At 71.1% G+C, this 46682-nt stretch carries 47 protein-coding genes, 1 pseudogene and 2 riboswitches (1 of these 50 only partly in view); of the genes and pseudogenes, 24 read left to right on the top strand and 24 right to left on the bottom strand.

The features are described from left to right. The 6 genes and pseudogenes from ABUW04_RS37610 to cobU form a co-directional block, all read right to left on the bottom strand. The coding region (locus ABUW04_RS37610) for a biotin/lipoyl-containing protein (RefSeq protein ID WP_380568804.1) at window positions 1–775 on the bottom strand (775 nt) is incomplete at its 3' end. A 56-nt stretch (window positions 776–831) separates the two neighbouring features. Next, the gene (gene lpdA, locus ABUW04_RS37605; RefSeq protein ID WP_030248562.1) at window positions 832–2220 is read right to left on the bottom strand and encodes a dihydrolipoyl dehydrogenase; all 1389 of its coding nucleotides are present in this window, start codon (window positions 2218–2220) and stop codon (window positions 832–834) included. Between the two features lie 283 nt (window positions 2221–2503). Next, on the bottom strand, window positions 2504–4012 hold the full coding sequence (locus tag ABUW04_RS37600) for a leucyl aminopeptidase (protein WP_380568803.1): 1509 nt from the start codon (window positions 4010–4012) through the stop codon (window positions 2504–2506). A 226-nt stretch (window positions 4013–4238) separates the two neighbouring features. After that, window positions 4239–5033 (bottom strand): adenosylcobinamide-GDP ribazoletransferase, encoded by a 795-nt coding sequence (locus ABUW04_RS37595; RefSeq protein ID WP_380568802.1) that lies wholly within the window; start codon window positions 5031–5033, stop codon window positions 4239–4241. Then, window positions 5030–6196, bottom strand: a complete 1167-nt coding sequence (gene cobT, locus ABUW04_RS37590) for a nicotinate-nucleotide--dimethylbenzimidazole phosphoribosyltransferase (protein ID WP_380568801.1) — start codon at window positions 6194–6196, stop codon at window positions 5030–5032. Before cobT ends, ABUW04_RS37595 begins: the two co-directional genes overlap by 4 nt. A gap of 26 nt (window positions 6197–6222) precedes the next feature. Next, window positions 6223–6771, bottom strand: a pseudogene (gene cobU / locus ABUW04_RS37585) (bifunctional adenosylcobinamide kinase/adenosylcobinamide-phosphate guanylyltransferase); the annotation flags it as partial. 189 nt (window positions 6772–6960) lie between these two features. Between cobU and ABUW04_RS37580 the strand changes: the two are divergent. Beyond that, on the top strand, window positions 6961–7302 hold the full coding sequence (locus ABUW04_RS37580; RefSeq protein WP_380568799.1) for an Ig-like domain-containing protein: 342 nt from the start codon (window positions 6961–6963) through the stop codon (window positions 7300–7302). 53 nt (window positions 7303–7355) lie between these two features. Beyond that, window positions 7356–7559, top strand: a complete 204-nt coding sequence (locus ABUW04_RS37575) for a hypothetical protein (protein WP_030248556.1) — start codon at window positions 7356–7358, stop codon at window positions 7557–7559. Window positions 7560–7605: 46 nt separating this feature from the next. On the opposite strand, the gene ABUW04_RS37570 is transcribed toward ABUW04_RS37575, so the two are convergent. The 7 genes from ABUW04_RS37570 to ABUW04_RS37540 all read right to left on the bottom strand — a co-directional run bounded on the left by ABUW04_RS37570 (window position 7606) and on the right by ABUW04_RS37540 (window position 12055). Next, window positions 7606–8070 carry a hypothetical protein gene (locus tag ABUW04_RS37570; RefSeq protein WP_380568798.1) on the bottom strand — a complete coding sequence of 155 codons (465 nt, stop codon included), beginning with the start codon at window positions 8068–8070 and terminating at the stop codon, window positions 7606–7608. Further along, a complete protein-coding gene (locus ABUW04_RS37565; RefSeq protein ID WP_030248553.1) occupies window positions 8067–8474 on the bottom strand; it encodes a hypothetical protein in 408 nt (135 codons plus the stop codon). Before ABUW04_RS37565 ends, ABUW04_RS37570 begins: the two co-directional genes overlap by 4 nt. Next, the gene (locus ABUW04_RS37560) at window positions 8471–9157 is read right to left on the bottom strand and encodes a hypothetical protein (RefSeq protein ID WP_380568796.1); all 687 of its coding nucleotides are present in this window, start codon (window positions 9155–9157) and stop codon (window positions 8471–8473) included. The genes ABUW04_RS37565 and ABUW04_RS37560 overlap by 4 nt, the downstream gene beginning before the upstream one ends. Beyond that, window positions 9154–9489, bottom strand: coding sequence for a hypothetical protein (locus ABUW04_RS37555; RefSeq protein ID WP_380568795.1), 336 nt, complete (start codon window positions 9487–9489; stop codon window positions 9154–9156). Before ABUW04_RS37555 ends, ABUW04_RS37560 begins: the two co-directional genes overlap by 4 nt. Before the next feature lie 93 nt (window positions 9490–9582). Then, window positions 9583–10584, bottom strand: coding sequence for an aldo/keto reductase family protein (locus ABUW04_RS37550; RefSeq protein WP_380568793.1), 1002 nt, complete (start codon window positions 10582–10584; stop codon window positions 9583–9585). Window positions 10585–10607: 23 nt separating this feature from the next. Beyond that, window positions 10608–11357, bottom strand: a complete 750-nt coding sequence (locus tag ABUW04_RS37545; protein WP_030248547.1) for a class I SAM-dependent methyltransferase — start codon at window positions 11355–11357, stop codon at window positions 10608–10610. A 101-nt stretch (window positions 11358–11458) separates the two neighbouring features. After that, complete coding sequence (locus ABUW04_RS37540; protein WP_030248545.1) at window positions 11459–12055, bottom strand: DUF3043 domain-containing protein; 597 nt, start codon at window positions 12053–12055, stop codon at window positions 11459–11461. Between the two features lie 276 nt (window positions 12056–12331). On the opposite strand from ABUW04_RS37540, the gene ABUW04_RS37535 reads away from it, so the two are divergent. Together ABUW04_RS37535 and pspAA are read left to right on the top strand one after the other, a co-directional pair. Next, window positions 12332–13102, top strand: a complete 771-nt coding sequence (locus tag ABUW04_RS37535) for a PspA/IM30 family protein (RefSeq protein ID WP_030248544.1) — start codon at window positions 12332–12334, stop codon at window positions 13100–13102. Between the two features lie 11 nt (window positions 13103–13113). After that, window positions 13114–13392: a PspA-associated protein PspAA gene (gene pspAA, locus ABUW04_RS37530; protein ID WP_380568792.1), complete on the top strand. Its 279-nt coding sequence runs from the start codon at window positions 13114–13116 to the stop codon at window positions 13390–13392. Between the two features lie 71 nt (window positions 13393–13463). Here the strand turns inward: pspAA and nadA are convergent, their stop codons facing one another. Continuing rightward, entirely contained in the window at window positions 13464–14654 is a 1191-nt protein-coding gene (gene nadA, locus ABUW04_RS37525; protein ID WP_380568791.1) for a quinolinate synthase NadA, read from the bottom strand. 184 nt (window positions 14655–14838) lie between these two features. Here nadA and ABUW04_RS37520 point away from each other — a divergent pair, with 184 nt between their 5' ends. The 3 genes from ABUW04_RS37520 (at window position 14839) to ABUW04_RS37510 (ending at window position 18056) form a co-directional block, all read left to right on the top strand. Further along, window positions 14839–16029, top strand: a complete 1191-nt coding sequence (locus tag ABUW04_RS37520) for a low temperature requirement protein A (RefSeq protein WP_380568790.1) — start codon at window positions 14839–14841, stop codon at window positions 16027–16029. Window positions 16030–16060: 31 nt separating this feature from the next. Continuing rightward, complete coding sequence (locus ABUW04_RS37515; RefSeq protein ID WP_380568789.1) at window positions 16061–16519, top strand: Lrp/AsnC family transcriptional regulator; 459 nt, start codon at window positions 16061–16063, stop codon at window positions 16517–16519. 169 nt (window positions 16520–16688) lie between these two features. Further along, on the top strand, window positions 16689–18056 hold the full coding sequence (locus ABUW04_RS37510; RefSeq protein WP_380568788.1) for a pyridoxal phosphate-dependent decarboxylase family protein: 1368 nt from the start codon (window positions 16689–16691) through the stop codon (window positions 18054–18056). Between the two features lie 30 nt (window positions 18057–18086). On the opposite strand, the gene ABUW04_RS37505 is transcribed toward ABUW04_RS37510, so the two are convergent. Further along, window positions 18087–18965, bottom strand: coding sequence for a GNAT family N-acetyltransferase (locus tag ABUW04_RS37505; RefSeq protein WP_380568787.1), 879 nt, complete (start codon window positions 18963–18965; stop codon window positions 18087–18089). 178 nt (window positions 18966–19143) lie between these two features. On the opposite strand from ABUW04_RS37505, the gene ABUW04_RS37500 reads away from it, so the two are divergent. Further along, entirely contained in the window at window positions 19144–19497 is a 354-nt protein-coding gene (locus ABUW04_RS37500) for a HesB/IscA family protein (protein ID WP_030248533.1), read from the top strand. 84 nt (window positions 19498–19581) lie between these two features. On the opposite strand, the gene ABUW04_RS37495 is transcribed toward ABUW04_RS37500, so the two are convergent. Beyond that, window positions 19582–20196: a hypothetical protein gene (locus ABUW04_RS37495; RefSeq protein ID WP_380568786.1), complete on the bottom strand. Its 615-nt coding sequence runs from the start codon at window positions 20194–20196 to the stop codon at window positions 19582–19584. Between the two features lie 76 nt (window positions 20197–20272). Then, a complete protein-coding gene (locus tag ABUW04_RS37490) occupies window positions 20273–20494 on the bottom strand; it encodes a hypothetical protein (protein WP_380568785.1) in 222 nt (73 codons plus the stop codon). Window positions 20495–20702: 208 nt separating this feature from the next. On the opposite strand from ABUW04_RS37490, the gene ABUW04_RS37485 reads away from it, so the two are divergent. Continuing rightward, window positions 20703–21677, top strand: a complete 975-nt coding sequence (locus ABUW04_RS37485; RefSeq protein WP_380568784.1) for a carbohydrate kinase family protein — start codon at window positions 20703–20705, stop codon at window positions 21675–21677. A gap of 101 nt (window positions 21678–21778) precedes the next feature. On the opposite strand, the gene ABUW04_RS37480 is transcribed toward ABUW04_RS37485, so the two are convergent. Continuing rightward, on the bottom strand, window positions 21779–23155 hold the full coding sequence (locus tag ABUW04_RS37480; protein ID WP_380568783.1) for a cysteine desulfurase/sulfurtransferase TusA family protein: 1377 nt from the start codon (window positions 23153–23155) through the stop codon (window positions 21779–21781). Between the two features lie 337 nt (window positions 23156–23492). Between ABUW04_RS37480 and ctaC the strand changes: the two genes are divergently transcribed. The 5 genes from ctaC to ABUW04_RS37455 all read left to right on the top strand — a co-directional run bounded on the left by ctaC (window position 23493) and on the right by ABUW04_RS37455 (window position 30043). Beyond that, window positions 23493–24362, top strand: a complete 870-nt coding sequence (gene ctaC / locus ABUW04_RS37475; RefSeq protein WP_030248523.1) for an aa3-type cytochrome oxidase subunit II — start codon at window positions 23493–23495, stop codon at window positions 24360–24362. Continuing rightward, complete coding sequence (ctaD, locus tag ABUW04_RS37470; RefSeq protein ID WP_030248521.1) at window positions 24359–26122, top strand: aa3-type cytochrome oxidase subunit I; 1764 nt, start codon at window positions 24359–24361, stop codon at window positions 26120–26122. The genes ctaC and ctaD overlap by 4 nt, the downstream gene beginning before the upstream one ends. Then, window positions 26119–26517, top strand: a complete 399-nt coding sequence (locus ABUW04_RS37465) for a cytochrome c oxidase subunit 4 (RefSeq protein ID WP_030248520.1) — start codon at window positions 26119–26121, stop codon at window positions 26515–26517. The genes ctaD and ABUW04_RS37465 overlap by 4 nt, the downstream gene beginning before the upstream one ends. A 173-nt stretch (window positions 26518–26690) precedes the next feature. After that, window positions 26691–27926, top strand: coding sequence for a L,D-transpeptidase (locus ABUW04_RS37460; protein ID WP_380568782.1), 1236 nt, complete (start codon window positions 26691–26693; stop codon window positions 27924–27926). 131 nt (window positions 27927–28057) lie between these two features. Then, on the top strand, window positions 28058–30043 hold the full coding sequence (locus ABUW04_RS37455; protein WP_380568781.1) for an MFS transporter: 1986 nt from the start codon (window positions 28058–28060) through the stop codon (window positions 30041–30043). A gap of 82 nt (window positions 30044–30125) precedes the next feature. Here the strand turns inward: ABUW04_RS37455 and qcrB are convergent, their stop codons facing one another. The 4 genes from qcrB to ctaE form a co-directional block, all read right to left on the bottom strand. Beyond that, window positions 30126–31802 carry a cytochrome bc1 complex cytochrome b subunit gene (qcrB, locus tag ABUW04_RS37450; protein ID WP_084713350.1) on the bottom strand — a complete coding sequence of 559 codons (1677 nt, stop codon included), beginning with the start codon at window positions 31800–31802 and terminating at the stop codon, window positions 30126–30128. 2 nt (window positions 31803–31804) lie between these two features. Further along, the gene (gene qcrA / locus ABUW04_RS37445; protein ID WP_380568780.1) at window positions 31805–32872 is read right to left on the bottom strand and encodes a cytochrome bc1 complex Rieske iron-sulfur subunit; all 1068 of its coding nucleotides are present in this window, start codon (window positions 32870–32872) and stop codon (window positions 31805–31807) included. Further along, window positions 32869–33672 (bottom strand): cytochrome bc1 complex diheme cytochrome c subunit, encoded by an 804-nt coding sequence (qcrC, locus tag ABUW04_RS37440; RefSeq protein WP_030248511.1) that lies wholly within the window; start codon window positions 33670–33672, stop codon window positions 32869–32871. The genes qcrA and qcrC overlap by 4 nt, the downstream gene beginning before the upstream one ends. 107 nt (window positions 33673–33779) lie before the next feature. Next, window positions 33780–34400 carry an aa3-type cytochrome oxidase subunit III gene (ctaE, locus tag ABUW04_RS37435; protein WP_030248509.1) on the bottom strand — a complete coding sequence of 207 codons (621 nt, stop codon included), beginning with the start codon at window positions 34398–34400 and terminating at the stop codon, window positions 33780–33782. A gap of 326 nt (window positions 34401–34726) precedes the next feature. Between ctaE and ABUW04_RS37430 the strand changes: the two genes are divergently transcribed. The 3 genes from ABUW04_RS37430 (at window position 34727) to ABUW04_RS37420 (ending at window position 37911) form a co-directional block, all read left to right on the top strand. Next, a complete protein-coding gene (locus ABUW04_RS37430) occupies window positions 34727–35140 on the top strand; it encodes a hypothetical protein (protein ID WP_030248506.1) in 414 nt (137 codons plus the stop codon). A gap of 75 nt (window positions 35141–35215) precedes the next feature. After that, the gene (gene trpD / locus ABUW04_RS37425) at window positions 35216–36286 is read left to right on the top strand and encodes an anthranilate phosphoribosyltransferase (protein ID WP_380568779.1); all 1071 of its coding nucleotides are present in this window, start codon (window positions 35216–35218) and stop codon (window positions 36284–36286) included. Window positions 36287–36353: 67 nt separating this feature from the next. After that, a riboswitch (SAM riboswitch) is annotated at window positions 36354–36488 on the top strand. Window positions 36489–36540: 52 nt separating this feature from the next. Beyond that, the gene (locus ABUW04_RS37420) at window positions 36541–37911 is read left to right on the top strand and encodes an aminotransferase class V-fold PLP-dependent enzyme (RefSeq protein ID WP_380568778.1); all 1371 of its coding nucleotides are present in this window, start codon (window positions 36541–36543) and stop codon (window positions 37909–37911) included. Window positions 37912–38050: 139 nt separating this feature from the next. Here the strand turns inward: ABUW04_RS37420 and ABUW04_RS37415 are convergent, their stop codons facing one another. Further along, a complete protein-coding gene (locus ABUW04_RS37415) occupies window positions 38051–38332 on the bottom strand; it encodes an Lrp/AsnC family transcriptional regulator (RefSeq protein ID WP_030248501.1) in 282 nt (93 codons plus the stop codon). Continuing rightward, entirely contained in the window at window positions 38329–39129 is an 801-nt protein-coding gene (locus ABUW04_RS37410; RefSeq protein ID WP_380568777.1) for a rhomboid family intramembrane serine protease, read from the bottom strand. Before ABUW04_RS37410 ends, ABUW04_RS37415 begins: the two co-directional genes overlap by 4 nt. 116 nt (window positions 39130–39245) lie before the next feature. On the opposite strand from ABUW04_RS37410, the gene ABUW04_RS37405 reads away from it, so the two are divergent. From ABUW04_RS37405 to ABUW04_RS37375, 7 genes are all read left to right on the top strand, one after another. After that, complete coding sequence (locus tag ABUW04_RS37405) at window positions 39246–39518, top strand: hypothetical protein (RefSeq protein ID WP_030248498.1); 273 nt, start codon at window positions 39246–39248, stop codon at window positions 39516–39518. Window positions 39519–39654: 136 nt separating this feature from the next. Beyond that, complete coding sequence (locus ABUW04_RS37400; protein ID WP_380568776.1) at window positions 39655–41079, top strand: NYN domain-containing protein; 1425 nt, start codon at window positions 39655–39657, stop codon at window positions 41077–41079. Window positions 41080–41283: 204 nt separating this feature from the next. Next, window positions 41284–42366, top strand: a complete 1083-nt coding sequence (locus tag ABUW04_RS37395; protein ID WP_030248494.1) for a C40 family peptidase — start codon at window positions 41284–41286, stop codon at window positions 42364–42366. A 342-nt stretch (window positions 42367–42708) separates the two neighbouring features. Then, window positions 42709–42857, top strand: a riboswitch (cyclic di-AMP (ydaO/yuaA leader). A 10-nt stretch (window positions 42858–42867) separates the two neighbouring features. Next, a complete protein-coding gene (locus tag ABUW04_RS37390; RefSeq protein ID WP_037593955.1) occupies window positions 42868–43944 on the top strand; it encodes a C40 family peptidase in 1077 nt (358 codons plus the stop codon). 214 nt (window positions 43945–44158) lie between these two features. Continuing rightward, window positions 44159–45238: a C40 family peptidase gene (locus tag ABUW04_RS37385; protein WP_030248491.1), complete on the top strand. Its 1080-nt coding sequence runs from the start codon at window positions 44159–44161 to the stop codon at window positions 45236–45238. 27 nt (window positions 45239–45265) lie between these two features. Next, window positions 45266–46561, top strand: coding sequence for a hypothetical protein (locus tag ABUW04_RS37380; RefSeq protein WP_380568775.1), 1296 nt, complete (start codon window positions 45266–45268; stop codon window positions 46559–46561). 87 nt (window positions 46562–46648) lie between these two features. Beyond that, window positions 46649–46682: the 5' portion of a hypothetical protein gene (locus ABUW04_RS37375; RefSeq protein WP_030248487.1), read on the top strand. The gene runs 629 nt beyond the window's last position; only the first 34 of its 663 coding nucleotides appear in the window; it begins with the start codon at window positions 46649–46651; its stop codon lies beyond the right edge, outside the window.

The raw sequence follows: 46682 nt of genomic DNA, 5'->3' as shown, positions 1-46682 counted from the left end.
CCGGGGCCGGAGCCGGGGCGGCGGGGGCCGGCGCGGCAGCGACCGGGGCCGGGGCGGCGACCGGGGCGGGCGCGGCGACGGGCGCCGGGGGAGCGACCGGAGCGGCGGGCGCGGGAGCCGCGACCGGGGCCGGGGCGGCCGGAGCAGCCGGGGCGGGGGCCGCGGCACCGGGCGCACCGATGACGGCCAGTTCGGCGCCGACCTCGACGGTCTCGTCCTCGCCGACGGAGATCTTCAGCAGGACGCCGGACACCGGGGCCGGGATCTCGGTGTCGACCTTGTCGGTGGAGACCTCCAGCAGCGGCTCGTCGGCCTCGACGGTGTCGCCCTCGGCCTTGAGCCAGCGGGTGACGGTGCCCTCGGTCACGCTCTCGCCCAGCGCGGGGAGCAGGACCGGGGTGCCGGCGACGGCGGACGGGGCGGCGGGGGCGGCCGGAGCAGCGGCGGGCGCCGGAGCGGCAGCCACCGGGGCCGGGGCAGCCGGAGCCGCGGGGGCCTCGACGGCGGCGGGGGCGGGCGCGGGCGCCGGGGCGCCGGTGCCGTCGTCGATGATCGCCAGCTCGGCGCCGACCTCGACGGTCTCGTCCTCGCCGACCTTGATCGAGGCCAGGATGCCGGACGCGGGCGCCGGGATCTCGGTGTCGACCTTGTCGGTGGAGACCTCGAGCAGCGGCTCGTCGGCCTCGACACGCTCACCCTCGGCCTTGAGCCAGCGGGTGACGGTGCCCTCGGTCACGCTCTCGCCGAGAGCGGGCAGTGTTACTGAGACTGCCATGAGTTCAGGTACTCCTACTTGGTGCGTGCGGATGGATGGCGGCGTAACCGGGGAGGTCAGTCGTGATTGTGCAGGGGCTTCCCGGCGAGCGCCAGGTGTGCCTCGCCGAGAGCCTCGTTCTGGGTCGGGTGCGCGTGGATGAGCTGGGCGACCTCGGACGGCAGCGCCTCCCAGTTGTAGATCAGCTGTGCCTCGCCGACCTGCTCGCCCATCCGCTCGCCGACCATGTGGACGCCGACCACGGCGCCGTCCTTGACCTGGACCAGCTTGATCTCGCCGGCCGTCTTGAGGATCTTGCTCTTGCCGTTGCCGGCCAGGTTGAACTTGGCGGTGACCACCTTGTCGTCGCCGTAGAGCTCCTTGGCCTTGGCCTCGGTGATGCCGACGGAGGCGACCTCGGGGTTGCAGTAGGTCACCCGCGGCACACCGTCGTAGTCGATCGGGACGACCTTGAGGCCGGCCAGCCGCTCCGCGACGAGGATGCCCTCGGCGAAGCCGACGTGCGCCAGCTGCAGGGTCGGCACCAGGTCGCCGACGGCGGAGATGGTGGGGACGTTGGTCCGCATGTACTCGTCGACGAGGACGTAGCCGCGGTCGGTCGCGACGCCCGCCTCCTCGTAGCCGAGGTTCTGCGAGACCGGGCCGCGGCCGACGGCGACGAGCATCAGCTCGGCCTCGACCTGCTTGCCGTTCTCCAGCGAGGCGCGGACACCGGTCTCGGTGTACTCGACGCCGGCGAAGCGGGCGCCCAGTTCGAACTTGATGCCGCGCTTGCGGAAGGCGCGCTCCAGCAGCTTGGAGGAGTTCTCGTCCTCCAGCGGGGCCAGGTGCGGCAGCGCCTCGATGATGGTGACCTCGGCGCCGAAGGACTTCCAGACCGACGCGAACTCGACGCCGATGACGCCGCCGCCGAGCACGATCACGGACTGCGGGACCCGGTCCAGGGTGAGCGCGTGGTCCGAGGAGATGACCCGGTTGCCGTCGATGGCCAGCCCCGGCAGGGACTTCGGCACGGAGCCGGTCGCCAGGACGATGTGGCGGCCGGTGTAGCGCTCGCCGTTGACGTCCACCGAGGTGGGGGAGGAGAGGCGGCCCTCGCCGGTCACGTAGGTGATCTTGCGGCTGGCCACCAGGCCCTGCAGGCCCTTGTAGAGGCCGCTGACGACGCCGTCCTTGTAGGCGTGGACGCCGTTGATGTCGATGCCCTCGAAGCTGGCCTTGACGCCGAAGCCCGCGCTCTCGCGGGTCTGGTCGGCGACCTCGCCGGCGTGCAGCAGCGCCTTGGTGGGGATGCAGCCCTGGTGGAGGCAGGTGCCACCGAGCTTGTTCTTCTCGATGAGGGCGACCTGGAGTCCAAGCTGGGCCGCCCGCAGCGCCGCGGCGTATCCGCCGCTTCCGCCTCCGAGAATGACTACGTCGAAAACGGTGCTGGCGTCGTTCGCCACGTCACGTCCTCCATGCAAAGGGTGCGGATCGTCCCGGTCGGTCGCCGGCCGGGGAGCGGTTCTCCCTTGTGGGGAGACCAGTCGTGCCGGAAATACATCTTCGCACTTGTTTCCAGTGCTTGATGTCCGGGGCTGCCCTGTGGACGCGGGCGGGGGGCCAAAGGTCCCGCCACGCCACAAACAAGTGTGTGGTTGCGCTCATGGCGAACGCCGGAGCGTCCAGATCCTGTCGACACTGGGTCAACGGAACTGGACGCTCCGGCGTCACGGCGTGCTGGTGGAACTACAGGTCGCCGGCGGCGGTCTCCTCGGCGAGCTGCACCAGGGTGCGCACCGCGGAGCCGGTGCCGCCCTTGGGGATGTAGCCGTACGCGGCGCCCTCGTGGTACGCGGGGCCCGCGATGTCGAGGTGCGCCCAGGGGGTGCCCTCGGTGACGAACTCCTGCAGGAACAGGCCGGCCACCAGCCCGCCGCCCATCCGCTCGCCCATGTTGGCGATGTCGGCGGTCGGCGAGTCCATGCCCTTGCGCAGCTCGGCCGGCAGCGGCATCGGCCAGGACTGCTCGCCGGCGGCGGTCGCGGCGGCGAACACCTTGTCCCGGAAGCCGTCCTGATTGGCCATGATGCCGAAGGTGCGGCTGCCCAGCGCCATCATCATGGCGCCGGTCAGGGTCGCCACGTCGACGATCGCGTCCGGCTTCTCCTCGCCCGCGCGGACGATGGCGTCGGCGAGCACCAGGCGGCCCTCGGCGTCGGTGTTGAGGACCTCGACGGTCTTGCCGCCGTACATCTTCAGCACGTCGCCCGGGCGGGTCGCCGAGCCCGAGGGCATGTTCTCGGCCAGCGCCAGCCAGCCGGTGACATTGACCTGCAGGCCCAGGCGGGCGGCGGAGACCACGGCGGCGAACACGGCGGCGGCGCCGGACATGTCGCACTTCATGGTCTCGTTGTGGCCGGCCGGCTTGAGCGAGATGCCGCCCGAGTCGTAGGTGATGCCCTTGCCGACGAAGGCGAGGGTCTGCTTGGCCTTGGGGTGCGTGTAGGCGACCTTGACCAGGCGCGGCGGACGGGCCGAGCCGACGCCGACGCCGAGGATGCCGCCGAAGCCGCCCTTGGCGAGCGCCTTCTCGTCCAGGACCTCGACCTTGAGGCCGTGCTCCTTGCCGGCGGCGGTGACGATGTCGGCGAAGGACTTGGGGAACAGGTCGTTCGGCGGGGTGTTGATCAGGTCACGGGTGCGGTTCATCTCCTCGGCGAGCACGGTGGCGCGCTCGACGGCGGCCTTGGCCGCCTTGTCGCGCTTGCCGCCGACCAGGGAGATCTCGCCGAGCGGCGCCTTGCCGGCGGCCTTGGCCTCGTCGCCGCGGAAGGCGGTGAAGGCGTAGGCACCGAGGAGCGCTCCCAGGGCAACGGCTTCGACCGAGGCCGCGTCGCCGGACGGCAGCGCGAAGGCGGCCTTCTTGGAGCCGTGCAGGGTGCGGGCGGCGGTGCCCGCGGCGCGGCGCAGCGCCTCGGCGTCAAAACCGCCGTCCTCGGCGGCCTCGCCCAGGCCCACGGCCAGGACCAGCGGAGCCTTGACGCCGGCGGGGGCGGGGAGCTTCACGGCCTCACCCTCGGCGCCGGTGGCGCCCAGGGTGCCGAGAACGTCGGCCAGCTTGCCGTCGAACGCCTCGTCGACCGTCTCGGCGCCCGGGGCCAGCACGAGGCCCTTGGGACCCTTGGCCACGGCCACGACGACGGCGTCCGCGCGCAGCGCGTTGGCCGCGGAGGTGCTCAGAGACACTGAAGTCACGTAATGCGTCCTGTTCTGTATGCGGTCCTCGGCACGCGGTCCATGCGTCAGGAGTGCTGAGGAGGGCGAGGGTGAGGGTTGCTGGTTGTCCAGACCGCGAGCGGCCTGTCCAGCATGGTAGTCCGCATGGTGGAATGTTGTGCCCCTCATGCCGAGGTCCGTCACCCCGGCTTGTGGTGACAGCATCTCAGACCGGCTCCGTGCGGTTCGGCCCGGTGTCGCCGCGTCAGGCTGCGGCGAACAGGCACCACACCACCAGCGCGGCGGTGGTCGCCGTCTCCACCATGGCACCCAGGACGTCACCGGTGATGCCGCCGAAGCGGCGGACGCAGTGCGCAAGGAGCAGCGCGGCGCAGCCGAGACCGCAGGCCAGGGCGAGCAGCGCGCCCACCGCCAGGCGCAGCCCGGCCGTCCCCGCGCCGCCCGCCGCCCAGCCGCCGCCGGCCGCCGCCGCCACCAGGAGCACCCCTGTGACCAGCGCGGATCGGGGGAGCACGGTGCCGGCGACGGTCGCGCCCAGGCCGTCCGGGCGGGCCGAGGGGGTGCCGTCCAGACAGCCCCTGAGCAGGCTCGCCCGACCGGTCGCGGCGGCCAGCACCACCCCGAACGCCCCCAGTCGGGCGGACCCGCCGAACGCCTGGGCGAGTGCCGCCACCTGGGTGAACAGGGCCAGTACCAGCACCACCACCCCGAAGGGGCCGATGTCGGAGGCCTTCATGATCCGCAGCGCGTCGGCGGCGGGCTTGTTGCTGCCGAGGCCGTCGGCGACGTCGGCGAGGCCGTCCAGGTGCAGGCCCCGGGTGAGGGCCGCGAGCGCGGCCACGCAGGCGACGGCGCCCAGCAGCGGGCCGCCGTCCAGCAGTCGCAGCCCGCCGCCGAGCAGCGCGGCCAGCCCGCCCAGCACCACGCCGACCAGCGGCGCCCACAGCATGGCCCGCCCGGCCGTCGGCCGGTCCCACCGGTCCACCCGCACCGGCAGCACCGAGAGGGTGCCGAAGGCGAAGCGCAGGCCGTCGGTCACACCGCGGCCTCGTCCTGGTCCGCCGGCTCGGCCGGAGCGGTCTCCTCGGTCGCACCGGTCTCCTGGGCCGCATCCGTCGGCTCCGCCGCAGCCGCCGAATCCGCCGCCTCGGCCGCCTCCACCGGCGCCAGCGGGAGTTCCGCCAGCAGCACCGAGGCGGCCTGCAGCACCGGCAGCGCCATCAGCGCGCCGAGGCCCTCGCCGAGGGCGACCCGCTGCTCCAGCATGGGTTCGACGCTCATCCGCTCGTAGGCCTTGGTCTGGGCCGGCTCCCCGGTGGCCTGCCCGGCCCGCCACCACTCGGGCGCGCGGAACGCGATCCGCTGCGCCACCAGCGCGCAGGCCGCGGACACCACGCCGTCCAGCACCACCGGGGTGCGCCGCAGCGCCGACTGCAGCAGGAAGCCGGTCATCGCGGCGAAGTCCGCGCCGCCGGTCGCCGCCAGCAGGTCCAACTGGTCGCCCAGGACCGGACGGGCCCGGCGCAGCGCGTCGCGGATCGCCGCGCACTTCACCATCCAGACCCGGTCGTCGATGCCGGAGCCGCGCCCGGTCACCGCGGCGGCGTCGGTCCCGCACAGCGCGCCGACCAGGACCGAGGCCACCGTGGTGGAGCCGACGCCGATGTCGCCCAGCAGCACCAGGTCGGTGCCCGCGTCGGCCTCCTCGTCGGCGACGGCCATCCCGGCCCGGAACGCGGCCTCGGCCTGCTCCCGGGTCAGCGCGTCCTCGATGTCGATCCGCCCGGAACCGCGGCGGACCCGGTGCCGGACCACCTCGGCCGGGAACTCCTCCGGGTCGGCGTCCACGGCCATGTCCACCACCCGCACCTGGGCGCCGTACTGCTCGGCCAGCAGGCTGACCGGCGCGGTGCCGTCCAGCACCGCCCGCACCCGGCGGGCGGTGCTGCCAGCCGGCAGTGCCGAGACGCCCAGCGCGGCCACCCCGTGGTCGGCGGCGAACAGCACCGCCTTGGCCCGGCGCACGGGGGCCGGCGGGCAGGTGGCCTGTACGGCGGCCAGCCAGCCGCCCAGCTCCTGCAGGGTTCCCAGCGAGCGGCGCGGTAGGCCGAGCGCGCCGTAGCGCTCCTCGGCCGCCTGCCGGTACTCGTCGTCGGGGCGCGCCACCAGCGCGGAGAACTCGTCGAGGTCGAAGGTACTCACCGGCGGAACGTTACCGTTCCGGTGGGTCAGGACGCAGGGCCCAGTCGTAGGGTCCTACCGGCGACGACCAGCAGGACCTCATCGGAGGCCGCGGCGACCGCGGCGTTCAGCCGTCCCAGCTCGTCCCGGAAGCGCCGCCCGGACGCGGTCGCGGGCACCACCCCGCTGCCGACCTCGTTGCTGACCGCGACCACCCGGCGCGGTGAGGAGCGCCAGGCGGCGACCAGCCCGGCGGTGCGGGACCGCAGTTCGGCCTCGCCGCCGGCCGCCCAGACCGCGTCGTCCCAGGCGCCGCAGTCGTCCATGGCGGCGGTCAGCCACAGCGACAGGCAGTCCACCAGCAGCGGCGCGCTCTGACGCACCGCCAGCAGCGGTTCCAGGTCGCAGGTCTCGGCGGTCCGCCAGGAGGCGGGGCGCCGCTCCCGGTGCAGCGCCACCCGCTGGGCCCACTCGGCGTCCCCGTCCCTGAGGCCCCCGGTGGCGACGTAGAGCACGTCCTGACGGTCGCTCAGCATCCGCTCGGCGGTGACCGACTTCCCGGAACGCGCGCCGCCGAGGACCAGGGTGCGCCGGGGGGCTGCGGCGGCCGGACCGAACTCGATCCCGATCCGCCGGCGGCCGTCCTGCTTACGTTCCGCGTAGATCCGCACAAACCCGCCCCTTGCTCTGGACTCCAGGTGTGACCAGCGTAAACACCCGATTTGGCGCTCTGTCGACCAGCTGCCATGTTGGTGTTCCGGAGCACCCGTCGGAAGGGGACCAGCATGAACGTCCGCAGGATCGCTTCGCCGGCCCGGGACCGCGCCGACGCGGTGTCGGGGGTGCCGACCGTGATCGACCTCTACACCGGCAGCCTGCCGACCGAGCGGGCGCTGGTGGCACCGACCTCCGCCCCGCTGCACGGGCGGGCCGTCATCAGCGACGAGGGGACCGCCACCTACACCTCGGTCCCCGGCTTCACCGGCAGCGACTCGTTCGGCTACCGCTTCACCGACGAGCGCGGCCGCAGCTCCCGGGTCACCGTCGCGGTCCAGGTCGCACCGGATGCAGAACCCGAGGACGCCGAACCCGGCGACGGAGACACCGCACTGGCTTACGCGGCCTGAGGTACTGGGTAACCTGCGCAGGAACGAGATGTCCCGGCGGAAGGAGCCCCAGCATGGTGTGGACGTGGCGTTTCGAGAAGGCCGACGGTTCGGTGACGGCCTCGGCCAACGGCACCGAGGAGTTCCCCACCCAGGGCGACGCCGAGTCGTGGATCGGCGAGAGCTACAAGGACCTGCTCGCCGAGGGGATCGACCAGGCGGTGCTGTTGGAGGACGGCGAGAAGATCTACGGCCCGATGAGCCTGCACCCGTCCTGACCTCGCACTCCCCGCGTCACCGTGTCCGCCACCGGCCCGCCCGGGCTCAGGCGGACACGGTGACGTCGAAGGTCTCGGTGTAGCGGCAGGCGGAGACCTGCGTGCCGCAGGCCAGGTTCCAGACGATGTGCGTGGTCCCGGGTTCGACCGCCCGGTAGACCTGCACGTAGGTGGACGAGCCGCCGACAGTGCCCTTGGGCGGGGTCCGCACCGTGATCGAGTCCCCCTGCTGCACCACGGCGGCGTCCTCGGCGGTCCCGGGGCTCCACCGCTCCGGGTAGTCCGGCACGGTGTAGCGGACCCCGAAGCTCTGCCCCGGTCGCAGCGCGACCTCGACGGCGGGGAACGCGATGGGCGCGGTGGCACCGGGCGCCGGGAACGCCGGCATGTCGAGCACGGTGGCGGGCAGGGAGGGCCCCGAGCCGTGCAGAGCCACGGCGGTGACCGCCCCGGCACCGGCCAGCAGCAGTACGCCGACCACGCTCCACAGCACCGTCCTGCGCCGGGTCACCGGGCCCCGCCCCGGTACAGCCGCAGCCGGGCCGCGAGCAGCATGGACACCGTGGTCAGCCAGCGGGCGAAGAGGTCGTCGGTGGTGACGTCTCCGCTGACCGGCTCCGCCGCCGCCAGCCACTGCCGGGCCAGCGCCGTTCCGGCCGGGCCGACCAGGGGCTCGGGCAGCGCGGCGGCGCTGCTCACCCCGGCGGCGCGGACGTAGCGGGCCAGGAAGGCCAGCCCCAGCGGGTCCACGCCGATCTCCTCGGCCCGGTGCGAGGCGGCGACGGCGGTCTGGTCGAACAGCGCCCGCTGCGCCGCACCGCCGGCGGCGAGGCCGCGGGTGATGCCGGCCGGGACGTCCAGGTCCATCAGATCCGCGTCGTAGCGAACGTTCCGGGGTCGGTCCTGCTCGTTCACTGTTTCGGGATCTCCACGTGGAAGGGGGTGTTCATGGTGGTGCCGGTGATCGAGCCGACGTTCCCGTTGACGTAGTCCGAGGTCGAGATCCAGGAGGTGGAGCCCCAGGGGTTGTAGACCTCCAGCTGGTCGCCGCTGGCTCCGATGATCATGACCTGGTGGCCCTCCCACTTGGTCGAGCCGTCGGGCTGCTTGACGTCCCCGCCGATGTCCATCGGCACCGCGGCCTGCTTGGCCGCGTCGAACTGCGACATCGGCTGCTGCTGAGCGGCCGTCAGTTCGGCCGTGCCGGAACGGTCCAGGGTCTGCGCGGCGGACAGCTCCGCGCTCCACTGCGCCATCGCCGCGGCGGCCTGGCCGAGCACGGTGACGGTGGTGGCGACCTCGGCCGCGACCGAGGCCACCGCCTGCGCGGCGGTCTCGGCGACCGGGCCGGTCCACGCCCGGGGCAGCGCGGAGCTGCTGACGTGGGTCAGGTCCGCCTCCACCACGGCGGCCTGCGCCCCGGCCTTGCGGTAGTCCTCGGCCTGGGCGTCGACGGCGGAGGGCGACCCCGGCGGCCCGGGGACCGCCAGGGCCTGGCCGATGGCCCCGGGGAGCGAGTCGAACATGAAGCGTCCGACCATCGGTGTCGACCGCTGGATCTGCTGCAGCGCGTCCTGCAGGTCGGACAGCGAACTCATCGCAGCCCACCGCCCACGCCGGCGATCGCCCCGGCCACCGCGGCCTCGTTGGTCCGGTAGTTGTCCGAGGTGGCCTGGAGCTTCCGGGTCAGCTCGGCCAGGGCCAGGCTGGTGGTGCTCAGCTCGCCGCCCCAGGCGCTCTCGAACGCGGACCAGGCGGCCGGGACACCGTCCTGCCCCAGCTGGTCGCCTGACGGGGTGTCACCCGAACCGCAGAAGTAGACGATCACCGTGTCGTAGTCGTCGTAGGCCCGGCCGACCTGTCCGGCCACACCGGACAGGTCGGCCGGGTCCACCGAGAACCCGTCACTGCCACCTGGATCAACCCGCATGTCCCCCGCCTCGTGGACCAGTACCTTTCGGCGAGGACACCATAGGCTGCGGGCGCGACCGTTGAGAAGTACGGCCGGTACGTACGGTGCGGGCTACGGACGGGACTTGGGCGCGTTCTCCGCGGTCCTGGCCGGGTCGAACTCGGCGACCGGGGCCAGCACCGCGTCCATCCTCTTGAGCAGCTCGGAGTCCAGCTTCACCCCGGCCGCCCTGACGTTCTCGGTGACCTGCTCGGGGCGGGAGGCGCCGATGATCGCCGCGGAGACGTCGGGGTTCTGCAGCACCCAGGCGACCGACAGCTGGGCGAGCGAGAGCCCGGCCTCGTCCGCCAGCGGGCGGAGCTGCTGCACCCGCTCCAGCACCTCGTCCCTGAGGTAGCGGGCGACGAACTGGGAGCCGTTCTCGTCGGTGGCCCGCGAACCGTCCGGGACCGGCTGCCCGGGCAGGTACTTGCCGGTCAGCACGCCCTGGGCGATGGGGGAGAAGACGATCTGACCCAGGCCCAGCTCGGCGCAGGTCGGGACCACCTCGGCCTCGATGACCCGCCAGAGCGCGGAGTACTGCGGCTGGTTGGAGACCAGCGGGATCCGCAGCTCCTGGGCCAGCGCGTGCGCCGCGCGGATCTGCTCAGCGGTCCACTCGGACACGCCGATGTAGTGGGCCTTGCCCGAGTGCACCACGTCGGCGAAGGCCGTCATGGTCTCCTCCAGCGGAGTGCTGGTGTCGTAGCGGTGGGCCTGGTAGAGGTCGACGTAGTCGGTCTGCAGCCGGCGGAGCGAGCCGTTGATCGACTCCATGATGTGCTTGCGGCCCAGGCCCCGGTCGTTGCGGCCCGGACCGGTCGGCCAGTAGACCTTGGTGAGGATCTCCAGACCCTCGCGCCGCTCGCCCTTGAGCGCCCGGCCGAGGACGGCCTCGGCCCGGGTCCCGGCGTAGACGTCGGCGGTGTCGAAGGTGGTGATCCCGGTGTCCAGGGCGGCCCGGACGCAGGCGACGGCCGCGTCCTCCTCCACCTGGGAACCGTGGGTGAGCCAGTTGCCGTAGGCGATCTCACTGATGATCAGGCCGCTGCGGCCCAGATGACGAAACTCCATGCGGCAGACCCTACCCCCGGTGATCAACCGGGGCGGGTGCCCACCAGATGGAGCAACGCGGCCACGGCGCGGTAGGGGTCGGTGCGACCGGCCCGCTCCTCGGCGTCCAGCAGCTGCGCCAGCTGCCGCCCGTCCACCGGCGGGCCGACGTGGTCGGGCGTCTGGTCGGTGAACACCCGCACCCCGTACCAGCGGCGCAGCGGGACCACGATCTCGGACAGGGTCCGGGTCAGCGGCTCAAGACGGTCGGCGCGGGTGGGCAGGCCCAGCCGGTTGGTGTAGCGGTCGGTGCCGAAGGCCTCGATCGCCCCGCCCCAGTCCCCGGCGCAGCCGGGGCGCATGGCCAGCGCGTCGCCGTTGCGGACCACCACCGAGAGCATGCCGCCAGGGGCGAGCACCCGGGCCAGCGAGGCCAGCATCGGCTCCGCCTCGGGCATGTACATCAGCACCCCGTGGCAGAGCACCACGTCGAAGGTGCCGGGGCCGAACCAGCGACCGCAGTCGCCGCCCTCGCCGGTCAGCAGGCTGATCCGCTGCTGCACCTGCTGGGGCTCGGCGCCGATGGCGCCCTGGGCCGCCCCCAGCGTCACCGGGTCCGGGTCGAGTCCGGTGACCAGGTGCCCGGCCCGGGCCAGCCGGACCACCTGGGTGGCCTGACCGCAGCCGACGTCCAGCACCCGCAGCGGACGGGCCTCGGCGGCGCCGTTGCCGTGGAAGAAGTGCTCGGTGATCTGCTCGGCCAGCTGCCTGGCGACCAGTTCCTGACGCACGATGTTCCGCAGCCCCGACAGACCCGCCAGCCAGGCGTCGGCGCCGCCGTCGAATCCCGCCTGGCGCTGCTCCGGCAGCCGACCCCGGTGGGCATAGGCCTCGATCAGGGCTTCTGCCCTCGCTTGACCTGGGGCTTGGGCAGGCGCAGCCGGCGCATCTGCAGGGTGCGCATCAGCGCGTACGCCACCGCGCCCTTGGTGTTCTTGTCCGGGAAGCGCTGGGCCAGCTGCTTGCGCAGGCCGAAGGACAGGATGAAGGAGTGCACCACGATCAGCGCGATGATCACGACCCAGAGCACCAGTGAGATCGCGGTCAGCGCGGGGCTGCGCATCACACTGAGCAGCAGGATGATCACGGCGAACGGCAGGAACCACTCGGCCGCCGTCATCCGGGAGTCCACGTAGTCGCGGGCGAAGCGCCGCACCGGGCCCTTGTCGCGGGGCGGCAGCGCCGACTCGTCGCCGTTCAGCAGCGCGGCGCGCTGCCGCTCGCGGGCGGAGCGGTCGCGGCTGCGGGCGTCCTTGGCGGCCTCCTTGCGGTCCTTGGGCACGTACGCGCGACCGCGGCGGTTGGCCTCGGCCTCACTGCGCTTGGGCGTGGGGCGGCCCTTGGGCGCTTGCGCGGCGGGGCGGTCGGCGGAGTCAGGCTTCTCGAGCGTGACGGCGTCGGCGGGGGCATCCTGGGAGCTTCGTCGGAACACACGGCAAGAGTACGTGGTCAGCAGGTGTAATCCCTAGCCCTGGTGGGCAACCGGCTGCCTCGGCCGCCCCGGTGCCGCCTCCGGGGCCCTGCTCCTGCCTGTGGTCGAGGCGACACCTGGAGGTATCCCTCGCACGGATGACGCCGCTGCGGTGTTGCTGTAGCACTCTTGTTGCAGGCCGGTGCGCTGCGGTGAACGCCCCGCGCCCCGTAGTCTTGGGTACGAGAACCGGCAGGCCGGAGAAGGGGGCGCGCGAGGCCCATGAGCGACGGAATTATGAGGCGGATGTCGATGATCTTCCGCGCCAAGGCCAACAAGGCCTTGGACCGTGCGGAGGACCCACGGGAGACACTCGACTACTCGTACCAGAAACAGCTCGAACTGCTGCAGAAGGTGCGTCGTGGAGTGGCCGATGTGGCGACGTCCCGCAAGCGCCTGGAGCTCCAGCTCCAGCAGCTCCAGAAGCAGTCCTCGACGCTGGAGGAGCAGGGCCGCAAGGCGCTCTCGCTCGGCCGCGAGGACCTGGCCCGTGAGGCGCTGACCCGCCGTTCCGGGATCCAGCAGCAGGTCGCCGACCTGGAGACGCAGTACCAGGCCCTGCAGGGCGAGGAGGAGAAGCTCACGCTCGCCTCCCAGCGGCTGCAGTCCAAGGTCGACGCCTTCCGGACCAAGAAGGAGACCATCAAGGCCACCTACACGGCCGCGCAGGCGCAGACCCGTATCGCCGAGTCCTTCTCCGGGATCTCGGAGGAGATGGGCGACGTCGGCCTGGCGATCCAGCGGGCCGAGGACAAGACGGCGCAGATGCAGGCGCGGGCCGGCGCGATCGACGAGCTGCTCGCCTCGGGCGCGCTCGACGACCCGACCGGGATGCGCAAGGACGACATCACCGCCGAGCTGGAGCGGATGTCCAGCGGTTCGGACGTCGAGCTGGAGCTCGCCAGGATGAAGGCCGAGCTGTCCGGCGGCAGTGCGGAGCCGACTCCTGCGATCGAGCAGGGTCAGCAGCCGACCACGCCGCAGGACCAGCCCCGGTTCGACAAGTAAGGGAGAGTCTCATGATCGTCAGGATCATGGGGGAGGGCCAGTTCGAGGTCCCGGACAGCCTGGTGGACCGGCTCAACGAGCTGGACAACGCCGTGCTGGCCGCTCTCGACACGGCTGACCGGGCCGACTTCAAGGTCAGCCTGGCCGCCCTGCTCGCTGCCGTCCGGGCCGGCGGCACGCCGGTCGCGGACGACGTGCTGGTCCCCTCGGACGCCACCCTGCCGTTCGAGGACGCCACGGTGGACGAGGTCAAGGCACTGCTGCACGACGACGGGCTCATCCCCGGATAGTGACGGCGGACGCAGGAGGGGCACCCCGACCGGGGTGCCCCTCCTGCTTGCTGACGCGGCTTCAGCAGCCGTTACGGCAGGGCCAGCATCTGGTCCAGCGCCGCCTTGGCGTGCTTCTCGGTCTCCGGGTCGACCGTGATCACATTGGGGACCCGGCCCTCCACCAGCGACTCCAGGGTCCAGACCAGGTGCGGCAGGTCGATCCGGTTCATGGTGGAGCAGAAGCAGACCGTGCGGTCCAGGAACACGATCTCCTTGTCCGGGTGCGCCTTGGCCAGCCGGCGGACCAGGTTGAGCTCGGTGCCGATGGCCCACTTGCTGCCGGGCTCGGCGGCGTCCAGCGCCCGGATGATGTACTCGGTCGAGCCCACCAGGTCGGCGGCCTCGACCACCTCGTGCTTGCACTCCGGGTGGACCAGCACGGTGACCCCGGGGACGCGCTCGCGGACCTCGTTCACCGAGTCCAGCGAGAAGCGGCCGTGGACCGAGCAGTGGCCGCGCCACAGGATCATCTTGGCCGCCCGCAGCTGCTCGGGGGTCAGCCCGCCGCCCGGCTTGTGCGGGTTGTAGACGACGCAGTCGTCGGGGCTGAGGCCCAGGTCGCGCACGGCGGTGTTGCGGCCCAGGTGCTGGTCCGGCAGGAACAGCACCTTGGTCCCCTGCTCGAAGGCCCACTCCAGGGCCCGCTGGGCGTTGGAGGAGGTGCAGATGGTGCCGCCGTGCCGGCCGGTGAAGGCCTTGATGTCGGCGGAGGAGTTCATGTAGGCGACCGGGACGACGGTGTCGGCGATCCCGGCGTCGGTGAGCACGTCCCAGCACTCGGCGACCTGCTCGGCGGTGGCCATGTCGGCCATCGAGCAGCCGGCCGCCAGGTCGGGGAGGATGACCTGCTGGGCGGCGCTGGTCAGGATGTCCGCGCTCTCGGCCATGAAGTGCACGCCGCAGAAGACGATGTACTCGGCCTCGGGCTTGTTGGCGGCGTCGCGGGCCAGCTTGAAGGAGTCGCCGGTGACGTCGGCGAACTCGATGACCTCGTCGCGCTGGTAGTGGTGGCCCAGGATGAACACCCGGTCGCCGAGGGCGGCCTTGGCGGCGCGGGCGCGGGCGACCAGGTCCGGGTCGGAGGCGGCGGGGAGGTCGCCGGGGCAGTCGACGCCGCGCTCGCTGGCGGCGTCGGCCTCGCGGCCGAGCAGCAGCAGGGCCAGCGGGGTGGGCGCCGGCTCCTGTGCCAGTGTTCCGGGGCGTGCACCGTTGGTGGTCATGGGCGGACTGCCCTCCTGTGGGGGAGGGGCAGCGGCGCCCCACCCTTTTCGTCTATCTGACGCTATCTATCATAACCCGCTTGCGCCACCGTGACGACGGGCGCTGTGGGAGTGTGACGTACACCGCTCTGTGGGAGGGTCGCAGGTGGGGGCGGTCGGAGAGCCACGGGAAGGGTACGCGTAGGTGAGCCTCAGGTCGATCGGCGTCGGTGCGGGGGTGCGGCGGATGGTGCGCAGGGAGCGCACCGAGAAGCACCGGGCGTCCACCCCGTTGGAGCTCTTCTTCGACCTCTGCTTCGTGGTCGCGGTGGCCCAGGGCGGCTCGCAGCTGGCCCACGCCTTCGCGGCGGGGCACGGCTGGAACGCGCTGCCGCACTACCTGTTCGTGTTCTTCGGGGTCTGGTGGGCCTGGATGAACTTCACCTGGTTCGCCTCGGCCTACGACACCGACGACGTCCCCTACCGGCTGGCGACCTTCGTCCAGATCACCGGCGCGCTGATCTTCGCGGCCGGGGTGCCGCGGATGTTCGAGGGCCGGATCGCGGTCGCGGTGCTCGGCTACGTGGTGATGCGGACGGTGATGATCACCCAGTGGCTGCGGGTGGCCTCGGCGTCCGACGGACCCGAACGGGTGATGGGACTGCGCTACGCCGGCGGCATCGCACTGTGCCAGTGCCTCTGGGTGGTCGCCGTGCTGCTCCCGCACCGGGTGCAGGTCTGGGTGCTGCTGCCGGTGGTGCTGCTGGAGATGCTGGTCCCGCTGTTCGCCGAGCGCCGGTACGCGACCACCTGGCACCCTGAGCACGTCTCCGAGCGCTACGGCCTGTTCACCCTGATCGTGCTGGGGGAGACGGTCTCGGCGGCCACCGTCGCGGTCCAGTCCGGGGTGAATGGGCACGGCGACCTCGGGAAGGTGCTGCCGATCGCCGCCGGCGGCCTGCTGGTCTGCTTCTCGGCCTGGTGGATCTACTTCGCCCGGCCGATCCACGACTACCTGCGATCCAACCGGCAGGCGTTCGTCTGGGGCTACGGCCACTACTTCGTCTTCCTCAGCGCGGCCGGCATCGGGGCCGGGCTGGAGGCCGCCGTTGAGCACGCCGTGGGTGAGGCGCACCTGTCGGACACCGGGGCCGCGGCGGTGGTGACCGGGCCGACCGCACTCTTCCTGTTCACGGTGTGGGCGATCCACGCCCGGCACAACAAGCACGGTGCGGTCCAGATGCTGCTGCTGCCGGTCACGGCGCTGGCGGTGCTCGTCGCCACCCTCGTCGGCGGCGGCGCGGCCGTGCTGACGGCCGGGCTGCTCTGCGCCGTCGCCACCGCGGTCGGCCTGGTGCTGCACCTGCGCGAGGACGGGGCCGGTCAGCCGGGTTGAGTCCGGTGGCCGGTGTGCTAATCCTGTACGCGTGCCCGCACCGCTGAACTCCGCCGCCGCCCGTCTGGACGAGACCGACCGCAAGGTCCTGGAAGTGCTGGGCCGGGACGGGCGGGCCAGCTACGCGGAGATCGGACTGCTGGTCAACCTGTCCGCGACGGCCGTCAAAAGGCGGGTGGACCGGCTCCGGGAGCGCGGGGTGGTCCGCGGCTTCACCGTGGTGCTGGACCCGGGCTCGCTGGAATGGCGTACCGAGGCCTTCGTCGAGGTCTACTGCCGGGAGCGGACCTCGCCCGAGGAGATCCTGGCCGCGCTGCGGCAGTTCCCCGAGGTGGTCGCCGCCTGGACGGTCACCGGCGACGCCGACGCGCTGGTGCACCTCCGCGCGGCGGACACGGGGCACCTGGAGGCGGTGATCGAGCGGATCCGCAGGGAGCGCGGGGTGCAGCGGAGCCGTAGCCAGGTGGTGCTCAGCCGGTTGATCGGCTGACCCTCCGTGCGCGACCAGCCGTGCACGTGCCGCACCTGTTCGGAAACCGTCGCGGTGGGGCTGGCACGCGCAGGAATGCTGCGTGGGGCGGTGGGTTCCGACATGCCGGGTGGGGTTGCCGCTGCCTAGGGTTGATCACGACCTGAGCCCGCCGTGAGAGGACCCTCCCGTGACCCAGCGCATGCACCGGTACGACGCCAGGACGGTCGACCTGGTCTTCGACTACATGCGGGAGCGGCTGCAGTACGACCCGGTGCCGCTGGACCACCCGGGCGACGGCGAGCGGCTCGGAGCCGTGCTGGACGGGCTGCTGAGCCCCGGCGGAAACGATCCTGCCGATGTGCTGAAGCTCTACGACCACGAGCTGTCGCGCGCCGTGATCTCGGCCGACAGCCCCCGTTACCTGTCCTTCATCCCCTGTGCGCCCACCAAGGCCGCGCTGCTCTTCGACATGGTGGTCTCCTGCGCCTCGCTGCAGGGCATCTCCTGGCTGGAGGCGGCCGGCGCCATCGCCGCCGAGAACCAGGTGCTGCGGCTGATCTCGGACCGGGCCGGGCTGCCCGAGTCGGCCGGCGGCTGCTTCGTCTCCGGCGGTTCGGCCGGGAACCTGTCGGCCCTGGTGGTGGCCAGGGACACGGCCAGGCACCGGCTGGGGGTGGGCGTCGGAGCTCGGCTGCGGATCGCGGTGAGCGACCAGACCCACTCCTCGGTCACCAACACGCTCAACATCATCGGCGTGGAGAAGCTGGTGGTGCCGACCGAGGGCCACCGGCTGACCGGTACGGAGCTGCGCGCGGCGCTGGCCACCGACGGCGACCCGGCGTCGGTGATCGGGGTGGTCGGCACGGCCGGCACCACCAACGCCGGCATCGTCGACGACCTGGCCGGGCTGGCCGAGGTGGCCCGGGAGTACGGGCTCTGGTTCCACGTCGACGGCGCCTACGGCGGGGCAGGGCTCTTCGCCCCGTCGGTCCGGGCCAAGTACGACGGCATCGAGCACGCCGACTCCTTCGTGGTGGACCCGCACAAGTGGCTGTTCGCGCCGTTCGACTGCGCGGCGCTGGTCTACCGGGACCCGAGGCTGGCCAAGGCGGTGCACACCCAGGACGCCTCCTACCTGGACGTGCTGCACACCGGCGACCACGAGCAGGAGTGGAACCCCACCGACTACGCCTACCACCTCACCCGCAGGGCCCGCGGCCTGCCGCTCTGGTTCTCGCTCGCGGTGCACGGCACCGACGCCTACACCGAGGCGATCGAGACCGGGATCGGCCTGGCCAGGGACACCGCCGCGCTGATCCGCGCCGAGTACCCGCAGCTGGAGGTGGTCCGCGAGCCCGAGCTCTCCTGCCTGGTCTACCGGCGCCTGGGCTGGCAGGCCGAGGACTACTACGCCTGGTCCGAGAAGCTGCTGGCGGACCAGGTGGGCTTCGTCACCCCGACCGGGTGGGAGGGCGAGGTGGTCTCCCGGTTCGCCTTCCTGCACCCCGGCACCACCATGGCGATGGTCAGGGAGATCCTGGACACCATGGTCTGACCGCCGCCCGGGATCCGGCGCTCAGAGCGCTCAGAGGTAGGCGCTCGACGGCAGGTACGGAGCCGGCGGGCGCATCCCGCGCAGGGCCAGGTAGCCGCGGTTGCGCAGGGTCAGGCCGCCGGCCAGGCCGACCGCCACGGCCCAGTCCTGCTCGGCGGTGGCGCGGGCGATCCGCACCTCGGTCCCGGCCGGGACCCGGGCCAGTGCCTCGATCAGCAGCCGCGAGGCGAGCCGCCGGGAGGTGGCCGCCAGCAGCACGATCCGCCCCTCCCGCCGGTAGCAGTAGCCGCTGCCGGTGAGGGTGTCGACGAGCAGCAGTTCGTCACAGGTGCGCAGCAGCACCGGGTGGTCCGGGCCGTGCGCCCCGCCCCGGGCGCGGCGGTCCACTGAGTCCAGCAGCGCCAGGTGCGAGGCGTCGCCGAGGTGCACCGGGATGCCGCCGGGGTCCGGCAGCGCGGCCCGGTCGACCTGGCCGATCAGCTCCATCGTCGGGTGCAGCTTGAACCCCGCCGCCTGGTAGCGGCGGGCCGCGCGCGGATCCGGGGAGGAGGCGACGATGCCGCGCAGGCAGCCGCGCCCGTAGGCGACGGCGTGGTCCAGCAGCAGCCGTCCCACCCCCTTGCCCTGGGCCTCCGGGACCACGCAGAACAGCGAGAGGCCCCACAGGCCCTCGCGGCGCAGGGCCAGGGCGGCGCCGATCGGCCGGCCGTCCTCCTCGGCGAGCCAGCAGCCGCCGGGGTCGGTGCCGGCGAGGTGCCGGGTGCGGATGTCGGAGACCGCGACGGCCGCCGGGGTCGGCTCTCCCGGCTCCTCGCCGAGACTGCGGTCCAGGGCGGCGAAGGCCGCGGTGGACACCTCGCGGACGGCTGCGGCGTCGGAGGCGCTGTCACGGACCGGGCGCAGGAGCATGGACTCAGTCTCCCTCCGGACCGGCGCGGGAGGGGACCGTTCCGGCCGCCTCCGCCGGGCAGTGTGCGAGCATGGGAGATGCCCCTACCACTTGTGGGCAATCCCCGGAATACTTCGGGGACGCCGCCGGTTTGCCGCTGGTAGCAGCAGTACGTCGTCACAACCCGGGAGTATGCAGATGACCGTCCAGGACGAGACCAACGTCGAGAGCGGGATCCTCCTCAGCGATGCCGCCGCGGCCAAGGTCAAGAGCCTGCTGGAGCAGGAGGGCCGCGAGGACCTCGCGCTGCGCGTCGCCGTGCAGCCCGGTGGCTGCTCGGGCCTGCGCTACCAGCTGTTCTTCGACGAGCGCTCGCTCGACGGCGATGTCGTGAAGGACTTCGGCGGCGTGAGCGTCGTCACCGACCGGATGAGCGCTCCGTACCTCGGCGGCGCCTCCATCGACTTCGTCGACACCATCGAGAAGCAGGGCTTCACGATCGACAACCCCAACGCCACCGGCTCCTGCGCCTGCGGCGACTCCTTCAGCTAGTCGCTCCGCGCACGGCCGAAGCAGCGGCGCCCCCGTCCGTCCGGACGGGGGCGCCGTTCTGCGTGCGGGGCCGGGCGGGCCGGGTCAGTTGGGCTTGGTCGGGCCGTGGGTGACCACGGTGCCGCTGCTGGGCAGCGGATCGCTGAGCGGGAGGGCCTTCCCGGTGGTGGTGTCCACCACCCTGCGCCCGTCCAGCGGCGACCCTAGGTCGGTGCTGACCGTCTGCGGGGTCAGCACGGCCGGGCACATCTGGCCCGTCTTGGGGCCCTGGGTGACCACCACGGTCACCGCGACCTCGCCGGAGGCCGACTGGTCCGCGTGCAGGCCGTACTTCTCGCAGGTACCGCCGTAGAAGTGGACGGTGAGGACGGTGCCGGAGGTGGAGTAGCCGTCGGCCGTCTGACCCCTGCCGGTGGGGGTGGCCGACGCGGCACCGGAGCCGGAGCCCGAGCTGCTCGGCGCGGGGATGTTGGGGCCGCCGGGCTGGATGCCGGTCTGGGTGCCCGCCGCGGGCGTGGTGGGCACCGGCACGACCACCGACGACGTGGCCGAGGGCGATACCGAGACCGCTGCCGAGCCGCCGGCGTTCACCGCGGAGCCGGAAGCGCATGCCGTGGCGCCGCCCAGCGCGACGGCTCCGAGTACCGCGAGTGCCGCCGCTGTCCGTGCAGTCGTCCGGGTCGTCGTCCTGCGAGTCATCACTCATGCCTCCCGTGCTGTCCCGTATAGCTGAACGATGATGGGACGCGGAAGGTGCGGAACAGGTTCCGCCGGATCAGTCGCCGAAGTCGGAGAGGTCCCGGACCAGGGCCGCCGAACGGGCGCTGACCTCGAAGCCAGGGTGCACGGGGCGGTCGGCGGTGGCCTTGTCGGTGGCCAGCAGCGGCCAGAACAGGCCCATCCGGCGGGAGGTGTGCACCAGACCGGCGAGGGTGTCGGCGTCGGCGTCGCCGCGGAGGTGGGCGGGGACGTGGATCGGGTTGTTCCTGGGCAGCATGCGGTGCTCCGAGGTCGGTTCCGGCGGCGAGTGGACGCCGTCCACCTTCGACCCTAGATCGGGAACGGAGCGCATTCCAGGCCTACCACAGGGTAACCGGCAGGTGCCGGTGAGGTGACAGGGCGTGCGGCCGGTACCGTGTTCGGGGCCGACATCTGTCGGCACCCTGTGTGCAGTCCCGTAGAGAACCGCTTCGAGGAGCCCTTCCGTGCGCATCGCTGTTACCGGATCGATCGCCACCGACCACCTCATGACCTTCCCCGGACGTTTCGCGGAGCAGTTCATGGCGGAGCAGATGCACACCGTGTCGCTCTCCTTCCTGGTCGACACCCTGGACGTGCGCCGCGGCGGGGTCGCCCCCAACATCTGCTTCGGGATGGGCCTGCTCGGGCTGCACCCGATCCTGGTCGGCGCGGCCGGGGCGGACTTCGCCGAGTACCGGTCCTGGCTGGACCGGCACCACGTGGACACCAGCGCGGTGCGGATCTCCGAGACCCGGCACACGGCGCGGTTCGTCTGCACCACCGACACCGACCACAACCAGATCGCGTCCTTCTACACCGGTGCGATGAGCGAGGCCCGCAACATCGAACTGCGGCCGATCGCCGAGCGGCTGGGCAGTCTGGACCTGGTGCTGATCGGCGCGGACGACCCGGAGGCGATGGTCCGCCACACCGAGGAGTGCCGCGACCGCGGGTACGCCTTCGCGGCCGACCCGTCGCAGCAGCTGGCCCGGCTGGACGGCCACGACATCCGCAGCCTGGTGGACGGGGCGACCTACCTCTTCTCCAACGAGTACGAGAAGGCCCTGATCGAGACCAAGACCGGCTGGTCCGAGGAGGAGATCCTGGACCGGGTCGGCGTGCGGGTCACCACGCTGGGCGCGAAGGGCGCCCGGATCGACCGCAAGGGTGAGCCGCCGGTGCTGGTGCACTGCCCGGTGGAGAACGTCAAGGCGGACCCGACGGGTGTCGGCGACGCGTTCCGGGCCGGGTTCCTCGCGGGGCTGACCTGGGAGCTGGGGCTGGAGCGGTGCGCGCAGATCGGCTCGATGCTGGCGACCCTGGTCATCGAGACGGTCGGCACGCAGGAGTACGAGCTGCGGCGCGGGCACTTCCTGGACCGCTTTGCCGTGGCCTACGGCGAGGACGCGGCCGCCGAGGTCCGGACGCACCTGGCCTGAGCGATCCGCACTACGCCGGTGGGCGGCTGACGTTCGCGCAGTTCCCCGCGCCCCTAAAATTAGGGGCGCGGGGCTCTGCTTGTTGAAATGCGTGCGCAACCTCAGCTCAGACGGCGGATCAGGTAGGCAACGGCGCCGACGCCCTCCGCGGGTTCGCTCCCCACGTACTCCTGATCGCGCATCTCGCACCAGGCCGGGATGTCGAGCCCCGCGGCCTCGTCGTCGGACAGGACTCTGATGAGCCCGCCGACCGGGACGTCGCCGAGGTGCTTGGCCAGCTCGATCACCGGGATCGGACAGCGGCGGCCCAGGGTGTCCAGGGTCAGTTCGTCCGTCGACGGCGTTGCTGACGGAGCGTCGAGCGTACTGCGGACCGCCGCGACGGCCCGGGGGAGGACCTCCAGGAAGCGGTCGAGGTCGGCGTCGGCGCAGTCCGCCGGCAGCGACACCCGGATGTTGCCCTCGGTGAGCACCCCCATCGCGGCCAGCACATGGCTGGGCGTCAGCGTGCTGGAGGTGCAGGAGGAGCCGGAGGTGACGGCGAAGCCGGCCCGGTCCAGCTCGCCCAGCAGTGCCTCCCCGTCGACGTAGAGGCAGGAGAAGGTCAGCAGGTGGGGCAGCCGGTCCTCGGCGGGGCCGAGCACGGCCAGGTCGGGGACCAGCCCCGGCAGGGCCTCCCGCAGCCGGGCGATCCTGGCGTGCTGCACCGGGTTCAGCGCCGCTGCCTCCTGCCGGACCGCGCGCAGCGCGACCGCCGCCGCGATCACCGCGGGGACGTTGACGTGGCCGGGCACCCGTCCGGCCTCCCGGTCGTCCGCGGGCAGCGGCGAGCGGTAGCGGACGCCCTTGCGGACCGCCAGCACACCGACGCCCGCCGGTCCGCCCCACTTGTGCGCCGAGGCGGTCAGCAGCGACCAGCCCCGGGGCGCTCCCAGCGGCCCGAGCGACTGGGCCGCGTCCACCAGCAGCGGCACCCCGCGCTCCGCGCACAGCTCGGCCACCTCGGCGACCGGCTGCACCGTCCCCACCTCGTGGTTGGCCGACTGCAGGGCGGCCAGCGCGGTGCCGGGGCGCAGCTCCTCGGCGAACGCCCCGGTGCGGACCCGTCCCTGACGGTCCACCGGGACGGCGGCGGCGGTGCCCCCGTCGGCCTGGTGTCGCTCGGCCGCGTGGAGCACGGAGGAGTGTTCGACCGCGGAGTGGACCAGGTGTCGCCCGTTCCGGTGATTCCCGGCGAGCGCGCCCAGCACCGCGAGCTGGTTGGCCTGCGTCCCCGACGTGGTGAACACCACTTCGTCGGTACGGGCGCCGAGTTCCGCGGCGACGGTCTCGCGGGCGGCGTCCAGCAGCATCCTGGCCCGGCGTCCGTCCCGGTAGAGCCGTGCCGGGTCGGCCCAGCCCTCGTCGAGCGCGGACAGCAGCGCCTGCCGGGCGAGCGGGTGCAGCGGGGCGGTCGAGGCTGCGTCGAAGTACGGCACCTTCACACGTTAGCGAGCAGGTCCTTGGCGGGACGTCAGGGGGCCGTCCACAGTGTGATCGTTTGGGTGCCTTATGGTGTGTCAGCCGGGTGCCACCGGCGTGTCGCCGGAATGCTCCCCGGGTGTGCGAAGTGCCCATCTGACCTGGGAATCCATCCGTTCGGGGGCCATCCGGGGGCCGCCTCGGCGCGTTAGCCGGACCTGCCCGCGAAGCTCCGATACGCCTGGAGTAGGGTTTGGCCCGCATAAACATCCATACCCTGCCCGCTGACCGGGCCGCCGGGACCACAGTTACCCGGGTGGCGCGTGAGCGGGCGAGACTTCGGGAAGGCGCTACGTGAGTCCCAACGGCTCCGACCGCTCGCCGCGGCGCTCGATGCGGCGGAAGCTGCTCTCAGCGCTCACGCTGGGCCTCGTCCTTGCCACCGCCACCGGCTGCTCGTCCTCGCAACTGCCCCGGCTCGGCCTGCCCACTCCGCGTGACGAGCAGGGCAAGACCGTCCTCTTCATCTGGCAGAGCTCGTGGATCGCGGCGCTGGCTGTCGGTGTCCTCGTCTGGGGACTGATCCTGTGGAGCGTGTTCTTCCACCGGCGCAGCCGCACCAAGATCGAGGTGCCGCAGCAGTTCCGGTACAACATGCCGGTCGAGGCACTGTTCACCGTGGTCCCGCTGATCATGGTGTCGGTCTTCTTCGCCTACACCGCGCGTGACGAGGACTACCTCCTCAAGACCCCGACGCCGGCCACCACGGTCAACGTCGTCGGTTTCCAGTGGAGCTGGGCGTTCAACTACAACCACACCGTCACCAACAAGAGCCAGGGCGACGTGGCCGGTGACGACGGCGGCGCCTACGACGTCGGCACGCCGGGAACCCCGCCCACGCTGTGGCTGCCGCTGGGGGAGAAGGTCGAGTTCGACCTCACCTCGCGTGACGTGATCCACGGCTTCTGGCCGGTCGACTTCCTGATGAAGATGGACGTCATCCCCGGTGTGGTGAACAAGTTCGAGGTGACGCCCACCGCGCTCGGCACCTTCCGCGGGAAGTGCACCGAGCTCTGCGGTGTCGACCACTCGCAGATGCTGTTCAACGTCAAGGTGGTCACCCCGGCCGAGTACGACGCGCACATCGCCGAGCTTCGCGCCAAGGGCCAGAAGGGCTTCGTGCCCGCGGGCATCACGACCACCGGAGCGGACAACGCCAAATGACGATCCTCAACGAACCCCAGGGTCTCAGCGGTGGTACCGCCACCGTGGGCCGGAAGAGCGCGCTTGAGCGCAAGTCCGGGACCCAGGTCATCAAGTGGATGACCACCACCGACCACAAGACCATCGGCACGCTGTACCTGGTCACCTCGTTCGCGTTCTTCATCATCGGCGGCATCCTGGCGCTGACGATGCGTGCGCAGCTGGCACAGCCGAACGGCTCGGTCCTGACGAACGAGCAGTTCAACCAGGCGTTCACCATGCACGGCACGATCATGCTGCTGATGTTCGCCACCCCGCTGTTCGCCGGCTTCACCAACTGGATCATGCCGCTGCAGATCGGCGCGCCCGACGTGGCGTTCCCGCGGCTGAACATGTTCGCGTACTGGCTGTACCTGTTCGGCTCGCTGATCGCGGTGGGCGGCTTCCTCACCCCGCAGGGTGCGGCCGACTTCGGCTGGTTCGCCTACTCGCCGCTGTCCGACGCGATCCACTCGCCGAGTGTCGGCGCCGACATGTGGATCATGGGTCTGGCGCTGTCCGGCTTCGGTACCATCCTCGGCTCGGTCAACTTCATCACGACCATCCTCTGCATGCGTGCCCCCGGCATGACCATGTTCCGGATGCCGATCTTCGTGTGGAACGTGCTGCTCACCGCGGTGCTGGTGCTGCTGGCCTTCCCGGTCCTGGCCGCCGCGCTGCTGGCGCTGGAGGCGGACCGCAAGTTCGGTGCGCACGTCTTCGACCCCGCCAACGGCGGGCCGATCCTCTGGCAACACCTCTTCTGGTTCTTCGGCCATCCAGAGGTGTACATCATCGCGCTGCCGTTCTTCGGGATCATCTCCGAGATCGTCCCGGTGTTCTCGCGCAAGCCGATGTTCGGCTACCAGAGCCTGATCGCGGCGACCATCGCCATCGCCGGCCTCTCGGTCACCGTGTGGGCCCACCACATGTACGTGACCGGCGCGGTGCTGCTGCCGTTCTTCTCCTTCATGACGTTCCTCATCGCGGTGCCCACCGGGGTGAAGTTTTTCAACTGGATCGGCACCATGTGGCGGGGCTCGCTGAGCTTCGAGACCCCGATGCTGTGGACCGTCGGCTTCCTGGTGACCTTCCTCTTCGGCGGTCTGACGGGTGTTCTGCTGGCCTCCCCGCCGATCGACTTCCACGTCTCGGACTCCTACTTCGTGGTGGCGCACTTCCACTACGTGGTGTTCGGCACGGTCGTCTTCGCGATGTTCGCGGGCTTCCACTTCTGGTGGCCCAAGATGACCGGGAAGATGCTGGACGAGCGGCTGGGCAAGATCACCTTCTGGATGCTGTTCGTCGGCTTCCACACCACCTTCCTGGTGCAGCACTGGCTGGGCGCCGAGGGCATGCCGCGTCGCTACGCGACCTACCTGCCCACCGACGGCTTCACCACGCTGAACCTGATCTCCACCATCGGGTCGTTCATCCTCGGCGCCTCGATGCTGCCGTTCTTCTACAATGTGTGGAAGACCGCGAAGTACGGCGAGAAGGTCGACGTCGACGACCCGTGGGGCTACGGCCGTTCGCTGGAGTGGGCGACCTCCTGCCCGCCGCCGCGGCACAACTTCCTCACCTTGCCGCGGATCCGCTCCGAGTCCCCGGCGTTCGACCTGCACCACCCGGAGATCGCGGCCCAGGACTACCTGGAGAACCACGGCGAGGTGCCGCCGCACCTGGTCGCCGCACTGGAGGCAGCCGCTGCCGACACCGAGAAGGAGGCGGGTGACCGATGAGGGAACAGGGCAAGATCTTCGCTGGCTTCGCCGTCTTCGTCCTCGGCATCGCGATCTGGTACGGCATCTGGTCCAAGGACCCGACCGGCACCACGGCACTGTTCATGGCCTTCGGGCTGGGCGCCTTCATCGCCTTCTACCTGCTGTTCACCGCCAAGCGGGTGGACACCGGGGCCGGTGACAACCCCAAGGCCGAGGTGTCCGACGACGCCGGCGTGCAGGGCTTCTTCAGCCCGCACAGCTGGATGCCGCTGTCCCTGGGCATCGGCGGGGCGCTGATGTTCAGCGGTGTCATCTTCGGCTGGTGGCTGATGTACTTCTCCGCCCCCATCCTGCTGATCGGCATCTTCGGCTGGGTCTTCGAGTACTACCGGGGCGAGAACCAGACGCAGTGAGTTCCACCCCGTGAAGGGGCGGTGGACCGTTTCGACGGTCCGCCGCCCCTTCTGCGTTTCCGGTTCCGGGTATTCGGCATCACTCGTTGGGGCGCGGTCAGTGGGTGTAATGCTGTGATTCTTCCTAGGATGTGACGGTACGTCGACTATCGGCGCTTGGGAAGGACAAGGGCATGAGGGCTCGGTTTCTGGCAGCAGCGGCGTTGACGGCCGGGCCGCTGCTGCTGTGCGGGTGCAGTGGTGGCAGCAGCCTCGGCCATGAGAGCTCGGTGGACGCGGCCGGTCTGGTCAGCCTCAGCCCGTCCGGACGGACCGTCGACCCCGACCTGCCGGTGGTGGTCACCGCGGCGCACGGGCAGCTCACCGATGTGGTGGTGACCGACGCCGGGGGCCGCCGGGTGGCCGGGGCGATCGCCGCCGACGACCGCAGCTGGCGCTCCAGCGCGCCGCTGAGCGCGGGGCAGCAGTACACCGTGCGGATCAGCGCCGACAACGGCGACGGCGGCCGTGGGACCACGGTCCAGCAGTTCGCCACCAAGCCCGCCCCGAAGACCCTGACGGTGAAGCTCACGCCCGGCGACAAGGCCGTCTACGGGGTCGGCGAGCCGATCACGGCGACCCTGAGCACCCCCGTGCACGACCCGGCCGCCAGGAAGGCCGTGGAGCGCGGTCTGACCGTCGACTCCACCCCCTCGGTGCAGGGCGGCTGGTACTGGGTGGACGACAGCACCCTGCACTTCCGCCCCAGGACCTACTGGCCCGCGCACGCCGCCGTCAGTGCGGCCTTCTCCATGCAGGGCCTGCCGGTCGGCGCGGGGCTCTACGCCGGCGCCCCCAGCAGGATCTCCTTCAGCACCGGGGACAAGGTCCTCGCGCTCACCGACGCCGGCAGCGACGAGATGACGGTCTACCGCAACGACAAGGTGATCAGGACGCTGCCGATCACCACCGGGAAGCCGGGCTTCTCCACCCGCAGCGGGTTCAAGGTGGTCCTGGAGCAGTCGCCGGTGGTCTACATGAACTCCACCACCATCGGCATCCCGGCCGGCAGCTCCGAGTCCTACCACCTGGACGTGCACTGGGACACCAGGGTCACCTGGAGCGGCGAGTACGTCCACGCCGCGCCCTGGTCGGTGGACCAGCAGGGGGTCGCCAACGTCAGCCACGGCTGCACCGGGATGAGCACCGAGAACGCGCACTGGTTCTACGACACCGTCCGGCGCGGCGACGTGGTGGACGTGGTCAACAGCCGGGGCCACCAGATGGAGACCTTCAGCAACGGCTTCGGCGACTGGAACCTGTCCTGGGACGACTGGCTCAAGGGCAGCGCCCTGGGCCGGCCGGTCGACACCGGCGCGGTGGACGGCCGGACCGCGGCCGAGGTGGGACACCTGCGTCCGGAGGCCTGAGCAGCCCTCCGGCGGCATTCCTGGAAATGACCCTGCGCGCACGCACGTTCGCCTGAACAATGGGCGGCGGTACGGCACTTGGCCATTCCAGGAGGGGAATCCCGTTGTCCGAGAGCGCCACCGCGGTCCGCATGTCCGAACCCGTAACCGGGACGACGCCGGGGCAGTCGAGATTCGTCCTGCCCGTCGTCCTGGTCGGTACCTTCATGGCGATCCTCGACGTCGCCATCGTGAACGTCGCCATCCCCTCGATCCGCAGCGGGCTGCACGCCGGCTTCGGCGCGGTCGAGCTGGTGGTCTCCGGTTACACCATCGCCTATGCCGCCCTGCTGGTCACCGGCGGGCGGCTGGGGGACATCATCGGCCGCAAGCACATGTTCGTGGCCGGACTGCTGGTCTTCTCGGCGGCCTCGGCGCTGTGCGGGGCGGCGCCCAGCATCGACGTGCTGATCGTGGCCCGGGTGCTGCAGGGCATCGGCGGAGCGATGCTCTACCCGCAGGTCCTGGCGATCATCCAGACCACCTACCAGGGCCAGTCCAGGATCAAGGCGCTGGGCACCTTCGGCGCGGTCATCGGCATCGCCTCCATCGCCGGGCAGCTGATCGGCGGCGGACTGCTGGCCGCGAACCTGTTCGGCTGGACCTGGCGTCCGGTCTTCCTGGTGAACGTCCCGATCGGGCTGCTGGCCGTGGCGGCGGCACTGGTCTGGCTGCCCAGGGACGAGCCGGTCCCGGGCACCCGGCTGGACCTGGGCGGGGTCGGCCTGGTCACGCTGTTCCTGCTGCTGCTGTCGGTGCCGCTGCTGATCGGCCGTGACCAGGGCTGGCCCGCCTGGCTGCTGGTCTGCCTGGTCGCCGCGGTCCCGGCCGGATACGCCTTCGTCCGCTACGAGCACCGGGTCGGCCGGCGGGAGGGCGGCCAGCCGCTGGTGCGGCTGGACCTGTTCCGCAACCGCAGCTTCGCCGGCGGGGTGCCGATCGCCCTGCTGTTCATGGCCTCCTACGCCGGCTTCCTGTTCACGCTCGCGGTCTACCTGCAGACCGGTCTCGGCTTCTCGCCGATCGACTCGGCGATGGTCTACACACCCTCGGCCCTCGGCTTCTTCGTCACCTCGCTGCGGGCCCCCAGGCTGGTGCCGGTACTCGGCCGCCATGTGCTGACGCTCGGCTACCTGGTGGCCGGGCTCGGGCTGCTGGCCACCGCGGCCACGGCGTACACGGCGGGCACCTCGCTGACCGTGTGGACGCTGGCGCCGACGCTGCTGATCACGGGACTGGGCCAGGGCCTGGGGATGAGCCCGCTGGTCGGCACCATCATCTCCGGCGTGCCGCCGAAGGACGCCGGCTCGGGATCGGGCATCGTCACCACGATCATGCAGACCGCGAACGTGCTGGGGGTGGCCCTGTTCGGGCTGGTCTTCTTCGACCTGGTCGGGCAGTCGGCGCCGGGGGTGGCCTACTCCACCGCCTTCTCCGAGGTGCTGCCGATCTCCGCCGGGCTGCTGCTGGTCGCCGCACTGCTGGTGTTCCGGCTGCCGCACGCGCCGGGGCAGCCGTCCAACGCGCTGATCGAGCGGCTGCCCGGCTGGGCCAGCGGCTTCGCCTGGTCGATGTTCCTGTCCACCGGCGGCCGGGTCGGCGACACCCTGTTCACCGACCTGCTGGGCCGTTTCAGGGCCTCCCGGCTGGAACGGGCCGCCGAGGCCCCGGACACGATCGGTGACTTCCTCGCCTTCCACTACCACGAGCACGAGGCGGGGGACAGCTCCTGGATGGGCTACCTGCAGCGGGAGGCACTCGCCTACGGCGACCGGACGGTCCCGCGCGAGGAGGAGCGGCAGCCGGTGATCCAGGCCCAGATCGAGGAGATCAGGCGGCGCCAGGCAGCCGGGATGATCAATCCCGGGACCGATCCGGTGCTGTTCCAGCTGTTGACCTTCGCGATGGGCAGCTATCCGTCGCTGCTCCCGCAGATCACCCGGATGGCCACCGGACTGAGCCCGCACGACCCGGAGTTCGTGGCCCGCTGGGAGGAGTTCCTGCACCACATCGGCGCCCAACTGGAAATCCGGGGAGCGGAGACCAGGGCGGGCGGGGAGTTCGCCGTCGAGGGCTGACCCGTCCTCAGCAGACCGAAGGGCCCCTCCCGCGAGTGCTGCGGGAGGGGCCCTTCGGGTACTGCCGTGCGGTGGAGCGGGATCAGTGGTGGCCGTGGCCGCTGGTGATCTCGGCGTGCTCCTCCGGGGTCGGCTTGGGGATCTGCGCGGCCTCGCCGAAGTAGCTCTGGGAGAGCCGGGCGCGGGTCTTGGTCAGCAGCGAGACCTTGCGCTTGACGCCGTTCTCGTCCACCTCGGCCGGCAGCTCCATCGGCTGGAACTGCTCGTGCGCGGTGATGGTGTGCAGCGCCTCCGGGGAGAGCTGCTCGTGTACCTCGATGAACTCACCGTGCGGCAGGCGCTTGATGGTGCCGGTCTCGCGGCCGTGCAGGACCTTGTCCCGGTCACGGCGCTGCAGGCCGATGCACCAGCGCTTGGTGATGGTGAAGGCGATCACCGGGCCGACGAAGAAGAGGATCCGGCAGGCCCAGGTGATGGTGTTGATCGACAGGTTGAAGTGCGTGGCGAACAGGTCGTTGCCGCCGGCCACCAGCAGGATGCCGTACTCCGCGATCCAGGCGACACCGAAGGCGGTGCGCATCGGCGCGTTGCGCGGGCGGTCCAGGATGTGGTGCTCGCGCTTGTCGCCGGTGATCCACCCCTCCAGGAAGGGGTAGGCCGCGATCACGATCATCACCAGGCCGAAGATCATCAGCGGGATGAAGACGCCGAGGACGAGGGTGTGCCCGAAGGCTCTGATCTCCCAGCCGGGCATGATGCGGATCAGGCCCTCGGAGAAGCCCATGTACCAGTCCGGCTGGGCGTCGGTGGACACCTGGTCGGGCCGGTAGGGGCCGTAGGCCCAGATCGGGTTGACCGAGGCGATCGCCGAGACCATCGCGATGACGCCGAAGACCAGGAAGAAGAAGCCTCCGGCCTTGGCCATGTAGACCGGCATCAGCGGCATGCCGATGACGTTCTTCTCGGTCCGGCCGGGTCCCGCGAACTGGGTGTGCTTGTGGTAGAAGACCAGGATCAGGTGGGCCACCAGCAGGCCCAGCATGATGCCCGGGATCAGCAGCACGTGGATCGTGTAGAAGCGCGGGATGATGTCGTTGCCGGGGAACTGGCCCCCGTACAGGAACATCGCGATGTAGGTGCCGACGATCGGCATCGACAGGATCGCGCCCTCCATGAAGCGGATACCCGTACCGGACAGCAGGTCGTCCGGGAGGGAGTAGCCCATGAAGCCGTCGAACATGCCCAGGAACAGCAGCAGGAAGCCGAACAGCCAGTTGATCTCGCGGGGCTTGCGGAACGCGCCGGTGAAGAAGACGCGCATCATGTGCACCAGCATGGCCGCCACGAAGACGATGGCCGCCCAGTGGTGGATCTGACGGATCAGCAGGCCGCCACGGACGTCGAAGCTGATGTCCAGGGTGGACTTGTAGGCCTCCGACATCCGGATGCCGTTCAGCGGGGTGTAGGAGCCGTGGTAGACGACCTCACCCATGCTGGGGGTGAAGAACAGCGTCAGGTAGACGCCGGTCAGGATGATGATGATGAAGCTGTAGAGGCAGATCTCGCCGAGCATGAAGGACCAGTGGTCCGGGAAGATCTTCCGCAGGTTGGCCTTGGCCAGCCCGTAGATGCCGAGCCGGCCGTCGACCCAGTCCGCCGCCTTCTCGCCGAGGTGGGCCTGGTCGACCCCGGCCTCGCTGTGGCCGACCTGGTGGTCGTCGTGGTCGCCGACCGCTGTGGGTTCCGCGTGAGTGGTCATGGTTAGCTGCGCTCCCAGAAGCCGGGGCCGACGGGCTTGCTGAAGTCGCCGAGTGCCTCGAGGTAGCCGTCGCCGTTGACCGAGATCTGCAGCTGCGGCAGGGGGTGCCCGGCCGGGCCGAAGATCACTCGGCCACCGTCGGAGAGGTCGAAGGTCGACTGGTGGCACGGGCAGAGGACGTGGTGCGTCTGCTGCTCGTAGAGGCTGATCGGGCAGCCGACGTGGGTGCAGATCTTGGAGTAGCAGAGGACGCCCTCGTAGCCCCACTCCGCCGACGTCTGGTCCTTGATGTCGGCCGGCTGCATCCGGACCAGCATCACCGCGGCCTTGGCGATGACCTCCTGGAAGTCCTCGTCGCTCTCCTCCACGCCTTCCGGCTTGGCGAAGGTCAGCGAGCCCACCGTGATGTCGGAGGCCTTCATCGGCTCGTTGGTGTTCATGTTGACCAGGCGCTTGCCCTTGGCCCACTCGGTGGAGTCGAGCTTCTTCTCCGGCAGCGGACCGAGGTCGCGGAACAGCACCACCGCGGACAGCGGGACCATCGCCATGGCGCCGATCATGGTGTTGCGGATCAGCTTGCGACGGCCGAAGCCGCTCTCCTTGGCACCCTGGCGGAAGTCGGCGAAGACCTGCTCGCGGACCTCAGGGGTGGCCTCGATCGGGTGGCGCTCGGCGATGTGCTCCTCGTCCGACATCAGCGTGCGGGCCCAGTGGACCGCGCCGGCGCCGATGGCGAACAGCGAGATGCCGAGGGTCATGCCCAACGAGAAGTTGAGCTTGCTGATGTGGCCCAGCGGGAAGATGTAGACCGTGTTCTTGAGCTCGGGCCCCGGCTTGAAGAGCACGTAGGACGCGATGAAACCGATCGTCGCGACCATCGAGAGCAGGAACCACATCGCCACCTGGCGCTCCGCCCTGGCGGCGGCGTGCTCGTCGATGTCGGTACGGCGGTGCTCGTGGGGCGGCAGCCCCGGATCGGCGAAGGCGTCACCGTGGACGGCTAGCTCTCCGCCGTGGGCCCCGTGGGCCTCCGGCAGGTGTTCTTCAGACATGTTGTCCTGGCTCGTCATGACTTCTTGGCCTTGGGGGTGCGGGCGGCGATCCAGATCGCGATACCGATCAGGGCGCCCAGCGCGAAGATCCAGCCGAACAGGCCCTCGGTCACCGGACCCAGTGCGCCCAGGGTGAGCCCGCCGAAGCTGGGGTTCTTCGCCGGGTCGGTGGTGTGCTGCACGTAGGCGATGATGTCCTGCTTGTTCTGCGTGGACAGGGTGCTGTTCGGGAAGGACGGCATGTTCTGCGGGCCGGTGAGCATGGCCTCGTAGAGGTGCTTGGCGCTCACGCCGTCCAGGGAGGGCGCGTACTTGCCCTCGGACAGCGCGCCGCCGGAACCGGCGAAGTTGTGGCACTGCGCGCAGTTGGTACGGAACAGCTCTCCACCCTTGGCGACGTCGCCGGCGGCGTACTGGTCGGACGTCGGGATCGACGGACCGGCGCCGAGCGAGGCCACGTAGGCGGCCAGCTCGTTGATCTCGTCCTGGGTGTAGATCACCTTCTTGGCGGGGATCTGCGCACCTGGCTGCTGGGCCGGCATGCGTCCGGTGCCCACCTGGAAGTCCACGCTGGCAGAACCCACACCCACCAGGGTGGGCCCGTCCTTCGTCCCCTCGCCGCTGAGAGCGTGGCAGCTGGAGCAGCCCACGGCGAACAGCTTCTTGCCCTGCTCGATCTGCAGGGACTGGCTGCTGTCGGCCTGGGCGTTGCCGGCCGGAGCGAACGCCGCGTACAGCCCCCCGGTCGTCGCCAGCGCAAAGAGTAGGACGACGAGCGCTGCCAGCGGGTGGCGCCGTCGTGCGGAGAGCTTTTTCACGGATTAACCCCGGTGTGAGGATCTGGAGCGTCTGGAGTCTGGCTGACCGTCAGGTCGGTCTGTGGGGACCGCCCGGCGGTGTGCCGGGAGGACGGTCCGACCCTGGCCTACTTGATCAGGTAAATGGTCGCGAAGAGGCCGATCCAGACCACGTCGACGAAGTGCCAGTAATAGGACACGACGATCGCCGCTGTGGCCTGCTCGTGCGTGAACCGCTTGGCGGCGTACGTACGGCCGAGGACCAGCAGGAAGGCGATCAGACCACCCGTCACGTGCATGCCGTGGAAGCCGGTGGTCAGGTAGAACACCGAACCGTAGGGGCCCGAGGACAGCGAGATGTGGTCGTGCTTGACCAGGTCCGTGTACTCGAAGATCTGACCGCCGATGAACGTCGCACCCATGATGAAGGTGAGGATGAACCACGCCCTGAGCTTCTTCACGTCGCCGCGTTCGGCGGCGAAGACACCCATCTGGCAGGTGAAGGAGGAGAGCACCAGGATCGTGGTGTTGCCCGACGCGAAGGGAACGTTGAGGGCTTCGTTGATGGAATGCCAGTACTCCGTCCCGGTGACCGAGCGGAGTGTGAAGTACATCGCGAAGAGGGCCGCGAAGAACATCAGCTCGGAAGCCAGCCAGACGATGGTTCCGACGCTGACCAGGTTCGGCCGGTTGACCGATCCGTGTGCGTGCCCGGTTTCTACTGCAGTTGCTGTCGCCACGACGGTCATTATGTCGGTCGCTTATTCCGTCTTCACTCCGGGGGGTGTTCCTCGGTGTGTCCGGCTGGTGACGTACCCTCCGGCCGTGGTCGGACCCCTGACGACCTCGCAGGTAGCCCGGATGGCGGGGGGCGCCGCCCGGCGGTGTCCGTGCGCGACTGGCCGCCGGGTCCCCCGAAATGGTGAACCCGGAACGGCCGGACGGCTGCCGTCCCGATCTTCCCGTTTCGTACCGGTGCTGAGGGCGGTGCTTCGGGAGTAGCATCCGGCGCAGACGCCGAAGTGACCCCGGTCACCCATCAGCAGCCCGAGGACATCCCAGGGGGATACCGACCATGGCACTGAACGTTCTTGTCTACAGCGACGACCGCTCCACCCGCGAGCAGGTCCTGCTGGCGCTGGGGAAGCGGCCGGCGACGGACCTGGCGGAGCTCCAGTACCTGGAGTGCGCCACCGCGCCGGCGGTGCTGAAGGCACTGGACGCCCACGCCAAGGGGGTCCGCCGGCTGGACCTGCTGGTGCTGGACGGCGAGGCCACCCCGGTCGGCGGGATGGGCCTGGGCCGGCAGCTCAAGGACGAGGTCTACGGCTGCCCGCCGGTGCTGGTCCTGATCGGCCGGCCGCAGGACTCCTGGCTCGCCGCCTGGAGCCGCGCCGACGCCGCCATCGCCGCGCCGGTGGACCCGGCGGCGCTGGCGGAGACCGCGGTGACGCTGCTCCGCAGTGGTCAGGCGCATCTCGTCGGTTGAGATCTTCCACGGGGCGGCCGTCGCGGTCGCTAGGCTGGGCCTCTCCTTATCTGCACCCACTGAGAGGCCCAGGCCATGGTGAACGTGATTCCTGCGAACGGCGGCGGCGACCCCGTGCAGGCGCGGTCCTGGCCGGATCTGCTGAGCACGCTGATCGCCGGTGACGACCTGTCGACCGACGAGACCGCCTGGGCCATGGACCGGATCATGACCGGGGAGGCCTCGCCGATCCAGGTCGCCGGCTTCCTGGTGGGCCTGCGCGCCAAGGGTGAGACGGTGGACGAGATCGCCGGTCTGGTCGACTCCATGTACGCCCACGCCACCGTGATAGAGGTGCCGGGCCGGGCCGTGGACATCGTCGGCACCGGTGGCGACCGGGCCAAGACCGTCAACATCTCCACCATGTCGGCGATCGTCGCGGCCGGCGCGGGCGCGCTGGTGGTCAAGCACGGCAACCGGGCCGCCTCCTCCGCGAGCGGAGCCACCGACGTGCTGGAGAAGCTCGGCGTCAATCTGGAGCTGACCCCGCGTCGGGTGGCCGAGGTCGCCGTCGAGGCCGGGATCACCTACTGCCCGGCCCCGGTGTTCCACCCCTCGATGCGGCACGCCGGGCCGGCCCGGGTCGGTCTGGGCGTCCCCACCGCGTTCAACCTGCTCGGCCCGCTGACCAACCCGGCCCGGGTCGGCGCCAACGCCGTGGGCTGCTTCGACACCAGGATGGCCGGCCTGATCGCCGGCGTGCTGGCCCGCCGCGGCGCCTCCGCGCTGGTGTTCCGCGGCGACGACGGCCTGGACGAGCTGACCGTGACCGGGACCTCCACGGTGTGGCAGGTCCGCGACGGCGAGGTGGAGCAGAGCCGGTTCGACCCGCGGGACGTCGGCATCACCCCGGTCGGCATCGAGGCGCTGCGCGGGGCCGACGCCGCCCACAACGCCGAGGTGGCCCGCCGGGTGCTGGCCGGGGAGCAGGGCCCGGTCCGGGACGCGGTGCTGCTCAACTCGGCCTCGGCCCTGGTCGCCCTGGACCAGACCGACGCACCGCTGACCGAGCAGCTGGCGGCGGCGATGAAGCGCACCGCGGAGTCGATCGACTCCGGCGCGGCCGCCGCGGTGCTGGAGCGCTGGGCTGCGGCGACGCACAGGTAGTCCGGGCGGTCCCACATGCCGGACGGGGGTTCGCCCACAGGGCGGACCTCTGGCATAGTTCTCACCAGGTCACGAGTGACAGCGCGCGGTTCACGACCGCTGCAGCCCCGGCTTGCTGTCCGGCAACCCTCCGTCCGTGGCGGGGTGCCTCCGGGTGACGACCAGGCCCTTCGGCAACAATGCCGTGGGGCAAGCGCGGATCCCTTCCGATCAGGCCTTGCGCCGGGGATCCACTGGATGCCCTGGAGGGGTCTGTGTCGGCGTACCCGAATACTTCCACCGTCTGTCAGCCGCTTGCGGTCCTCGGCCGCGATGTCGAGGTCCCGCTGGTCAGCGGTGCCAAGGTGACCTACGCCGCGCTCGACTACGCCGCCAGCGCGCCGGCCCTGCAGCGGGTCTGGGACGACGTCGCCGCCTACGCCCCCTACTACGGCAGCGTGCACCGCGGCGCCGGGTACCTCTCGCAGCTGTCCACCGACCTGTTCGAGCAGAGCCGGGCCACCGTCGCCGAGTTCCTGGACCTGCGCGAGGACGACCAGGTGGTCTTCACCCGGGCCACCACCGACTCGCTGAACCTGCTGGCCGGCGTGCTGCCGACCGGGACCGAGGTGTTCGCCTTCGAGACCGAGCACCACGCCTCACTGCTGCCCTGGCGCAGGGACGGACTGACCGTCAGCTACCTGCGCGCCCCGCGCTCGCCCGAGGAGGCCGTGGCGGCGCTGGACGAGGCGCTGGCCGCCACCACGGCCGGGCCGCGGCTGGTGTGTGTGACCGGGGCGTCCAATGTCACCGGGGAGATCTGGCCGGTCCGCGAGCTGGCCGCGACCGCGCACCGGCACGGCGCGCGGATCGTCCTGGACGCCGCCCAGCTCGCTCCGCACCACCCGGTCTCGGTCCGCGAGCTGGACGTCGACTGGGTCGCCTTCTCCGGGCACAAGCTCTACGCCCCCTTCGGCGCCGGAGTGCTGGCCGGCCGCAGCGACTGGCTGGACGCCGCCGAGCCGTACCTGGCCGGTGGCGGCGCCAGCCGTACCGTGGCCAGGGAGGCCGACGGCTCGGTGGCGGTGGAGTGGCACCGCGGTCCGCAGCGGCACGAGGCCGGTTCGCCGAACGTCGTCGGCGCCTACGCCATCGCCTCCGCCTGCCGGGCGCTCGGCGAGGCCGGCTTCGACGCGCTGGTGGCCAGGGAGCGGTTCCTGATCGACCGGCTGCGGGCCGGGCTGGCCGGGATTCCGCAGGTCAGGGTGTTGACCCTGTTCGGCGAGGAGCACCCGCGGGTGGGTGTGCTGTCCTTCGTCGTGCAGGACTGGAACAGCTCGCACTTCTCCGCGGCGCTGTCCGCGGAGTACGGCATCGGGGTGCGGGACGGGCTGTTCTGCGCGCACCCGCTGGTGCGGACGCTGCTGGGCGGGGAGGAGGCTGCGCCGTCCGAGTGCGGTGCGCCGGAGGCGTCGCTGCCGGGGGAGCGGAGCCTGAACGCCATCCGGGTGAGTTTCGGGGCGGGCACGCCGGACGAGCATGTGGACCGCTTTGTGGAGGCGGTGCGGGAGTTGGTCACCGACGGTGCGAAGTGGGCCTACCGGACCGAGGGTGGGCGGTGCGTGCCGGATACCCGGCGGGGGTGACCGGTTCTCGGGTGCGGGTTGTGCATGGTTGGCCGCGCAGTTCCCCGCGCCCCTGGGGGCTGCAACTGACCCACTATGAGTGAGTTGCACCTACCTAGGGGCGCGGGGAACTGCGCGACAAGCCACCTACGGTCTGCACCTAGTCCTCCAAGCCCAACGCGAAGGCCGCGTCGAGGTCGTGCCGGGAGTAGGTGCGGAAGGCGATGTGGGTCTCCGTGGACTCGACCCCGGGGACCTTGTTCACCTGGCCGGGGATCACTTCGGCCAGTTCCTCGTGGGCCCGTACCCGGACCATGGCCACCAGGTCGTGCTGTCCGGTCACCGAGTACACCTCGGTCACCCCGTCGATCGCGGCGATCGCCTCGGCGATCTCGGGGATCCGGTCGACGGTGGTCTTGATGAGCACGATCGCGGTGATCACGGGGGGTCTCCTGGGAGTACGGCGGCGTTCGTCGGATCAGCGTAGCCGCGCCTGCGGCAGTACAGCAGCCAGGCGAAGAGGAAGCCGCCGGCGAAGCCGATCAGATGGGCGGTGTAGGCGACCCCGGTCACGGCCGCGGAGGGCGCCCCGACCGAGGCCCACTGGATCGCGAACCACACGCCGAGCACCAGCCAGGCGGGGAACCGCAGCGGCAGGAACAGCAGGAACGGGAGCAGGCTGGTCACCCGGGCCTTCGGGTGCAGCCGCAGGTAGGCGCCGAGGATGCCGGCGATCGCACCGGAGGCGCCGACCAGGGTCTGCGTGGCGCTGTCGCCGCCGGCGAAGACCGCGTAGCCGTAGGTCGCCAGGTAGCCCAGGGCGACATAGCTGAGGAGGTACGGCAGCCGCCCCATCCGCTCCTCGACCATCGCGCCGAAGACGTAGAGGAACAGCATGTTGCCCAGCAGGTGCAGCCAGCCGCCGTGGACGAACATCGCGGTCAGCACCGACAGGGCCGGGATCTTCGGGAAGCCGTCCGGCGCCGGGCAGCCCGGGGTGGTGGGTGCCGCGATCGGCTGGTTGTCCATCAGCTCGCTGGGGATCACCCCCCAGTGGTGGTAGTAGGCCAGCTCCGCACAGGCGCGCGCGTTCCCGCCGCCGTACAGCGGGTCGAGCCCGGAGACCGGGCCGACCAGGAAGACCAGCGTGCACGCCGCGATCAGGGCGTAGGTCACCAGCGGAACGAACGGCTGTGCGCCCCCGGGGGGCGGATTCTTCGCGCTTACCGGCCTCAACATGGATTGAGCATTCCTTAACCGGACAAATCTGACACCGGTTGTCCCGCCGTATCTGCCGTTGAGGGCAAGGCCATAGGGTTGTGCAGGTAGGCGTACCCGTCGCGAGAGGACCGCTCATGTCAGTTCCCCTTCCCACCGAGGGGACCCGGTGGCGCTGCACCCTGTGCGGCAACCTGACCCGCTTCGACGTGACCCGGTCCTCCCGCGTGGTCGAGTTCGTCCATCTGGACCTGGCCGGCGAGTCCCGGGTGGAGGAGCGCGAGGTGCTCAGCGAGACCGTGGAGTCGGTGCGCTGCCGCTGGTGCAACGCGGTGGACCAGGTGGAACTGGTGGACCGTCCGGGCGCGGAGGCCGAGGCGGCCGCGCAGGCGGGGCGTACCGAGGCCTGAGCGCCCGGTGTGAAGGCGGTGCCCCGGGGCAGGTGGCCTGAGGCATGTGTGGCGCGGTGACGAGTAGGGGGTAGGGCGGGCGAGAATGGTTACTGCGGGCAGGTAGTCCCGCAGGACCGGATCGGAGACAGCGGACGTGGTGGAGCGAGACCGGGCGGACGTCGCCGAGGGGCCCGTGGGCCCCGAGCAGGCGGCAGACCTCGCGCTGCCCGCCACCGAACCCGCCGAACCGGATGAGCCCGCCGAGCCCGCCGAGCAGTTGGACCGGCCGCTGCCCGAGGGCGTGCGGCGCAGGGTCGTCGGCATCGCCGCCGACGGGCTCAGCGCCATGCCGGTCGGCGAGTTGCCGCCCCGGCTGCGCCCCTACGCCAAGTTCACCCCGGTGCAGCGGGCCAGACGCGGGGCCACCGCCATCGCCGCCGCCCTGGAGACCGAGCCCGGCTTCCGGTCGCGGATAGCGGAACGAGTCAGACAGGGCCAGCCCGACCTGGTCGCGGCGCTGGAGAACGGGCAGGTTCCTGCCGCCGCCGACCCGCAGGACGTGGCCGCGGTGGCCTATCTGCTGCGACCGACCGGATGGAGCAAGCTGGTCGGCGACGCCGGCGAGGAGGTCGAGCGGGCCGAGTCGGAGGGCGCCGCCGCCGAGGCGGCCCGACTGGTGGAGAAGCTGCAGGCGGAGCTGTCCGCGCTGCGCGAGACCAGCAGGACCGAGGCGGACCGGGGCCGGGTCGAGCTGGACGAGACCAGGAAGGAGCGGGACTCGCTCCGCCGCCGGGTGCGCAGCCTGGAGGCCGACACCAAGCGCGCCGAGGCGGCGACCCGCAAGGTCACCGCCGAGCTGGAGGCGCTGAAGGCGGCCGGTGCCACCGAGCGCGGCACCACCGACAGCGAGGTGCGCCGGCTGAAGCACCGGCTGGCCGAGGCCGAGTCGGCCGTCGAGGCGGCCAGACGGGCGTCCAGGGAGGGGCGCAGCGCCGAGGAGATGCGGCTGCGGCTGCTGCTGGACGTGGTGCTGCAGGGCGCCCAGGGGCTGCAGCGGGAGCTGGGCCTGAAGCCGGTCACCACCCGCCCGGCCGACACGGTGGAGGCGGTCGCGCCCACCACGGCCTCCCCGCACGACGTGGCCAGACGCGCCCTGGACGGGGACGACCCCGCGCTGCTGGACCAGTTGCTGGCGCTCCCTCAGGTGCATCTGCTGGTGGACGGCTACAACGTCACCAAGAGCGGCTACCCGACGCTGCCGCTGGACAAGCAGCGGGTCAGGCTGCTGAACGGGCTCTCCATGCTCGCCGCGCACAGCGGGGCGGAGATCACCTGCGTGTTCGACGGCAAGGACCTGGACGCGCCGGTGCCGATGGCTCCGCCGCGCGGGGTGCGGGTGCTGTTCAGCCGGTCCGGGGAGAACGCCGACGAGTTGATCCGGCGTCTGGTGCGGGCCGAGCCGGAGGGCCGTCCGGTGGTCGTGGTGTCCACCGACAAGGAGGTGGCCGACGGGGTGCGGAAGGCCGGCGCGCGTCCGGTGCCCTCGGCGATGCTGCTGCGGCGGCTCGTCCGCACCTGAGCGATCCGTGCCGAGTGGTCCAGCCTGTGTGGCCTCCCAGGGTGCCTTAAGGGCTTTCCTATAAAGGACATTGCGCCCAATCACCCCCGGACTCACCGCCGAGGGCGACAGAGTCACATCAATCTCACTAGTCTCTCCCTTCGAACCTCTGTCTGTGAACGTCTGTCTGTGTTCGCCAGTGTTTGCTCGAAGGGACCAGCTTCTGTGGCCACGCACCGTCGCCCCAAGCAACCCAGCCGCGCCCGGGTGTCGATCCTGACCGCCGCTGCCGCCGCCGCTGTGGCCCTCTCGGCTCAGGCGACCGCTCAGGCAGCGCCGGCCAAGACCACCACCGACCAGGCGAAGTCCCAGGTCGAGGCGGACCAGTCGGCGGCGAACAAGGCGACGGAGCAGTACGACCAGGCGCAGGGCCAGGAGCAGGAGCTGCAGCGGCAGACCGGTGTGCTCCAGGACGAGATAGCCCGCCAGCAGGCGGCGGTGAACAAGGAGTTGGGCCAGCTCGGGCAGATGGCCAGCGCCGAGTACCGCGAGGGCGCGGTGGACCCGACGGTGAAGCTGCTGCTCTCCTCCAACCCGGAGGAGTACCTGAACCAGGCGTCCACCCAGAGCCAGGTCGCCGGCAGCCAGGCCGCGCTGCTGCAGATGCTGCAGAGCCAGCAGAAGACCCTGGCCGAGGAGAAGGCGCAGGCGGCCCAGGAGCTGACGGCGCAGCAGGCGCTGCTCAAGCAGATGCAGACGGCCAAGAACACCGCCCAGACCAAGCTGAACCACGCCCAGAGCGTGCTCAGTTCGCTGTCCGCGGCGGCACGCGCCGCGGTGGAGGCGGCGGCGCTCAAGGAGCAGGGGGCCGGCACCGGCGGTGGCGGCGGCTACAGCTCGGTGGACTCCACCGACAACCACATGTCGGTGTCCGACATCAACCTCTCCGGGATATCCGCCGCGGCGAGGACCGCCATGGAGGCGGCGATGAGCAAGGTCGGCATCGCCCCGTACGCCTGGGCCGGCGCCGGGCCCAACAGCTTCGACTGCTCCGGACTGGTGATGTGGGCCTACGCCCACGCCAACATCAGCCTGCCGCACTCCTCCGAGGGCGACGAGTCGGTGGGCACCCGGGTGGCCTCCAGCGCCGACCTGAAGGTCGGCGACATCGTGGTGATGGAGGGCGGCGCGCATGTCGGCATGTACGCCGGCAACGGGATGCTGCTGAACGCCCCCGAGTACGGCTACAACGTGTCGATCCAACCGATGTCCTACTTCGGGTCGATCGTGGCGATTCGCCGCTTCTGACGCAGGGTCGGCTCCGGACCGAAGGTTTGGGAGTCGGCTGAGGCGTGGGTTATCTCCTGATGTGACTCACGTCACACGGGTCTCGAACGCCTCGGCCTGATGACCGATTTGACCGCCATGTCGTCGCCAGATGGTCATTCCGCGACTACGGTCCGTTGGAAATCTGATGCAGTGTCGTAACCAAAGATAGTTTTTACTTACAGGGATTTGAACGGATCACGGTTGGGTCACTAGTGTCAGCGATCGAACCACCGCGAAGTCGATCACCCAGCCTGGGTGGCAGCGGAGGTTTCCGCCGAGTCCGACCGCACGGCAGGCCCGTCCCGAAGCCATCGGGGCGACCACAGGGGAGAGCCGTCAGTCTCGGAGCCGGGGAACCACGTTCCTCGGGGTGAATCGACGCCAGGCCGGTACGCCGGTGAAGCGCCGTAGGGCACGTCTTCCAGCCCGAACCCGTCAGCTCACCCGGTAGGCGGACGTAGGAAGAAGGAGCTCGCCTTCGTGGCGTCCCATCGTCGTCCCAAAACCCCCGGTCGCGCCCGCATAACCGTGCTCACGGCTGCCGCGGCCACAACCGTCGCCCTCTCCGCGACCGCCGCCCAGTCGGCGCAGGCGGCCCCGAAGCAGACCACCGCCGAACTCAAGGCGCAGATCGACAAGCTGAACAGCGACGCCGACACGGCAGTTCAGCAGTACGACAAGGCCCAGTCCGACCAGCAGACCCTGCAGAAGCAGGTCAACACGCTGCAGGACCAGGTGGCCCGGCAGCAGGCCTCGGTCACCGCCAAGGCCTCCGCCCTCGGTGCGGTCGCCAGCGCCCAGTACCGCAGCGGGGCGATCGACCCCTCGGTCCAGCTGATGCTCTCCTCGGACCCGACCGAGTACCTGAACTCGGCCTCGGCGCAGAGCCAGATCACCTCCAGCCAGTCCAACATGCTGGCCGAGCTGAAGACCGAGCAGTCGACGCTCAACAACGAGAAGTCCGAGGCCGAGACCAAGCTGAAGGCCCTCGACGCCACCAGCAAGCAGCTCGCCGCCTCCAAGGCCTCGGTGCAGAAGAAGCTCGCTGCCGCGCAGGCCAAGCTGGACTCGCTCACCGCCGCCCAGGCGGCGGCGCTGAAGGCCGCCAACGCCGCAGCCGCGGAGAAGGCCGCCGCGGCCGCCAGCAGCTCCTCCTCGTCCTCCTCCTCGTCCAGCAGTGCGAGCGGCTCGTCCTCCTCCAAGGCCGGCGACTCGGTGGAGGCGATCGCCTACGCGGCCGCCCAGACCAAGCTCGGCGACGCCTACGTCTACGGCGCCACCGGGCCGAACACCTTCGACTGCTCGGGCCTGACCCAGTGGGCCTACGCCCAGGCCGGGGTGGCCATCGGCCGCACCACCTACGACCAGATCAACGCGGGTACCGCGGTCACCCGCGCCAACCTGCAGGTCGGCGACCTGGTGTTCTTCAACGGTGACTCGCACGTCGGCATCTACGCCGGCAACAACACCGTGCTGCACGCCCCGCACACCGGCACCGTGGTCAAGTACGAGAGCATCGACACGATCGGCAGCATCTACGCGATGCGCCACATCTGAGAGCGTTCCGGCCGCCCAAACGGCTGTACGGGCCCGATCCCCTGCGGGGGGTCGGGCCCGTTGCGCTGTCCGGGACACCCCTCCCGACATGGCGTTTCGTCAAGTTGTACTAATTTCGGGGGTATTTTCGTCCTTGCTGGGGTTTGGACTCGATGTGTCCGACTCGCTAACGTCGGCGCTCGGTCCTCTGCTTCGACGAATGGAGCCATTCCCCGTGGCGTCCCACCGACGTGCCCGACCGCTGGGCCAGTACTCCACCGTGGCAGCCCTGTCGCGTTCCGCCGCGACCCTGGCGGCGGCCACCGCGGCGGTCCTCGCGGGCGGAGGCAGCGCCCTGGCGACTCCGGGCAGCCCCGGAGGGGGCGCCCCGGTCACCGCCGACGACGTGCAGCACCAGCTCGACGGCCTCTACGCGCAGGCGGAGGTGGCCGGCCAGCAGTACGACGGGGCGCAGGAGCAGGAGCACGCGCTCCAGCGCGAGTCGGTGCTGCTGCAGCAGCGGGTCGCCGAGGAGCAGCAGCATGTGAACGCCCTGCTCCAGTCCATGGGTTCGATCGCCAGCGCCGAATACCGTCAGGGCGGCGGGCTGGACCCGCTGGTGAAGCTGCTGCTCAACGCCCATCCGGACCAGTACCTGGAGCAGGCGTCCAGTGCCGACCAGGCCGACGCCGTGGCCGCGCTGAAGCTCCAGGAGATCGAGGCCGACCAGCGGCAGCTGGTGCAGGACCGGGCCGAGGCGGTGGCGCAGCTGGCCCGGTTGGAGACGCTGCGTCAGTCCATCGCCGGCAGCAAGACCCAGGTGCAGCAGCGGCTCGGCCATGCCAAGGCGCTGCTGGACTCGCTGACCGCGGCGCAGCGCGCCCAGCTCCAGCAGGGTGAGGACGACGCGGCGGGAGCGGCGGCCCAGGCCGCGCAGCAGCCGCCGCTCTCCGGCCAGGGGCCGGCCTCGGCCCGGGCGGCGCAGGCGCTGGCGGCCGCCGAGAGCGCCCTGGGCAGACCCTATGTGTACGGATCGGCGGGGCCCGGATCGTTCGACTGCTCCGGGCTGATGTACTGGTCCTGGCGCCACGCCGGAGTGACGCTGCCCCGCACCTCGCAGGGCCAGGCCTTCGCCGGGCAGCGGATCCCGCTGAGCCAGGCGAGGCCCGGTGACCTTGTGATCTACTACGGCGACAGGCACCACGTCGGGATGTACGCAGGCAATGGGACGGTCATCCATGCGCCCTACCCGGGGGCGAGGGTCCGCTACGAGCGGGTCACCAGCATGCCCGTGGCCGAGGTGGTCCGGGTCTGACCTCCCCGCCGGACGGGGGTGCCGCTGATGCCGGCCGGGCGCAGGGCGGTGCTGGCCGCGGGTGCGGCGGTGCTGGTCGCCGGGGCGCTGGGCGGTGAGGAGTGGCACGACCGACGGCACACCGCCTCCGGCGGCACCTCGGGCACGGCCGACTCCGCGACGGCGCGGGCGGTGCAGGCGGTGCTGGACCGCCGGGCCGCCGCGGTCCTGGCCCGGGACCAGGCGGCGCTGGCCGCGACGGTGCTGCCGACGGCGCAGGCCCTGCGCGACAGCGGCGCCGCGATGCTGGGCAACCTGGCCCAGGTTCCGGTCGGCGCCTGGACCTACCGGCTCCAGGCGCTGGACGCCTATCCGCTGCCGCCGGTGATCGGGGCCGAGGGGGCGGCGCGGCTCGCCACCCGGGTCGAACTGTCCTACCGCCTCAGCGGTTTCGACTCCGAGCCGGTGACCGCGACCCAGTACCTCACCTTCACCCGCAGCGGCGGCACTGGCAGCGGCGGCGGCTGGCTGCTCAGTTCGGACAGCGACCACGCCGGCGGCGACGTCCAGCTGTGGGACCTGGGCCCGGTCACCGTGGTCCAGGGCCGGTCCAGCCTGGTGCTCGGGCTGCGCGACCAGGGCACGTTGCAGCAGCTCGCCGACGAGGCGGACCGGGCGGTGCCGGCCGTCAGCGCGGTCTGGGGCACCGGCTGGGGTCAGCGGACGGTGCTGCTGGCCCCGCTCGGGCTGGACCAGTTCGGCCGGCTGCTCGGCGCCGACCCGTCCGGGTACACCGCGATCGCCGCCGTCACCACCGGGGAGCTGGGCGCGGCCGAGGCCGGCCGCACCGAGCGGATCACCGTCAACCCGCAGGTCTGGGACACCCTGAACGCGCTCGGCCGGAGGGTGGTCACCACCCATGAGACCACCCATGTCGCCACCCGGGCGATCACCGAGCAGTGGACCCCGCGCTGGCTCTCCGAGGGCGCCGCCAACTGGACCGGCTACCTCGGCACCGGCCGCACCCCGCAGCAGATCGCCCCGGAGCTGCTGGCCGACCTCAGGGCGGGCCGGATCCCGGACCGGCTCCCCGACGACGCCTCCTTCGACGGCTCGGCCGCCGACCTGCCGCAGGCGTACGAGCAGGCCTGGTTCGCCTGCCGGAGCATCGTCGCGCGGCACGGCCAGAAGGCGCTGGTCGCCCTCTACCGCGCGGTGGCGGCGGCCGGCGGGAGCGGCGGCGCGGCGGCCGCGCTGGACACCGCACTGCGCCGCAGCACCGGCGTCGGAACGAGCACCTTCACGGCCCAGTGGATGGCCGATCTCCGGTACGCGGCAAGGTAGTTATGGATTTGATCGAATCCTGACGGAGTAACATCAGTATCAGTAGTGTCTGCGATCGACTCTGATCGTCGAACGAGGGATGACACTGTGTCAGATACTGCTGAGTCCACCCCGCTCTGGC

The organism is Streptacidiphilus jeojiensis (assembly GCF_042510965.1).
In the GTDB taxonomy this organism is placed as follows: domain Bacteria; phylum Actinomycetota; class Actinomycetes; order Streptomycetales; family Streptomycetaceae; genus Streptacidiphilus; species Streptacidiphilus jeojiensis.
This window is presented reverse-complemented; position numbering and strand designations above follow the sequence as displayed.

Excerpts from the sequence above, each read along its gene's own strand:
- ABUW04_RS37580 (WP_380568799.1), top strand. The coding sequence starts at position 6,961 with ATGAACGTCCGCAGGATCGCTTCGCCGGCCCGGGACCGCGCCGACGCG.
- ABUW04_RS37575 (WP_030248556.1), top strand. The coding sequence starts at position 7,356 with ATGGTGTGGACGTGGCGTTTCGAGAAGGCCGACGGTTCGGTGACGGCC.
- ABUW04_RS37560 (WP_380568796.1), bottom strand. The coding sequence starts at position 9,157 with ATGAGTTCGCTGTCCGACCTGCAGGACGCGCTGCAGCAGATCCAGCGG.
- ABUW04_RS37555 (WP_380568795.1), bottom strand. The coding sequence starts at position 9,489 with ATGCGGGTTGATCCAGGTGGCAGTGACGGGTTCTCGGTGGACCCGGCC.
- ABUW04_RS37550 (WP_380568793.1), bottom strand. The coding sequence starts at position 10,584 with ATGGAGTTTCGTCATCTGGGCCGCAGCGGCCTGATCATCAGTGAGATC.
- ABUW04_RS37535 (WP_030248544.1), top strand. The coding sequence starts at position 12,332 with ATGAGGCGGATGTCGATGATCTTCCGCGCCAAGGCCAACAAGGCCTTG.
- pspAA (WP_380568792.1), top strand. The coding sequence starts at position 13,114 with ATGATCGTCAGGATCATGGGGGAGGGCCAGTTCGAGGTCCCGGACAGC.
- nadA (WP_380568791.1), bottom strand. The coding sequence starts at position 14,654 with ATGACCACCAACGGTGCACGCCCCGGAACACTGGCACAGGAGCCGGCG.
- ABUW04_RS37505 (WP_380568787.1), bottom strand. The coding sequence starts at position 18,965 with ATGCTCCTGCGCCCGGTCCGTGACAGCGCCTCCGACGCCGCAGCCGTC.
- ABUW04_RS37500 (WP_030248533.1), top strand. The coding sequence starts at position 19,144 with ATGACCGTCCAGGACGAGACCAACGTCGAGAGCGGGATCCTCCTCAGC.
- ABUW04_RS37495 (WP_380568786.1), bottom strand. The coding sequence starts at position 20,196 with ATGACTCGCAGGACGACGACCCGGACGACTGCACGGACAGCGGCGGCA.
- ABUW04_RS37490 (WP_380568785.1), bottom strand. The coding sequence starts at position 20,494 with ATGCTGCCCAGGAACAACCCGATCCACGTCCCCGCCCACCTCCGCGGC.
- ctaD (WP_030248521.1), top strand. The coding sequence starts at position 24,359 with ATGACGATCCTCAACGAACCCCAGGGTCTCAGCGGTGGTACCGCCACC.
- ABUW04_RS37465 (WP_030248520.1), top strand. The coding sequence starts at position 26,119 with ATGAGGGAACAGGGCAAGATCTTCGCTGGCTTCGCCGTCTTCGTCCTC.
- ABUW04_RS37460 (WP_380568782.1), top strand. The coding sequence starts at position 26,691 with ATGAGGGCTCGGTTTCTGGCAGCAGCGGCGTTGACGGCCGGGCCGCTG.
- ABUW04_RS37455 (WP_380568781.1), top strand. The coding sequence starts at position 28,058 with ATGTCCGAACCCGTAACCGGGACGACGCCGGGGCAGTCGAGATTCGTC.
- qcrB (WP_084713350.1), bottom strand. The coding sequence starts at position 31,802 with ATGACCACTCACGCGGAACCCACAGCGGTCGGCGACCACGACGACCAC.
- qcrA (WP_380568780.1), bottom strand. The coding sequence starts at position 32,872 with ATGACGAGCCAGGACAACATGTCTGAAGAACACCTGCCGGAGGCCCAC.
- ctaE (WP_030248509.1), bottom strand. The coding sequence starts at position 34,400 with ATGACCGTCGTGGCGACAGCAACTGCAGTAGAAACCGGGCACGCACAC.
- ABUW04_RS37430 (WP_030248506.1), top strand. The coding sequence starts at position 34,727 with ATGGCACTGAACGTTCTTGTCTACAGCGACGACCGCTCCACCCGCGAG.
- trpD (WP_380568779.1), top strand. The coding sequence starts at position 35,216 with ATGGTGAACGTGATTCCTGCGAACGGCGGCGGCGACCCCGTGCAGGCG.
- ABUW04_RS37410 (WP_380568777.1), bottom strand. The coding sequence starts at position 39,129 with ATGTTGAGGCCGGTAAGCGCGAAGAATCCGCCCCCCGGGGGCGCACAG.
- ABUW04_RS37405 (WP_030248498.1), top strand. The coding sequence starts at position 39,246 with ATGTCAGTTCCCCTTCCCACCGAGGGGACCCGGTGGCGCTGCACCCTG.
- ABUW04_RS37380 (WP_380568775.1), top strand. The coding sequence starts at position 45,266 with ATGCCGGCCGGGCGCAGGGCGGTGCTGGCCGCGGGTGCGGCGGTGCTG.